A 57,282-nucleotide genomic window follows, 5' to 3' on the forward strand; every position below is an offset into this window, starting at 1 on the left:
CCGTCTCTCCGATGCGTCTCAACCGTCTTTCCGATCCGTCAGCACCGTCTCTCCGGTGCGCCACCAGCGCCTCAGCAGCGCCGGTGAAGGGGTATTTACGGATTGGGCCCGGGACCTGCAACCCCCATTTTGAAAAAACTTCACATTTCTCGGCAGAAACTTACCAATCTTAATGAAAACAATAGGTTAGATTTAAAAATCCCGCCAACAACGGTCTTCTCCATTCCTGGAAACACGACAAGGAATGGCCATTCAGCGGAATCGTACCCAATGCTTGGTATACGCCCGAGAGTCGGGCCCACAAAAACGCCGCCCGAGTCTCCTCGGGCGGCGCAATTCCTGCGATGGGCGCGGGATTACTTCAGATCGAAGCGGTCCGCATTCATCACCTTGTTCCAGGCCGAGACAAAGTCGCAGACGAATTTGCCCTCGGCACCGGCCTGACCATAGACCTCGGCCAGCGCCCGCAGTTGCGAGTTCGAACCGAAGACCAAATCGACGCGGGTGCCGGTCCACTTGACCTCACCGTTGGCACGGTCGCGGCCTTCATAGACGCCTTTGCCCGACGGCTTCCATTCCGTGCTCATATCCAGAATGTTGGTGAAGAAGTCATTGCTGAGCGTTCCCACGCGATCCGTGAACACACCATGCGTGCTGTCGCCGAAATTGGCGCCCAGCACACGCAGACCACCGACAAGCGCCGTCATCTCGGGCGCGGACAGGTTCAGCAATTGCGCGCGGTCGACCAGCAGTTCTTCGGGCGAGACGGTGTAGTCGGCCTTCTGGTAGTTGCGGAACCCGTCTGCGATGGGCTCCATCACTGAGAAGCTGTCCACATCCGTCTGTTCCTGCGTTGCGTCGGTGCGGCCCGGGGTGAACGGAACCTCAACATCTTGACCGCCAGCCTTGGCCGCCTGTTCGACACCAACAGCACCGGCCAGAACGATGATATCCGCCAGCGAGACCTTCTTGCCACCGGATTGCGCACCGTTGAACGCCGCCTGAACACCCTCCAGTGCATCCAGCGCCTTGGACAGTTTCATCGGCTCGTTGACGTCCCAGTCTTTTTGCGGCGCAAGGCGGATACGGGCCCCATTGGCACCGCCACGCTTGTCCGACCCACGGAAGGTCGAGGCCGAGGCCCATGCGGTCGAGACCAGTTCGGACACCGACAGGCCAGTTGCCGCGATCTTGGCTTTCAGGTCGGCCACATCCGCGTCGTCAATCAGGTCGTGATCCACAGCGGGAACGTTGTCCTGCCACAGCAGCTCTTCGGCCGGGGCTTCCGGGCCGATATAGGCAGACCGCGGACCCATGTCGCGGTGGGTCAGCTTGAACCACGCACGGGCGAAGGCATCGGCGAACTGGTCCGGGTTTTCATGGAAGCGTTTCGAGATCGGACCATAGATCGGGTCCATGCGCATCGCCATGTCAGCGGTGGTCATCATGGTTTTGACCTTCTTCGACGGATCATGCGCCGCCGGGGCCATGTCTTCCTCTTTCACGCCAACCGGTTCCCAGATCCACGCGCCCGAGGGGCTTTTGGTCAGGTTCCAGTCATATCCGAACAGCAGGTCGAAATAGCCATTGTCCCACTGGATCGGGTTCGCGGTCCATGCGCCTTCGATGCCCGACGTGGTCGTGTCGTCACCCTTGCCCGAACCGAACTTGTTGATCCAGCCAAAGCCCATCTCTTCGATCGGCGCGGCTTCGGGATCTGGGCCAACCAGATCGGGATCGCCTGCGCCATGCGCCTTGCCAAAGGTGTGACCACCCGCGACCAGAGCGACGGTTTCCTCGTCATTCATCGCCATCCGGCCAAAGGTGTCGCGGATATCGCGGCCCGAGGCCAGAATGTTCGGCTCGCCATCCGGGCCTTCGGGGTTCACATAGATCAGACCCATCTGCACTGCGGCCAGCGGGTTTTCCAGATCACGCTCGCCCGAATAACGGCTGTTGGGGTTGTCGGTCGGGGCGAGCCATTCGGTCTCGGCCCCCCAATAGATGTCTTCCTCGGGCGCCCAGATGTCTTCGCGGCCACCGGCGAAACCAAAAGTCTTGCCGCCCATCGACTCGATGGCGCAGTTGCCCGCCAGAATCATCAGGTCGGCCCAGGAGATCTGGTTGCCGTATTTCTGCTTGATCGGCCACAGCAGGCGGCGCGCCTTGTCCAGGTTGCCGTTATCCGGCCAGCTGTTGAGCGGCGCAAAACGCTGGTTGCCGGTCGAGGCCCCGCCACGGCCATCCGCCGTGCGGTACGTCCCGGCGCTGTGCCACGCCATACGGATGAACAGACCACCGTAATGGCCATAATCCGCAGGCCACCAATCCTGCGAATCTGTCATCAGCGCATAGAGGTCTTCCTTCAACGCCTTCATATCCAGCTTCTGGAACTCTTCGGCATAGTTGAAATCCGCACCCAGAGGATTCGACGCGGGCGCGTGCTGATGCAGGATCGACAGGTTCAACTGGTTTGGCCACCAGTCCCGGTTCGACCGGGTCCCCGCGCCATGCATCACAGGGCATCCACCTGTTTTGGGGTTATCACTTCCGTCCATATCGATCTCCAATCCTGGCTCAGGTCTTGCGGCTTAGCGCGGTCAAAATTTACGCGACAAGATCACAGTAAGATGTCGCCGATGTCGTTTTCAATTTCCTGTCTTGGAAAACAGAACCTTGCGACAGCGTGCACCTCAATCTCTGCCATCTCGCGTCGCGCTCGGTATAGCAAAACCGCGCCATGAGAATAAGTTTTGTTTTTGGATTGTTGTGATAGATTTTTCCTATGGTGAGCCGCAGCTCGCCAGGGTTCCAACTTGACCTGGTTGTGAGCCGGGCACAGTTACCTAGTGTCAACAGTTGAAATGCTGATTGAAATTTCCCGTAAGTCGGGCACAGTCGGACCCATTCCCTTGCGTCGTTTGCCCGGACCCTTTGGCCCAGTTGGCGCAATCAATTGATAAAGGCACATAAATGGAATTTGACTACGTCATTGTAGGCGGTGGATCCGCAGGCTCGGTCTTGGCCAATCGCCTCAGCGAGGATCCCGACATAACGGTCTGCCTGCTTGAGGCCGGGGGAAAAGGGGACCATATCGGCATCCGTATGCCCGCTGCAATTGTCGCGTCTTTGCCGGGGCGTCCGAAGATCAGCAACTGGGCGTTTGAAACAGTTCCGCAACCCGGTCTGAATGGCCGCAAAGGGTACCAGCCACGCGGCAAGGCCCTGGGTGGATCCAGCGCAATTAACGCGATGCTTTATATCCGGGGCCAAAAGCAGGATTATGACGGCTGGGCCGCGCAAGGCTGCACCGGCTGGGATTGGGACAGCGTCCTGCCCTATTTCAAACGGGCCGAGAACAACGAACAGGGCGCGGATGAGATGCACGGGGACAGCGGCCCGCTGCAGGTATCACATCAGAAAGAGCCGCGCCCGGTCACACATGCCTTTTTGGAAGCCGCCGAACAACTGCAACATCGACGCATTCAGGACTTCAACCGCGGCGACAATGAAGGCGTCGGACTGTATCAGGTGACGCAGTTTCACGACCCCGCCAGGAATGGCGAGAGGTGTTCCGCTGCAGCCGCCTATGTCCATCCTGTCATGGACCGCGCGAATCTGACCGTGATCACCCACGCTCATGCCAAAGAACTGACCTTAAAGGACAAACGCGCAACCGGAGTGATCTACAAGAAGAAAGCCAAGGGCGCTGACCACTCGGTCTCGGCCAAACGCGAGGTCATTCTGTGCGCCGGTGCACTGCAGTCGCCACAGCTGTTGCAACTGTCCGGCATCGGTGCGGCGGACGAGCTGCGCCAGCACGGGATACCTGTCCGGCACGACCTGCCAGGTGTCGGCAAGAACCTGCAGGACCATCTGGATTTCATCCTGACCTATCGCAGCAAGGACACCGACAATTTCGGCATCGGCCTGATCGGCGCCGCCCGCCTTCTGGGTCACATATGGCGCTGGCGCAAAACCGGAGTGTCCATGGCTGCCACCCCCTTTGCCGAAGGGGCGGGTTTCCTGAAAACCTCAGCCGATCTGGACCGCCCCGACATCCAGCTGCATTTTGCCATCGCCATGGTCGATGATCACGCCAGAAAGCTGCATTACGGCTATGGGTACAGTTGCCATGTCTGTAAACTCCGCCCCGAAAGCCGCGGCACCGTCGGTCTGCACAGCGCCGACCCCTTTGCCGCCCCCGCCATCGACCCGAACTTTCTGTCCGACGATCGCGATCTTGAGACGCTGATCAAGGGTGCTCGCATGATGCGTCAGATCATGGACGCCCCCGCACTGGCCAAATTCCGGCACTCCGAGATGTTCGGGACCGAAACAGCCAAAACGGATGCGGATTGGGAACGCCATATTCGCGACCGCGCCGATACGATCTACCACCCGGTGGGCACTTGCAAAATGGGCGTGGACGATATGGCCGTGGTCGACCCAGAATTGCGTGTGCGTGGGGTTCAAGGGCTGCGCGTTGTCGATGCTTCGATCATGCCGACGCTGGTATCCGGCAACACCAACGCGCCAACCATTATGATCGCCGAAAAAGCGGCCGACATGATCAAGGCCGCTCAGTAAGCGTTCATCAGCGCCTCTAGCCCGACCCGGTAATTGGGGTACAGCAACCGCACCCCAAGTTCATCCTTGATGCGGTTGTTTCGCACGCGCTTGTTCTCATTGTAGAAACTGCGCGCCATCGGGGTCAGGTCCGCCTCTTCGTACGAAACGGCAGGCGGCAGGGGCAGACCCTGAAGCTCGGCGGCATAGCCGATCACGTCCTGAGGGGGCACCGGCTCGTCATCGCAGACATTGTAGACCGCGCCGGGATTGGGCGCGGCGATCGACGCCGCCAGAACCTGCGCGATGTCATCCACATGGATCCGCGAAAACACCTGCCCAGGTTTGATGATCCGCCGCAATCCACCGCGTTTGAGCTTGGAAAACGGCCCCCGTCCGGGGCCGTAGATTCCGGCCAGGCGAAAGATGTGAACGGGCAGGCCGGGAATGGCCGACCACTGCTGCTCGGCCTGCAATCGCCAACGGCCCCGTTTTGCAGTTGGGGCAGGCGGCGTGGCTTCATCCACCCAATCGCCCTGATGATCCCCATAGATTGCGGTGGTCGACAGATAACCGACCCATTCGAACTGTCCGGCCCGCGCCGCGATCTCGTCGCCCAGCGCCTTCAGAACCGGATCGCCCTCCTCGCTTGGCGCGGTCGAGATCAACATATGCGTGACCCCATCCAGATCCGGCACCTCACCGGGCCAGACCAACGGTTCTGCTCCCGACGCCCGAATTGCATCGGCACCGGCCCCATCCCGTGTCGTGCCGATCACGCGCCACCCGTCCGCCGCCAGCCTGCGCGACAACGCCTGCGCCGAATACCCATGTCCAAAGGAAAAAAGCGTCTGTGTCATACCCCCTAGATGATCCGAGCCGGTTCGGGATGCAAGCGCCGCATAGACGCACTTGATTCGAATCCCCTCATGCGCCTTTCTTTTAGGTATGAGCCAGAAAACACCCGACCTGCACACCGCCTATGCGCTGACCTCGCCCGAGGACAACAAGCGCCTTTATGCCGAATGGGCGGGCGATTATGACGACAGCTTCGCCGCGCGCGAGGATTATCAACTGCACATCCACACCGCCCGCGCCTTTGTCAGTGCCTTCGGGCAAGGCCCGGTACTGGATGTGGGCGCAGGCACCGGCCTCTGCGGTGCGATTCTGGCCGGGTTGGGTGTCGGCCCCATCGATGCCACGGATATCAGCGCCGAAATGCTGGACCAGGCCATGCGTAAGGACATTTATCGCGACGCCATCGAAGCCGACCTGAACCACGGTATCCCGGTGCCGCGCCACAGCTATTCCGGCATCGTATCCTCAGGCACCTTTACCCATGGCCACCTTGGGCCCGAGGTACTGCCCGCCCTATTGCGCGTCGCCCGCCCGGGCGCCCAGTTTGCGCTCTCGATCAACGCCAGACATTTCGAAAAACTTGGGTTCGCCGACGCGCTGCACCAGCTCGCACACGACCGCATCCGCAACCTGTCCCTGCCCGAGGTGCGCATCTACGGCGACCTCGCCGCTGGCCCCAATAAAGACGACACCGCGTTCATCGCCCTGTTCGAGCGGAGCTGATCCGCCCTTCATCTGGCCAAAAATATCCCGGGGGAGGCGCGGCGTGCCGCGACCGGGGGCAGAGCCCCCTATCGCCCTTTCCAAACCGGATCGCGCTTTTCGGCAAAGGCGCGCGCGCCTTCCAGATTGTCCTCGGACCCATACAGCACATCCACGCTGGCCAATTGCCGCCTGGTGATCCGATTCATCACGTCCTGAAACTTGGCATCCTCGGCTTCGCGCACAATCTCCTTGATCGCCGCATAAACAAGGGGTGGGCCGCTGGCCAGCAACCGGGCAAGTTCCCACGCGCGGTCCATCAACTGATCTGCGGGCACGACCTCATTGACCAGCCCCCAACGATGGGCCTCTTCCGGGTCGAACCAACGCCCTGTCAGAAGCAGTTCCATCGCGATGTGATAGGGAATGCGTTTGGGCAGCTTGACACTGGCCGCATCAGCCACCGTACCCGAGCGGATCTCGGGCAGGGCAAAGCTGGCGTTTTCCGAGGCGATGATCATGTCGGCGCTCAGCGCCAGTTCCAGGCCGCCTCCGCAGGCAATGCCATTGACTGCCGCAATCACCGGCTTGTTCATATCGCGCAGTTCCTGCAACCCGCCGAAACCGCCAACGCCGTAATCGCCATCCACCGCATCGCCGTCGGCTGCGGCCTTCAGATCCCAGCCAGGGCAAAAGAACTTCTCGCCGCCCCCGGTCAGGATCGCAACGCGCAGTTCCGGATCGTCCCGAATGTCGCGAAACACCTCGCCCATGATGCGGCTGGTGGCCAGATCGATCGCGTTGGCCTTGGGCCGGTCCAGAATGACTTCGAGAATGGCACCGTCGCGACGGGTTTTGATCGGACTCATGAACTTGCCTTTCGGATCAGCGCATCGACTGCAACCGCGCCCTCGGCGGTGCAGATCAGCGGGTTAATCTCAACTTCTTCAACTGTCGCGGCATTGGCAATGACATAGTTCTGAACGGCCTCGACCGCGTTCAGAATTGCGTCCATATTGGCAGGCGGTTTGCCCCGGTACCCGGCCAGCAGCGGCGCGCAGGCCAGTTTGCCCAGCGCCTGCTCAACCGTCGCGCGCGAGGACGGGATCAAAACCGAAACCGTATCGCGCAGAATCTCGGTCAGCACCCCTCCGGCCCCCATGGTCAGCACATAGCCATGCGCCGGGTCTCGTGTGACCCCGATCAATAGCTCGGCCACCCCGCCTGTCGCCATTTCCTCGATCAACACCGTCTGGGTGCCAATTGATTTCGCGGTCTTGGCCAGATCGCAGGGCGAAACCCCAAGACGCACCGCGTCATGTTCCGACTTATGCGCCAGCCCGACGCCCTTCACTGCAAAGGGGCCAACCAGTTCACCGGCCACGCGCCCCGCGTCCTCAGCCGCAACCACCCGGTTGCGCGGGATGGGCAAGCCAAACGCGGCCAAAGCCGACTTAGCCTCAGCCTCAGTCAGCACTTGATCAGCGAGCGCGTCCGACGGCAACAGCACCGGCTCTGACAGTTCCGGCAACGGTCGCGCCGCCGCTTCGACAGAGGACAGCGCCTCATGCAGGCCCGAGAACGGAACAACCCCACCTTCCAACAGACATTGCGCAACATGTTCGGGCATCAACTCGGGCAGGGTCGCGGTCACTGCAAAGGGTCGCCCTGTCTGCGCCACACAGTTCAGCGCTGCCTGCGTTGCGCACTCCCAATCCGTCGGATCCGTATGCGGATAATCGACAATCGCCATGGTCAGCGCCTTGTCCGCCCCGGTCATCCCGGACCAAGCACGCGTCATCGCGTCCGTGTCCCGCCAGATATAAGTGTGGTAATCCAGCGGATTGGCCAGCGCCACCATCGGACCAAGTGCGGCGCGCAGATCCCTGCGCTGCTGGTCCGTCAACGGTGGGAAATGCAGGTCACGCCCTTCGGCCATATCTGCCGCCAAACTCGCCTCGCCGCCTGAACAACTGATCGAGGCCAGCCCGTTGCCGTCCAAACGCCCGGTGACATGCAGCAGTTTGAGGCATTCCAGAAAGCTCGGGATATCGTCCAGCCGCGCGATCCCCAGACGATCCAGGAAAGCCTGCGCCCCGGCATCCCCACCCGCCAGCGACGCCGTATGCGAAATCGTGGCCGCCTGCGCGTGGTCCGAGCGGCCCATTTTCAGCGCGACAACAGGAACACCCCGGTCGCGCGCTTTTCGCGCCAAGGCTTCCCATTTCCGCAAATCGCCGAAGCCCTCGATATGGACGCCAATCGCGGTGATCCGGTCATCGTCCAAAAGGGCCGAGGCCACATCCGCCTGATGCGTCTGCGCCTGATTCCCGCAGGTCAGCATGAACGCCAAAGGCAGGGCCCGGCGCTGCATCGTCATGTTGATCGAAATGTTCGAGCTTTGGGTCAGGATCGCCACCCCGCGATCCACGGGGCGCATTCCGTGCTGATCCGGCCAGACTGCCGCGCGCTCCAACCCGTTGACGAACCCATAGCAGTTGGGCCCGAGGATCGGCATATCCCCCGCTGCCGCAACCAGCTGCGCCTGCAAATCAGCGCCCTGATCATCCTCGGCCCGCGCCTCGGTAAAGCCGGACGCAAAGCACACAGCGCCACCTGCCCCCGCCGAGGACAAAGCCGCAACGGCCGAGATCGTCGCGTGCCGGTTAATACCGATAAAGGCCACATCCGGCGGGTTGGGCAGGTCTTCGATGGTGGCAAAGGCGGGCATACCCGCCACTTGCTGCGCCTTGGGGTGAACCGGCCAGATATCCCCGGAGAAACCGAACTTTCGGGCCTGTTTGATTACTTCCGCGCACCAGGCCCCGCCGCCGATCACGGCCATGGACGCAGGGTTTAAGACACGCCCGAGTGGCCTCATGCGCCCAGCGCCCTCAGCAGGTCCCGGCTGATGATATGGCGCTGGATCTCGCTGGTGCCGTCCCAGATGCGCTCGACCCGTGCATCGCGCCAGAACCGTTCCAGCGGATAGTCATCCATCAGGCCCATCCCACCATGAACCTGTATTGCGGCGTCCGTTACCCGCGCCAGCATCTCGGATGCGTAAAGCTTGGCTGACGCAATCTCGCGATTCGCGGGCAGCCCTTTGTCCAGCCGGTCCGCCGCCGCCAGCGTCAGCAGGTCCGCCGCATCGATTTCAGTGATCATGTCGGCGATCTGGAAGGACACGCCCTGAAACTTGCCGATCTTCTGGCCGAACTGTTCGCGCGTCGCCGCGTAATCCAGCGCGTAGTCAAAGGCCCGGCGGGCGCGTCCCACGGACATGGCCGCAACGGTAATGCGCGTGGCGTAGAGCCAGGTGTTCATCACCTCGAACCCACCATCGACCTCGCCCAGAACCTGCGCGTCGGGCAGGCGGCAATCGTCGAAATCCAGCACCATGTTCTTGTAGCCGCGATGGCTGACCGACTTGTACCCGTCGCGGATCGTGAACCCCGGCGTGCCGCGATCCACCAGAAACGCGGTGATCCGCTTTTTCGGCCCTTTGGGCGTCTGATCCTCACCCGTCGCGATGAAGACGATGATGAAATCGGCGTGTTCGGCCCCCGAGATGAAGTGTTTGGTACCGTTGACCACCCAGTCCCCGCCATCGCGCACGGCGGCGCATTTCATGCCCCGCACGTCCGAGCCTGCACCGGGTTCGGTCATCGCCAGCGCATCCATCCGCTCGCCACGAACGGCGGGCATCAGGTAACGCTCGACCTGCTCGCCTTCGCAGGCCATCAGGATGTTCTGCGGACGCCCGAAGAAATGGTTCAACGCCATTGAACCGCGCCCCAGTTCACGTTCAACAAGCGCAAATTCCAGATGGTTCAGACCGGCGCATCCGACGCTTTCGGGGAAGTTGCAGGCGTAAAAGCCCAACTCGATGGTCTTGCGCTTGATTTCTTCCGCAATCTCATGCGGGACTTCGCCGGTGCGTTCGACCAGCTCTTCATGCGGGTAAATCTCGTTCTCGACAAAGCTGCGCACGGTCGAGGCGATCATCTCCTGTTCGTCGGACAGGCCATATTGCATCTGAATTCTCCACATCTGGTCGTGCGCGTATCGTGACCGGGGTTGAGAAACACCTCGTGCGAGATTAGACGTTTATCATGCAGAAATGGACTAAATCCCCCTCTGCACCGCAGCAAATCGGTGTGCTTCTGTTCGAGGGATTCTCGAACCATTGTCTGGCCAACACGGTCGAGCCGTTGCGCGCCGCCAATACGCTGTCGGGGCGCAATCTGTATCAGTGGCGGTTTCTGTCGCTGACCTCGGGGCCAGTAACCTCATCCTCGGGCCTGCAGGTGGCACCTCATGGTCCGTTGCAAACCGCCAACGGCGACACCCTGATGGTGATGCCGTCTTATGGGTTTCGCACCCATGGCAACTGGCAGACGCAGGCTGGGCTGCGATCTGCGGCCGAACGCTATGGCACGCTGGCCGGGCTGGACACCGGAAGCTGGCTGTTGGCCTTGGCGGGCCTGCTGGACGGTCACCGCGCGACGATTCATTGGGAGGAGCTGACAGGCTTCACCGAACGGTTTCCCGACATCGACACCGTGCGCGAAAGATACGTGATCGACCGCAACCGCATCACCTGTTCCGGCGCGATGGCCGCCTTTGATCTGGTTCTGCACCTGATTGGCCGGGATCAGGGGCAGGCACTGGCGCTGGAAGTGGCGCAATTGTTCATGACCCGCGATTCCGCCCGGTCGCACGAAGGCGGCGCGGGTGCGACCAGCGGCTATGTCAACAAGGCTTTGGCGCTGATGCAGGAACACTTGGAACGCCCGCTGCCGATCTCCGAAATTGCCAGCCGGGTGGGTCGGTCGCAAAAGGCGCTTTCGGTGCGGATGCAGGCCGAGTTGGGCGCCGGTCCCGCGCAGGTCTATCGGCGTCTGCGGCTGAACCTTGCCCGCAAGCTGGTGGCTGAGACGGATTTGACCATAGGTGAGATCGCCCTGCGCGCCGGATATGACGACCCCAGCGCGCTGACACGGGCATTCAAGGCCGAGTTCACCATCACCCCCCGCGCGCTGCGTCTGTCGCAGACACGGGCGTGAGTTCGGTTATCCAAACATCCGCTTTTTCCGGGCCCGCGTGTCGGCGGTTGCTTCGGGGGATCCGTCATGGAACGTCCCGAACCAACGGTCCCACGGCATTTCCTGATTGCCATAGTTACATTCGTAGTAGCGGTGGTGCAGCTGGTGATAAAACGTGCCCAGCGCCAGACGTTTTTTGTCTTTGATCAGCAACTCTTCATAGCCCGTATGGCTCATCGCGGCTCCGGCGCCCTGAAACACAATGTGGAAATACAGATGAATGGGGTGCGAGGGCACGATCCAGTGGATGCAGAGCGTCGTCAGGTAAAAGAAATGCTCGACCGGGTGCATCGACAGGCCGGACCATGGGCCGATATTGACGTTCCGGTGGTGCAGGCTGTGGACCTTCTTATACAGAAACGGCTGATGCAGCAGCCGGTGCACCCAATAGAAATGAAAGGCCGACCACATGGGGATCAGGATCAGCCACAGCACAAACCAGACCGGGTTTTCGGCGAAGGTGATGACCGGCACATATCCGTTGGCCATCAGCCACATCGTCACCACCTGAAACCCGGTCAATTGCAATACGCCTGACCCCAGAGACCAGAACATGTTGTCCTTGACCTGATCGCTGAAGCTCCACAGCGCGTTGTTTCTGCCCTGCTCTCGACGTTCAAACTTCAGCTTCTTGCCTTGCGACTTGCGGATATAGAAATACCAGTGCAGCCCGCCAGCCACCGCGAAGATCATTGCGAAGTTCACCAGCCAGATCTGAAATATCCAACCAAAGGCAAATGTTTGCGCGGTCTCAAGCGACGGATAAAAGAACGCCCACAGCGCGACCGCGAGGGCCAGCATCAATACCCGCTCGCTGAGCGTCAGCCAGTTTCTGGCCACCCAGCCCAGCAGGAAGGCCGGGCGCGGCGGCCACTGGAAAATGGATGGGTTCCGAAGCGGCAAATCCGGGTGATAGTTCCACTCTTTGCTCATGTCCTGCATCGGTGCGTTGTCCGACATGTCAGCTTTCCTTTGTCGCGCTGGTTTTCACACCCGGTCCTGCCGCCAGCGGGGATCGGGTTGGGCGGGCTGACGCCTTGATCAGGTTGCGTAGTCCGAGCCTTCGGCGTCCAGAACCGCTTTGATCTCGCGCAGATGCGCCTCGGCCTGACCGGGATAGTCATCCAGTTCCTGCGCGGTCTTTTCGGCGATCTCATCGGACAGTACGCGCAGGGGCTGGCCGGTTTGCAGCGCGCGAATATAGGTTTCGGCAGCGCGTTCGAAATAAAACAGCCGGTTGAACGTGTCCGCAGGGTCGCTGCCGATGATCAGAACACCGTGGTTGCCCATGATCATGACCTTTTTCTTCGGGTCCGACAGCATCGAGGCGCAGCGTTCCCCTTCGCTGTCAAACGCCAGCCCGCCGAATTCCTCGTCAATGACATAGCGGTTGTAGAACGTGGCGGTGTTCTGATCGATCGGCGGAAGATTGCTGTCGGCCAGCGAGGCCAGAACCGTGGCGAAGATCGAATGCACATGCATCACGCAGCGGGCATGGGCGCAATGGCGGTGGATCGAGCCGTGCAGGCCCCAGGCGGTCGGGTCCGGCGCGCCGGGCAGGCTCATCACCTTGGGGTCATTGGCATCCAGCAACAACAGGTCCGAGGCGCGGATTCGGCTGAAATGCATCTGATTGGGGTTCATCAGGAACTGCGTGCCGTCGTCATTCACCGCCAGGCTGAAATGGTTGGCCACGGCCTCGTGCATGTTCAGACGCTCGGTCCAGCGGAAAGTTGCGGCCATATCGACACGCTCGGACCAGTGGTCGATATTGGGGCGGAGATTGGCGACACTCATGGAAACGCTCCTTTGGCGGCTGATCTTGGCAAAGCCTGCCTTGCGTCGGGGTGTTTGACCAACAAATAATTTTCCCCCGTTCCATTAGTAGAACTTATGCCAGAGTTATGTTGGTTCGATTCACCCCTATTGCGTTCAGGTTCGGTTCGCACATCTATGGACGTTTGCGCCAATTGAGGTCGGCGCAAGATCGGGGCGGGGGACCTCCCGCCCATCGTCGCGGCCCCTTGCGGGGCAGCTTCTCTGGTTGGGCCGGGCAGCGCTGGCGCGCTGCGGGCGAGCCATATGATGATTTCATGATACGGGATTACCGGGGTTGCACCTGACCGCGCATTCGGGAAAGTTGAGCCATGGAATACTCACCTTTCCCAAGCTGGCCCGATGTCGCCCCTCGTTTGATTGCCGTAGCAGCCGGTCGCGAGGCGGCAGATACGGTCATTCGCGGTGGCATCTGGGTGAATGTGCACAGCCGCGAGCTGTTGCCGGAACATTCCGTCGCCATTGCCGAGGGGCGGATTGCCTTTGTCGGACCTGACGCCGGGCCCTGCATTGGCCCTGACACCCAAATCATCGAGGCGCAGGGGCGCTATATCCTGCCCGGTCTGTGTGACGGTCATATGCATATCGAATCCGGCATGCTGACCCCGGCCGAATTTGCGCGGGCCGTGATCCCGCATGGCACCACCTCAATGTTCACTGACCCGCACGAGATTGCCAATGTGCTGGGTCTGGACGGTGTGCGCATGATGCATGACGAGGCGCTGCTGCAGCCGGTGAATATCTTCACCCAGATGCCCTCTTGCGCGCCCTCGGCCCCCGGATTGGAAACGACCGGCTATGAGATCACGCCCGAGGATGTGTCGGAAGCAATGAACTGGCCGGGGATCATCGGGCTGGGTGAGATGATGAATTTCCCCGGTGTCATCCATGGTGATCCAAAGATGCTGGCCGAAATAGCAGCCACCCAGCGCGCCGGGAAAACGGTGGGCGGGCATTATGCATCGCCTGATTTAGGGCCTGATTTTGCAGCTTACGTCGCGGGTGGGCCTGCGGACGACCACGAAGGCACCTGCGAGGCTGACGCGATTGCGCGCGTGCGACAGGGGATGCGGTCGATGATGCGGCTGGGCTCGGCCTGGTATGACGTGGAAAGCCAGATCACTGCCATCACTGAAAAGGGGCTGGACCCGCGCAATTTCATTCTGTGCACGGATGACTGCCACTCGGGCACATTGGTCAATGAAGGCCACATGAACCGGGTTGTGCGCCACGCGATTGCCTGCGGCTGCGATCCTCTGGTCGCGTTGCAAATGGCAACGATCAACACCGCCAGCCATTTTGGGCTGGAGCGTGAGATCGGCTCGGCCACGCCCGGGCGGCGGGCCGACATTATCCTCAGTTCCGACCTTAGCACGCTGCCGATTGAGACGGTGATCGCCCGGGGGAACGTTGTGGCCGAGAACGGCGTCATTACCGTGGACTGCCCACATCTGAACTGGCCCGACAAGGCGCGCAACACGGTGCATCTGGGGCACAACCTGACCTCAGGCGATTTCGAAATCAAACCGCCTGCGGGCGCGAACAGGGTTCAGGCCAACGTCATCGGTGTTGTCGAGAATCAGGCCCCGACCAAAGCGCTGAAGGCAGAGCTGCCGATCATCGGCGGACTGGTCGAGGGTGAAGGCGATGTCTGCCAGATCGCATTGGTGGAACGTCACCGCGCCACGGGCGGCGTGACAAACGCCTTTGTCTCTGGCTTCGGGTACCAGGGCAAAATGGCCATGGCCTCGACCGTGGCGCATGACAGCCACCATATGATCGTCGTGGGCACCGACCGCGCTCAGATGGCCCTTGCCGCCAACCGTCTGGCCGAAGTTGGCGGCGGGATCGCCCTGTTCCGCGACGGGCAAGAGATTGCGCTGGTCGAACTGCCCATTGCCGGTTTGATGTCCGACAGCCCCGCCACGCAGGTCGCGGCGAAGGCAGAAAAGATGGTCGAGGCGATGAAAGCCTGCGGATGCCAACTGAACAACGCGTACATGCAGCACTCGCTTCTGGCGCTGGTCGTGATCCCGGAACTCAGGATATCCGACCTGGGGCTGGTGGATGCGCGGACATTTGAAAAGATAGACCTTCTGGAACCACTGGCATGACAACAATAAAAACACCTGACGCACCAAAACCGGAACAATTCACCGACCCGGACGCCGCCGTCGCGCGGCTGGAGCTGCTGTATAAGCAAGCCACCGAGTTTCTGTGCGACAGCTTTGCCTCGGCCCTGCAAAGCGGCGCGCCGTCTGAACGATTCAGAGCATATTACCCGGAAATTCGTATCAAGACGTCCTCTTACGCACAGGTCGACAGCCGGCTGAGCTTTGGTCACGTGTCCGAGCCCGGCATCCACGCAACAACCGTGACGCGGCCTGATCTGTTCCGGTCCTACCTGACGCAACAGATCGCTTTGCTGATCAAGAACCACGACCAGCCGGTGACCATCGGCGCATCGGACACCCCGATCCCGGTGCATTTCGCAGTGGCCAACAACCCCGATCTGGTGGTTCCGCATCAGGGCGCGGCCGGGTTTACCTTGCGCGACGTGTTCGACGTACCGGATTTGACCACCACCAATGACGACATCGTCAACGGCGTGCATGACCATGATGAGGTCGGCCCGCTGGCTCTGTTCACTGCCCAGCGCGTGGATTATTCGCTGGCGCGCCTGTCACATTACACGGCCACCGACCCCAGCCATTTCCAGAACCACGTTCTGTTCACCAACTACCAGTTCTACGTTTCGGAGTTCGAGAATTACGCGCGCGAACAACTGGCTGATCCGAACAGCGGCTATACCAGTTTTGTCTCGACCGGGAATGTCGAGATCACGACCGCGAACGCGACGCTGGAACAGCCGCTGAAATTGCCGCAGATGCCGACCTATCACCTGAAACGGCCTGATGGCTCGGGGATCACGCTGGTCAACATTGGGGTTGGCCCGTCGAATGCCAAAACCGCGACCGATCATATCGCTGTTCTGCGCCCCCATGCCTGGCTGATGGTCGGGCACTGCGCCGGTCTGCGCAACACGCAGGCGCTGGGGGATTTTGTTCTGGCCCATGCCTATCTGCGCGAAGACAAGGTGCTGGACGATGACCTGCCCGTCTGGGTTCCGATCCCGCCATTGGCCGAGATTCAGGTGGCGTTGGAACATGGCGTGGCCGAGGTTACCAAGCTTGAAGGGTATGAGCTGAAGCGGATCATGCGTACCGGCACCGTTGCCTCGGTCGACAACCGCAATTGGGAGTTGCGCGATCAATCCGGCCCGGTGCAACGCCTAAGCCAATCGCGCGCAATTGCGTTGGATATGGAAAGCGCGACAATCGCCGCAAACGGCTATCGCTTCCGGGTGCCCTACGGCACTTTGCTATGCGTATCGGACAAGCCGCTGCATGGGGAATTGAAGCTTCCCGGCATGGCCTCGTCCTTCTATACAACGCAGGTCAGCCGCCATCTGGCGATCGGAATACGGGCGATGGAACACCTGCGCGGTATGCCGCTAGAGCGTTTGCACAGCCGGAAATTGCGGTCTTTCGACGAAACAGCCTTCCTGTGACGCAAAAAAGCAACGAAATCCCCATATTTTTAGGGGTTTCAGCGCTACTATTCGTTGTGTTCGCCCACAATATCCCGTTACAGTTACGCGGTGAGGCCCTATTTATCGGGCACGTTAAGGAGACCAAGAAATGGCAAAGCCTATGACAAAGACTCAGCTGGTTGCTGCTCTCGCTGAGGAAATGGGAACCGACAAGAAATCCGCAAACTCCGCGCTGGAGGCCATCACCGGCCTGATCACCCGCGAAGTTTCGGCTGGCGGTGCCGTCACCCTGCCCGGCGTTGGCAAAATCTACTGCCGCGAACGCCCCGAGCGCATGGTGCGCAACCCGGCCACCGGCGAGCAGTTCAAGAAAGAAGCCGACAAGGTGGTCAAAATGACCATCGCGAAGGCACTGAAAGACAGCGTGAACGGCTGATTTCAGTCTTTACGGACAATGACGAAGGGCCACCGGTTGGGGGCCCTTTTTCAATGGAGGCTTAGCAAAACCTCCAGGTCGCGACGGCTGAGACGTTCCATCAGGGCACGCTCTTCTGCTGTTAGGCGTGCGTTTTTACGGATGTATTTCTCCAGATAGGCCGCAATGTCACTGGTGGGTCGGTAGTAGAGATCGGGATCAGATGCGCTGAGCACCTCAATCAGACGCAACAGAGTTTTCTTCTGCTTCTCTGCATCCAGATCTTTTCTGTTTTCTTCCAACATTACAAAGCTTTCCCGATTTCCCGGAGAGAAGGATAGCGCGCAGCCGCGGGCTTCCAAGCCCGGGGAAAGAAAACGGGCGCCCATCGAGGCGCCCGCTATTGGCTTCGTGTGGTTTGGATCAGTGAACCGTCTCAACCTTGTGGAAGTCCAGATCTCGGCCGTCGGGCATTGAATCGATGCTCAGCACCTCTTTGCGCTTGGTGATCAGGATATAGACCACGCAGGCCAGATAGAGGCCGACCACAACCGCGCCGATCCACTGGATCTGCAGCCACTGGCTTTGGAACAGCAGGGTCAGGATGAACAGCAAGGCGACGTTGCCCGCCACGTATGGCAGTTTTCCGAACCGTTCGACCGTCATGTTCAGGTTGTCCGTGTACAGGCGGATCAGCGAGTCCAGCGAGTTGATCACGAAGGTCACGCCCACGATCACCATGGCGATATTGGTGATGCCCGCCGTGTCGATGCCGTTCAGGTGGTAGTAGTAGAGAACGGTGAACCAGATCCCCAGCGGGATCGACGGGAAGATCAGCAGCGCCGCCAGCAATTGCCATGTGGTCAGACCACCGACAAAGCGCGAGGTGAACTGGCCGATCATGATCGACCATGCAAACCACCAGAACAGGTAGAAGGCGTGATAATCGGTCAACGGCAGGACGAACTTGTGGATATTGGCAAAATACGCGCCGATATTGCTGCCGGCTTCAAAGAACCCGGTCAGGCCCATGCCGCCTGCAATCCACATGCCGATGATCAGCGACAGGAACAGGAAGGTCGAGCCCACCGACAGGATCCGCACATATTTCAGGTCGGTCGACGAATAGGCCGCCGCTAGAATCACTACGAATACAATGACATAGAAGGTTGTCACCACGGACTGGCCATCGCCGATTTCGGGAATGTAGCCGGGCAGATAGATCAGGAACAGGCTGGCAGTGAAGGCACAGGTGCCGATGATCACCACGTTGTTGATCAGTTTGACCAGCGGGATCTCAAAGAACTTCACACGTGGTTCGATCACGCAGAAATAGAAGGCCGTCAGGAAGTAGAACGCCCAGATCAGGAAGCCCCAGAACCCGAACTCGATCGCCAGCGGGTTGGCGAAGGCGTAGGCCGGCTCTTCAGCATAGCCGCCGAACTCGGTCAGGGGGAACATGATCAGGCCAACGTCCAGCCCGGACGTGAACAGGATCGCGATAAAGGTGAACAGGTGGACGGGGGTGACGCCGACACAGCGCAGGTTCCACCATTTCACCACGAAGAAAGCGACCAGGCCCAGGGCCAGCAGGACGCCGAAAGATAGAATGTACTCCAGTAGCACTGACACACCTCCCTTATTTGGTCAGATCGCACCCTTGTATGTTTAATTGGCTGGTCAATCAACAAAAATGGACGAAATGATCGTTTCGGCCAAGTATTAGCCGATCTGATCCCGCTTTGGGATCAGAAAACGCAGTATCAGTCTGGAAGGTTCAGGGCTGAGAGGTTCAGCGCAACATGCCTTCGACCCTGGTTAGTAATTTGCGCGAATCCGGCCGGACATTCGACCCGTAGGTGGCGGCAACTTCGCCCTCAGGATCGATCAGGATCTTGTTGAAATTCCAATTGGGCACAAAGCCCGTCTGCTGGGCCACAGCCTTGTAAAACGGATGCGCATCCCCACCGGTGACCGGTGTGATATCGGTCATTGGCAGGGTCAGACCATAGTTCATCTCGCAGAACTGTTTGACATCATCTGCGGAACCCAGCTCCTGATTGAAGGAATCGGACGGAACGGCCAGCACCACCAGACCGCGCGGCGAATACGCCTCGTGCACGTCCTGCAAGGCGGCATATTGGCCGGTGAATCCGCATTGCGAGGCGGTGTTGACCACCAACACGGGCTGCCCGCGCCAATCCTCGATGGACAAAGTACCCCCATCAATCGACGCAAACTCGCCGGTTAGCGGGGCCGCCTGAACGGACCGCCCCACCAGAATCAATGCGGTCAAAAGCAGTAATCTGAGCATGGGCTGTCCTCCTTTTGTTAATAATACGCCTGAAACCGACCGGCAGATCACTTGCACGAAGCCGAGAGGCAGTTGAAATATGCCTTTGCATTTGCGGCCCCGCACCCCAAATATTGGCTCAAAGAAACAAGACCCGGAGACGCCATGACCCGTTATACCAAAGACCCCGAGGCCATTGCTGCTCTTTCCCCCGAAGAATTCCATGTAACCCAGCGCAACGGCACCGAGCGCCCGGGAACCGGCAAGTATCTGGGAAACAAAGAACCCGGCATCTATGTGGACATCGTATCGGGCGAGCCACTGTTCGCCTCGACCCATAAATACGAATCCGGTTGTGGCTGGCCCAGCTTCACCAAGCCGATCATCCACGAGCATGTGGAAGAGTTTCGCGACACCACCCACGGCATGATCCGGACCGAGGTCCGCTCGAAACATGGCGACAGCCATTTGGGGCATGTGTTCCCCGATGGCCCTCGTGAACGTGGTGGGCTACGATACTGCATCAATTCCGCCTCGCTGCGGTTCGTCCATCGCGATGAGATGGAAGACGAAGGCTATGGCGAATACCTGATTCATGTGGAGGATATCTGATGACCGAACAACGCGCCGTTCTGGCCGGAGGTTGCTTTTGGGGCATGCAGGACCTGATCCGCAAACTGCCCGGCGTGTCCCGCACCCGCGTCGGTTATACCGGCGGCGATGTGCCCAACGCCACCTATCGCAACCACGGCACCCATGCCGAAGGGATCGAGATCTGGTTCGACCCGACGCAAATCACCTATCGTGAGCTTCTGGAGTTTTTCTTTCAGATCCACGACCCGACCACACCAAACCGGCAGGGCAATGACCGCGGGATGAGCTATCGCTCGGCCATTTATTACCTGGATGATGCCCAGAAACAGGTGGCTCTGGATACGATTGCCGATGTGGACGCCAGCGGCCTGTGGCCCGGCAAGGTCGTGACCGAGGTCGAACCTGTCGGCGAGTTCTGGGAAGCCGAGCCGGAACATCAGGACTATCTGGTCCGCATTCCGCATGGCTACACATGCCATTTCCCGCGCAAGGACTGGGTCCTGCCCAAGCGCGACGCGGCTGAATAACGATCCCCCCTCAGAATTCTGAGGGGGTCTATCCCGTCGCCACCCGAGGGCGACCGCTGGCTTCAACGGTCAGCATCGCCTCGACAAACACATCTCGTTCTTCCACCCGCGCAGTCCGGATATCGCGGTCGACGACGACCCGGATGTCCTCGGCCCCGGCATCGCGCACGGCACCTTCAGCCTCGGCGCGCAGGACCCGTTCCAACAGGGCCAGCGCTTCATCCGAGGCCCCGAAATCCTGCGGGCCGTCCTCAAGATGAACGCGGTACCGGCCTTCGGTCGGAGAGGTCACTGTTCCCGATCGCCGCAAGGTCAGCCGTCCGACAACCGCACCGATGGCGTTGGCGACGCCCGCATGGTCCGGCAGCACCATCTGGCAACGCAGCCGATCCCCCACGGCAGGGTAGTAGCTGGGGGCCGAGGCGCCCAGCCCCACCACATCCACGTTCAGCGCCGCATCCAGCGCCAGCAAACCCCGGTGCTGCGCCAGCCCGCGTTGGGTCAGAACATGCCGGGCCAGGTCCTTGGGCGCGAGGCCGAAATCATCGGCCTCTTCGGCAAAAGCAGCCTCTAACAAGGTCAAACTGGTCTGTTCGGTCAGTTGGTCGATGATCATTTGCGCCAGCTGCTCGGGCGATGTGGCCAGCATGTCGCCCGACCCGACCCGCTTGCGCGCCACCAGTTCCAGCGCCTTGCGCGCAGCACTTGCATCCCACGCATCGACCCGTCCCAGCACATGGCTGGCATCGGATGGTGTTACCCCTGAAACCTGAACAATTCCGCGATCCACCAACCGGGTCAGCGCACCATTTTCCATCCGCGTCCGCAACAAGCCACCAAGCGGCAGAACCTGATCGCCCAACCTGTCCAGCAGCGCCTCTTCCCGCGCGCCAACCCCATCGGCATGGACACCCGGCACACGGCGGGCGAACCGCGTGTCATGCTCACCGACCGTTGTTGCGCGCAGTTGTTCGTCCAGAACGGCGTGGATCACCTCGGGCGCTTCCGATGCGATCAGTGACACAGGCAGAACCCGCCGCGGCCCCAGAAAGACGCCGCCGCCCAGACCTTCGGTCACCACATGCACCTGACTGTCGCCGCCCAGCCCATGGGTCCGCATGGCGACCGCCTCGACCATGGTGCGAAACCCGCCAACCTGTGCGCCCGCCGGATCAATCGCGGGTTTGCCGTCCCGGATCAGCGCCACGTCAGTGGTCGTCCCGCCAATGTCCGAGACCAAGGCGTTCTCGGCCCCCGTCAGCCATTTCGCCCCTACAATCGACGCGGCGGGGCCGCTGAGGATGGTTTCGATGGGTCGTTCGCGGGCCTGTTCGGCGCTCATCAACGCGCCATCGCCGCGCACCACCATCATCGGCGCGGTAATGCCCAAGGCCAGCAACTGATCCTGCGCGCGCCCGATCAGACGGTCGATCATCCCGATCAGCCGGGCATTCAGCACGGCCGTCACAGCGCGTTTAGGCCCGTTCAGCTTGGCCGACAGGTGATGAGAGCACGTGACAGGCGCACCGGTCTTTTCCGCGATGATCCGCGCCGCCTCCAACTCATGCGCCGGGTTGCGGGTCGCGAATTGGGCGGCAACGGCAAAACCGGAAATCCCTTTGTGAGAGTCTAAGAACGCCTCCAGCGTCTCTGTATCCAACGATCTCACTTCACCGCCCGCATGGCTGTGCCCACCGGTAACGACCAGCGCCGGATCGCCCTTCAGCGCATCCTTCAGCCCGTGCTTTTCAAGATCACTCTCTTTGAATCCGATATAGATCAGCGCCACGCGGCCGCCCTGCCCCTCGACCAGAGCGTTTGTTGCCAATGTGGTCGACAACGACGCCATCGAGATCTGATCGGGCGTGACCTGCGCCTCGTCCAACACGGCCGAAATTGCTTTGCCCACTCCGATCGCCAGATCGGTTCGCGTTGTCAGGGATTTGGCAGAGGCGATCACCTCACGCTCATCCCGGATCAACACCGCATCGGTATAGGTTCCGCCCGTATCCACCCCCAAAGCCAACGCCATCGGGTCCTCCATCTGTTCGCTTCGCATGGGTTTAGAGGTTTGGACCGCGACGTCCAGCCTGTTTGCGGCATTCAGGGCAGTCGATTCACCGCCCAGCGCGCCGCATCTGCCACCGCTGCATCAGGATCGTTGGTCAAACCCTGCGCCACGGCGCGCAACGCCGCCTGCCCGGAATTGCCAATCGCATAAAGCACATTGCGCACAAACTGATCCCGCCCGATCCGCTTGATCGGCGAGCCCGAAAACTTCGCCCGGAAGGCGGCATCGTCCAAAACCGCCAGTTCCGCCAGCGCGGGGGCCTTCAGATCATCGCGAGCCGCATACCGGAGGTCACTGGCAGCAACTGCAAACTTGTTCCAGGGACAGGCCGCCAGACAATCATCGCAGCCATAAATCCGGTTTCCCAGCTTGCCCCGCAATTCTTCGTCCACCGGGCCCTTATGCTCGATGGTCAGGTAGGAAATACATCGCCGTGCATCCAACTGATACGGGGCCGGAAATGCATCGGTCGGACAACTGTCCAGACAGGCACGACACGATCCGCAATGATCCGTCTCGGCCATGTCCGATGCAATGTCCAAAGTCGTGAAAACAGACCCTATGAAGGCCCAATTGCCCCAATCCCGGCTGACCAGATTGGTGTGCTTGCCCTGCCATCCCAACCCTGCCGCATGCCCCAAGGCCTTTTCGGGCACCGGAGCAGTATCGACAAACACCTTCACCTCACCCCCCGCTTCAGCAATCAGCCACCGCGCCAACCGCTTCAGGCGCTTCTTGACAAGATCGTGGTAATCCTTGTTCTGCGCATAAACCGAAATCGCCCCGCGCTCGGAATGTGCCAACACCTCAGTCGGATCATGCTCGGGTGTATAGCTCTCGGCCAACATGATCACCGAACGCGCCTCGGGCCACAGCGCCGCCGGATCGCCACGCCAATGGGTCCGCTCGGCCATCCAACCCATCTGCCCGTGATAACCGGCGTCCAGAAACGCCGCCAATCGGTCCGGCACTTGCGGTACATCCCAAGGCCGACAGACCCGACAGGACACAAACCCCTCGGCCAAAGCCTGCTCTACCAACTTGTCTTTTAAACCCGATCCGCTCTTCATCTGGCCAAAAATATCCTCGGGGGTGAATTGGCCTTCAAGGCCAAAAGGGGGCAGACAGCCCCCTCACCACCCTATCAGAAATCCAGATCGGCGTAATGGGGCGGGGGCCGGAATCCCGGCACCTGATCCGCCAGGATCGAGCGAAACGCCGGGCGCGACTTGATCTTGGCGTACCAGTCCTTCACCGCCGCGCTGCGATTCCAATCCACATCCGAGATATAATCCAGCGCCGACAGATGTGCCGCCGCCGCGAAATCGGCCAGGGTCATCTGATCCCCGGCCAGCCAGCGCCGATGATCCAGCAGCCACGCCATGTAATCCAGATGATACTTGATCGCCCGCGCACCTTCCTTGACGTTCTTGCTGTCGGGATAGCCCTGCCCGGTCATCTTCTTGTTGACCCGCTCATACAGAAGCTTCGAGGTCACCTCGTGATGAAACTTGTCATCGAACCAGCCGACCAGACGGCGCACCTCGAACCGGGCTTCGGGCGTTTTCGGCATCAGCGGCGGTTCGGGCCGGGTTTCTTCGATATATTCACAGATCGCAGCGCTTTCGGACATGATCTGCCCATCCAGCCGCAACACAGGCACTTTGCCTGCCGGGTTGCGACGCAGGAAATCCGGGTCTTGCTCCCAGTATCTTTCTTCAACCAGTTCGACCTCGATCTTCTTTTCTGCCAAGGAAAGCCGAACCTTGCGGCAGGAGGGGGACAGGGGAACGTGAAACAGACGCGCCATGGACTTCCAATCGAACCAGTGAATACTCTTCTGCTTTAGCCCCGAGAGGCGATAGGTTTCAATCCTCGAAACAATCCGCGCGACCATCTGCGCGGATGGTGGCCGCCCCCTCAAGAATCGCCGCGGCCCGTCTGCGGGTGAAAACCGACGGGTCCGTGACCGAGCGATTGCGCGGCGAGGGCAGGATGGCTGCAATCCGCCCCGCCTGCGTCGGGGTCATATTCGCCGCGCTGACACCGAAATTGCGCTGCGCCGCAGCCTCGACCCCGAAGATACCGGTCCCGGTCTCGGCGACGTTCAGATAGACCTCAAGTATACGCTGCTTGCTCCAGAATATTTCGACCACCGGCGTGATCGAGGTTTCCATCGCCTTGCGCACCCAACTGCGGCCCTGCCACAGGAACACATTCTTCACCACCTGCTGCGTGATGGTCGAGGCCCCTCGACTGCCGCCATCCTCCAACGCATCCCGGATCGCTTCGACGTCAAACCCCCAATGCAGGCAGAAATTCGCGTCCTCGGCCGCGACAACCGACCGGGCCATGATCGGATTGATCTCTTCGATCGGGACCCAGTCGCGCTCGACCTTGCCCAACCGCCGCCATTCTGACCAGATCGTGTGGGTGATCGGCGGGTTCACGACCGAATAGAGCAAAATCAGCCCTAGCACAAAACACACAACGCCCAACGCCGCGCGCGTTACCCAACGGCGCAGTTTCTGACCCAATGGCGTTGTCTTTTTGCGTGCCTTGCTTTTCTTACCGCTCGATTTGCGGGCTGCTTTCTTTGCCATATCTCAGCTATACGACGCGCGAGGCCGCTTTGAAACGGCCTAAATCGCGATTGCCCGTGCTTCGCGCGCAGGCACGACCGGGCGGGCGGTGTCGGGCATCCTGGCCCCACGCGCCTTCAATTCCGGAAACAGATGCAGGATTTCGGCCTGTGTTTCCCGTTCAGGCGCCGTCAAGGCGTGACCGGGGTAATAGCTTTCGCTTTTTGCGCCATTGGCAAAGATGATCTCGTGCCGTTCGAACAACAGGTGGATATAGTCGACCTGTCCGCCTTCGACCCGCCTCACCGTGTCCCCGTTCACCAGACAATGGGCGGCAATCAACGCCTCGGGGTGGCCAAACAACAGCATCGCGCGCCAGTCTTCGATCAGCATGCGGTGTTGTGGTGAGACCAGCAGCGGTTGGTCCAGCCCCAGCACACCCGCCTGGAACTGAACGGGTGCAAGTTTGCCCTCGGCCTCAACAGTGGTGCGCCCAACCCAGATCAGCGGTTGCGGGCCGTGATCCACGGTGGTGACAAGGTCGCCTGCCATCAGCGTTTCCACTGCCCGCGGGCCTTGCGGCGTGGCGATCATGGTGCCCGGCGTAAAGCATGGCGGGCCCAGATCGGTGGTCACGTCCAGCGGGCCTTGCGTGGTCACAAACGTTGTGGACGCCAGCGTGCCGGGCTGCAGGACGGACCCGTCCGTGGGTGTGAACACACGTGTGCCATCCGCCAGATAAAAGGTCGTTCCTGTGTAGGTCGCGGTGCCACCGCCTGTCAGGTTGATGGTCACCGTGTCCCCCGGCCAGGACGAGGTCACCAACTGACCGTTCACGGTGTCGCCAGTGCCCGCTTCGATGTCGAAATCGTCATCATCATCGACCAGATTGTACTTTTCGACCGATATGGCCGTCCCGGCCGGAGGCGGGTTGGCCGGATCGAACGCATAGAACTGGTCAAGGTAAGTGGTCGGCATTCGGCACCTCCTGTTCGACACCGCAGCGCGGCCACAGCATGATGGCAATTCATCACTAAAGCGTGAACAAAAGGCTAGGCGGGATGGTTGCGATCCAGCAAGACGCGCAGACGATCCACGCCAATAAGAAAGGCACCGCGTGATTCAAAAGTCACGCGGGGCCCTGTTTTTGGCTGTATTGGCGGCTATTCCGCCGGAACAGCGGCAACTTCGCTTGTCAGCGGATGGCTGAGCTTGTTCAGCATCTCTTTCGGGCAGACCTGCAGGAAGTTGGCCTTTTCGACATCCCAGTGTTGCAGAATGTCGGCGGCCTTGCGGCTGTAGGTCTCGGCCGCGTGACGCTCGATCAGCGATTTCAGCTGATCCACCCAATGATCCACGGTCACCGGACAGGTCACCAATGTCTCTTTGTTCATCAGCAATTCGGCCTTGCCTTCGGGATCGTACAGATAAGCCATGCCGCCGGTCATGCCGGCCCCGAAATTGGCCCCGATATCGCCAAGGATAACGGCCACGCCGCCGGTCATGTATTCACACCCGTTCGAACCACAGCCCTCGATCACCACCTGGGCGCCCGAGTTGCGAACGGCAAACCGCTCACCCGCGCGGCCAGCCGCGAACAGATGGCCATCGGTGGCCCCATACAGAACGGTGTTGCCGATGATGGTGTTGTCATCTGCCTTCAACGGGCTGACCTGCGGCGGACGCACGACAATGGTACCGCCCGACAAGCCCTTGCCGACATAGTCATTGGCGTCACCCGACACTTCCAGCTTCAGACCCGGGGCAGCAAAGGCCCCCAGCGACTGCCCCGCCGAGCCCTGCAGTTTCACATGCAGATGGTCGTCCTGGAACGTGTTCCGCATGCCGAAATTTTGCACAATATGGCTGGAGACACGGGTGCCAACCGTCCGGTGCGTATTCTGGATCGCGTAGGACAGTTGCATCTTTTCACCGTCTTTCAGGAACCGCGCCGCATCGCGGACGATTTCAGCGTCCAAAGTATCCGGCACCGCATTCCGATCCTTGTCGCGGTTATAGACGATGTCATGTGCGCCATCGACGGTGATCAGCAGCGGGTTCAGGTCCAGATCGTCCAGATGGGCCGAGCCCCGGCTGACCTGAGCCAGCAGATCGGCACGCCCGATGATCTCATCCACGGACCGGGCACCAAGGCTGGCCAGCACCTCGCGCACTTCTTGCGCGTAGAAGGTGATCAGGTTCACCACCTTGTCCGCATTGCCGGTGAACTTGGCGCGCAGGGATTCGTCCTGCGTACAGACGCCAACGGGGCAGGTGTTCGACTGGCACTGACGCACCATGATACAGCCCATCGCGATCAGGGCGGCGGTGCCGATGCCGTATTCCTCGGCCCCCATCATCGCGGCCATGACGATGTCGCGACCTGTGCGCAACCCGCCATCGGTGCGCAGAGTCACCCGATCCCGCAGGTTGTTCATCGCCAGAACCTGATGCGCCTCGGTCAGGCCCATCTCCCACGGCAGACCGGCATATTTGATGCTGGTCGCGGGGGACGCCCCGGTGCCGCCATTATGGCCCGAAATCAGGATGACGTCTGCCTTGGCCTTGGCCACACCGGCAGCAATCGTGCCAACGCCCGAAGACGCCACCAGTTTCACCGTCACCTTGCAGCGCGGGTTGATCTGTTTCAGGTCATAGATCAGCTGCGCCAGATCCTCGATCGAGTAGATGTCGTGGTGCGGCGGCGGTGAGATCAGCGTCACGCCTTTGGTCGAATGGCGCAGACGCGCGATCAGGTCGGTGACCTTCATGCCGGGCAATTGCCCACCCTCACCGGGTTTCGCACCCTGGGCGACCTTGATCTCAAGCTCTTCGCACTGGTTCAGGTATTCGGCAGTCACACCGAAGCGACCAGAAGCCACCTGTTTGATCTTGGCGGACGGGTTGTCGCCATTGGGTTCCGGCACGAAATGCGCCGGGTCTTCGCCACCCTCGCCCGAGTCCGACTTGGCTCCGATCCGGTTCATCGCCACGTTCAGCGTCTTGTGCGCCTCGGGCGACAGCGCGCCCAGAGACATGCCCGGCGTGACAAAACGTTTGCGGATCGAGGTGATCGATTCCACCTCTTCAATCGGCACCGGCTTGCCCAGCGGCTTGAAATCCATCAGGTCGCGCAGGTGGATCGGCGGGTTTGACTGCATCTTGGCCGAATACTGTTTCCACAGCTCATATGAGGCGCGGTTACAGGCCATTTGCATCATATGCATCGAGGTCGCTTCCCACGCGTGGGTCTCACCCGATTTGCGCGCTTTGTAGAAGCCACCGATGGGCAGTACGTCCAGACCGCTGTCCCAGCCCTTGGCGTGGATTTCCTCAACCTTGGCCTGAATACCGGTGACGCCGATACCCGAGATCCGGCTGGTCATGCCCGGGAAATACTCGGCCACCATGGCGCGGCTGAGGCCCACGGCCTCGAAATTCAGACCGCCACGATAGGACGAGATCACCGAAATCCCCATCTTGGCCATGATCTTCAACAGGCCCTGATCGATGGCTTCGCGATACCGCGCCACGTTTTCGGTCAGCGTCCCGTCCAGCAACCCGCGATCAATGCGGTCGGCCAGCGAATCCTCGGCCAGATACGCGTTCACCACGGTCGCGCCGCAGCCGATCAGAACCGCAAAGTAATGCGGATCGACACATTCGGCGGACCGCACGTTCAGCGAACAGAACGTCCGCAGCCCCTGCCGCGTCAGATGCGAATGCACCGCGCTGGTCGCCAGGATCATCGGCATCGCCACACGACCCTGACCCGAGTTCAGATCGGACAGAACCAGATGACCCGCGCCCGAGCGCACGGCCTCTTCCGCTTCGGCTCTGATACGGGCCAAAGCGACGCTCAGCGCGCCCCGGCCGGGTTCAAAGCTACAGTCGATCTCGGCCAGCGGAGAGTTGAAGTTTTCAACCAGCTTGTCCCACTGCGCGTTGCCGACAAAGGGGCTTTCCAGCACGATGATCTCGGTCTGGCTGCTGTCTTCATCCAGCACGTTCTTGAGGTTCCCGAACCGCGTTTTCAGCGACATCACCCGGTATTCGCGCAAGCTGTCGATGGGCGGGTTGGTCACCTGGCTGAAATTCTGGCGGAAGAAATGGCTGAGCGGGCGATATTTCTTGGATAGAACTGCCGAGGGCGTGTCGTCACCCATCGACGCCAGCGCCTCTTTGCCGTCTTCGGCCATGGGCGCAAGGATCTGCTCCAGCTCCTCGACCGAGTATCCGGCTGCGATCTGACGTTTGCGCAGTTCATCGCCCGAGAAGATCGGAGCCTCGGACACACCTGCCAGCGTATCGTCCACATCATTGATCTTGCTCACCCAGTCGCCAAACGGCAGCGCGCGGGACAGTTTGTCCTTGATCTGCTTGTCGCGGAACAGCTTGCCCTTCTTCATATCCACGGCCAGCATCTGACCCGGACCCAGCGCGCCTTTTTCGGTCACGGTGGCCTCATCGATAGGCACCATACCGGTTTCAGACCCCGCGATGACCAGCCCGTCGCCCGTCACAACGTAACGCATCGGGCGCAGGCCGTTGCGGTCCAGACCCGCGCAGACCCAGCGGCCATCGGTCATCGCCAAAGCGGCGGGGCCGTCCCACGGCTCCATCACCGAGTTGCAGTAGGAATACATATCGCGCCACGCCTGCGGCAGTTCCACCGCCTGCTTGGACCAGCTTTCCGGCACCAGCATGGTTTTCGCCATCGGGGCCGAGCGGCCCGCGCGCACCAGAACTTCGAAAACCGAGTCTAATGCAGCCGAATCCGACGATCCGCCTGCGATGATCGGCTTGATGTCTTCGGCATAGTCGCCAAAGCTGTCCGAGGTCATCCGGATTTCATGGCTTTTCATCCAGTTGACGTTGCCCTTCAGCGTGTTGATCTCGCCGTTATGGGCCAGCATGCGGAAAGGTTGCGCCAGCCACCATTGCGGGAAGGTGTTGGTCGAATAGCGTTGGTGATAAATCGCGAATGCGGATTCAAAGCGCTCATCCATCAGGTCCGGGTAGAACACGGCCACCTGCTCGGCCAGCATCATGCCTTTGTAGATGATCGAGCGGCAGGACAGCGACGCCAGATACAGCCCGGAAATCCCCGCGGCCAGGGCAGCCTTTTCGATCCGGCGACGGATCACGTACAGCTCGCGCTCGAACGTCTCTTCGTCTACGCCTTTGGAATTCGAGATCAGGATCTGCTCGATCTCGGGCCGGGTGGCGTTGGCCTTTTCGCCCAGACAGGTCACGTCGACCGGCACGTGTCGCCAGCCATAGATGTAATAGCCCATGCGCAGAACTTCGGTTTCCACGATGGTCCGGCAGCTTTCCTGCGCCCCGAAATCGGTACGCGGCAAGAACACCTGACCGACAGCGATCAACTCATCCAGATTGGGCTCGTGCCCGGTGCGGCGAATTTGGTCATAGAAGAACGGAACCGGGATTTGCACGTGGATCCCCGCGCCATCGCCGGTCTTACCATCGGCATCCACCGCGCCCCGGTGCCAGATCGCCTTGAGCGCATCGATCCCCGCATCCACAACCTTGCGGCTTTTCTTGCCATCGACCGAGACAACAAGACCCACACCGCAGGACGAATGCTCCTCATCCTCGGAATAAAGACCGTTTTCCGCCATCCACTGGCGTTTGGCTTCTTCGGCCCGCACCCAATCGGCATCATATTTGGTCATTGGCTGTCTCCTTCTTCCGAGGGGGCTTAATTCGCTTTGGTATCTGGCTTATTCGGCTGCGACAGCAGCTTTGGCGTTGAACCGGTCGATGATCGCATCGGCGCAGTCGCGCCCGTCGCGGATCGCCCACACGACCAGAGAGGCCCCGCGCACGATGTCACCGATGGCATAAACGCCGTCCATCTCGGTCTCACCGGTCTGGAAGGCGGCCTTGACGGTGCCCCAGCGGGTCACGGGCAGATCGGGCTGGCCGAACAGGGTGGGCAGGTCTTCGGGCTCGAAGCCCAGCGCCTTGATGACCAGATCGGCCTCTTCCACATAATCCGCGCCTTCGATCACCTCGGGGGCCTGACGGCCCGTGGCGTCGGGCTGACCCAAACGCATCTTCTGCACCATCACGCCCGAGACGGTATCGTCGCCGGTAAAGCCCTTGGGCGCGCTGAGCCATTCGAAGATTACGCCTTCTTCCTCGGCATTCTGGGTTTCACGCTGCGAGCCGGGCATGTTCGCGCGGTCGCGGCGGTATAGGCATTTGACCGATGTAGCGCCTTGCCGGATCGAGGTGCGCACACAGTCCATCGCGGTATCGCCGCCACCGATCACGACGACCTTTTTGCCATCGGCGTTCAGGCGGCCATTGTCGAAATCTTCGACCGCGTCACCAAAGCTTTTGCGGTTCGAGGCGGTCAGGAAGTCGATAGCCTTTTCGATGCCGTTCAGCCCGCTGCCGGGCATCGAAAGGTCGCGCGATTTGTAAACACCGGTTGCAATGATCACGGCGTCATGCTTGGCGCGAATCTCGTCGAATTTGGCAGCGTCCACGTCGCAGTTCAGCACGAACTCAACCCCGCCATCGGCCAGCAGATCATTGCGGCGCTGCACGATGTCCTTTTCCAGTTTGAAGCCCGGAATGCCGTACATCAGCAACCCACCGGCGCGGTCATAGCGGTCATAAACCGTCACCTGAACACCGGCGCGACGCAGCATATCCGCCGCCGCCAGCCCGCCGGGGCCACCACCGATGATGCCAACGCTTTCGCTGCGCTCGGCCCCCGGAACCACGGGCTTGACCCAGCCTTTGTCCCATGCCGTGTCGGTGATGTATTTTTCGATCGTCCCGATGGTGACGGTGCCGTGGCCGGACTGTTCGATCACGCAATTGCCTTCGCACAGGCGATCCTGCGGGCAAATGCGGCCACAAATCTCGGGGAAGGTGTTGGTGGCCTGACTGGTCTGATACGCCTCTTCCAGACGACCCGTCGCGGTCAGGTTCAGCCAATCGGGGATATTGTTGTGCAGCGGGCAGTGCGACTGGCAATAGGGCACACCACACTGGCTGCACCGGCTGGCCTGCTCTGCCGCCTTGTCCGCCGCGAACTCGGCATAGATTTCGTCAAAGTCTTCCTTGCGGTCATCAGCGGCACGCTTTTCCGGCATGACGCGGTCGATCTGCACAAATTTCAGCATCGGTTGCTTGGCCACGGGTCAGACTCCATGAATTGGCTTGGTCGGGCCTGTTTAAGAGATGCAGTTTGGGATGAAAAGTAAAAAGTACTGACCTAAATTGGAAAAGTTTGCGGTATCTTGCTAATCTCGGGAAATTACTGCGTGATTTTAGTTCCGATTCGGGCCTATCAACGCACTTTCCTTTTGAGAGCCACCGGAATACCCATAAAAAGTAAAACGATTTGGTAGCAGTGCAGCAGGTTAAATGAGTCTTTTTCACTTGATTCTCGTAGCGATAATTCAGGGGATAACTGAATTCCTGCCGGTGTCTTCATCGGGCCATCTGATCCTGCTGCCCAGCCTGACAGGGATGGAGGATCAGGGCCAAACCATAGACGTCGCGGTTCATGTGGGCACGCTGGGCGCGGTTGTGCTGTATTTTTGGACGGACGTGAAATCTGCCCTCTCCGGCGTGCCCCGCGCCCTAAGAGGCCAAACCGATACCCCGCAGGCCAGGCTGGCCCTGGGGCTGATCATCGCGACGATCCCAACCGTTCTTGCCGGGCTTGTCCTGTTTCTGACCGGGCTGAGCGATGCGATGCGTTCGATCGCTGTGATCGGCTGGACAATGCTGCTGTTTGGCGTGTTGCTGTATTGGATGGATCAAAAGGGCCCGCAAACCAAGGTGGCAAAGGATTGGGGCCTGCGGGACGCGGCGATCATGGGCCTGTGGCAGGCCATCGCCCTGATCCCCGGTACATCGCGGTCCGGCATTACCATCACCGGTGCCCGGCATCTGGGATACACGCGCGAGGACGGGGCCCGCATTGCCATGCTGATGTCGATCCCGACGATCATCGCCTCGGGCGTCTTGTTGTCAGCGGATGTGATCCATCAGGCCGATACCAATCTGGCCAAAGACGGGGCGATTGCCGCTGCCTTCGCCTTTGTCTCGGCACTTTTGGCGCTCAGCCTGATGATGCGCCTGCTGCGCAGCGTCAGCTTCACCCCATACGTGATTTACCGCGTGTTTCTGGGCATCACCCTGCTGGTGATTGCCTACAGCTGATCAGGTCCGCAGGTTATCGGCGGAATTCTGGATGTCGTCATACTGGCCCGAGGGGCGGAATTTCCACAGGTACTCGGGCAGAACCGACGCAAGCGTCGTGGCTTCGATCCCAAGATCTTCCAGCGTTTTTGCACCCTCTGACACAACATTGTCCCGGCGCAGGTTTTTCAGCTGATCGCGGGTCAGGATGTTGTTGGGGAACAGCTGGAAGCTGACGAATTTCGCAATGTCCAGAACCCCGGCCATGATCTTGGCCACAAAGAACGGTACACCCAGAATGATCCGGCGGCGGTGAATGACCTCCAGCATCTGCTGCATCAGGGCGCGGAAGGTTTTGACCTCGGGCCCGCCCAATTCGTAAACCCCGGCCTGCGCCTGACCCAGAACCCCTTTGACCGCCGCCTGCGCGACATCGTCCACATAGACCGGCTGGAATTTCGTATCGGCACCGACCAGAGGTAAAAACGGACCCAGACGCGCCATACCCGCAAAGCGGTTGAAGAACTGATCTTCCGTGCCAAAGACAAGCGACGGGCGCAGGATCACGGCGTCGGGCATATGCTGCAACACGCCCGCCTCTCCCCGCGCCTTGGTCTGCGAGTATGTGCTGGCCGCATCTGCATCCGCACCAATGGCCGAAATATGAACCATACGCGCGATACCCTGCTGCGCCGCCAAACGCGCGATCCGCTCGGCCCCTTCGGCCTGCACGGCGGCAAAATCATTGTTGCCAAGCTCGTTCAGGACGCCCACGCAGTTCACGACCGCATCCGCACCCTGCATAGCCTGCGCAACCGACGCATCATCGCGGATATTGCACAAGACCGGTTCGACCTGACCAACCACGCCGTAGGGTTTGACAAACATGGCTTCGTTCGGCCGGCGCACCGCCACGCGCACGCGCCACCCTTCACCCGCCATCCGTCGCGCGATGTAGCGCCCGACAAAACCCGATCCGCCGTAAATCGTGACCAGTTTGGACATGGGTGACCTCCTGCTGACTTTATGGGGAAAAGACGTAGCGCCCAGATCGCTTCGAAACAAGGCGCTAATTCGCCACGCGGCAACATCGGCACAATGCCTGATTGGGGGCGTAATCGGCCTTGTTCAAAAAACTTTCAAAAATCTCCCCGAATCCGGTTGACGCCCCCCGCCACTGGGCTTAAACGCCCCCTCACGACACCTGCCCAGGTGGCGGAATTGGTAGACGCGCTAGCTTCAGGTGCTAGTGTCCGTATGGACGTGGAGGTTCGAGTCCTCTCCTGGGCACCAAATCCCCCAAAGATGCTATTCCAAAACCACCCGTGCGCGGGCGATGTTTGCTGTCATTTACAATCTCACGACACCGATTGCTCGGACACGATTTCACCGAAGCGGGTGAAGAACTTGCCAGACAGTTTCTTGGCCGTTCCCGCGATCAAACGGCTGCCCAATTGTGCGATCTTGCCGCCGATATCGACCTTGGCGGTGTAGGCCAGAACCGTCTCATCGCCATCTTCGGTCAGTGTCACCTCGGCCCCGCCCTTGGCGAACCCGGCGGCCCCGCCCTTGCCTTCGCCATTCAAGGAAAAGCCATCCGGTGCGTTAGAGGTGTCCAGCGTCACCTGACCGGCGAACTTGGCCTTGACCGGGCCGATTTTCAGCACAACCTTGGCTTCCAGATCCTCGGGCGAGTTCTGAACCAGTTCCTCGCAGCCCGGAATACATTCTTTCAGAATCTCTGCATCATTCAGGGCGCGGTACACCACGTCACGGGGGGCGGTGATACGGATTTCGTCGCTCAGTTCCATTCAGGCATTTCCTTTGTTCAACAACATCTTGGGAAGACGATCAGCGCCATTTCGGCCGCGTCTTCCGGGTTGGGATCGGGGCGGGCGGGCCAGAGTGCGGCGCACCATCTACGCAAGCTTTTCGTCATGAGAGACCTCCTTAGTCGTATCACTGTTCCGCCAAAGCACAATCTCGGCCAAGATCGACAAGGCGATTTCGTGCGGATCGATGGCGTGAATATCCAACCCGGCAGGCGATTTCAGCCGCGCAACGCACAACGGGTCCATGCCCTGCGCGATCAGTTTCGCCACCAGCGTATCGGCCTTGCGACGGCTGGCCACCATCGAGACTCGCGCGGCCGGTGTCTCCAACGCCGCCTTTAGCGCCGCGCCATCGTTTTGGCCCTGGGACGCGACCACCACGAAATCCCGAGCCTCGACCCCAAGTTCGGACACCTGATCCAACGAGAACCGGGTGCACTCAGCCGATGCCTCTGCGCCGTCGTCAAGACAGACGCGCAGCCCGGCCAAGTTGCCGTGTTCGGCCAATGCCGAAGCGATGGGCGAGGCACCAAAGATCACCAGCCGGGGCGCCTGTTGATACGGCTCGACCAGCAGATCAACCGTGCCGCCCGACGGGCATCCGCTTTTGAAGGTTTGCACGCCATCCGGGTCCGTCATCGTCACCACCTTTTCCGAAGGTTTCACGCGGATCATCTGCGGCGTCCCGCTGGACAACGCCTGCTGTGCCGAGGTTCGAACCGCACGCTGTACGCACGCTCCACCCAGATGGCCCAGAATCTCTCCACCCCGCGTCACAGCCGCCTTTCCACCCGCCTTGGCCGAGGTCGCATCTGCCGTCCGCAGAACAGTCGCGACACAGAATGGTTGACCGGATTGCCGAAGCTGCTCAATGGTGTCGAAAATGTCAAAATTTCCCATGTTAGACCCTTTTCAGAACTTGCGGAATTCAGGTTCAAGGGCCGCGAGCGCGTCCAGCGTGTTGGCGGGCAAATGGGCGTCCAGATAAGGTTCCGCAGCTTGCATGGCCGCCGCGATAGGCTGGTAGCCCTTCCACCCTTTCAGCGGATTGAGCCAGACAATCCGCCGCGCTTTGCGCCGCATCCGTGCCAAAGCGTCTGCCAACCGATCCGGGGTCTGAGTGCAGTACCCGTCCGACAGGATCAGAACGACCGTCCGGCCATTCAGCGCGCGCGCGCCGTAGCCATCCAGAAACCGCTCCAGACTGCCCGAAATATCCGTACCGCCACCGAACCCCTCGGCCATCAGCGACAACCGACCAGCCGCGCGCAGCGTATCATGGTCCTGCAAAGCGTCGGTGACCCGCAGCAGGCGGGTGTGAAACAGATAGGCATCCGCATCAGTGCCGCTGCCGATCAGACCTTTGAGGAAGGCCAGAAAGACCCGCGAATACACGGTCATCGATCCGCTGACATCGCACAAGGCAACGATCCGCATCGGACGAGGGGGCCGCGCGCGGCGAAACAGATCGATGGGCTCACCACCCCGAGCCAGACTGGCCCGTTGAATGCGCCGCATATCCAGCGTTGGTCCCCGCAAAGCCCGTTTGCGCCTGCGCGAACGCCGGTCGCGTATGGCGCGCGCCAATTTCAACGCCGCCTCTTCCGCTTGTTTCAACGAGTGTTCATCCATCAACTCACGCAAATCCCGGCGCGACAGGTTGGCCGTGCGGGTTGCAATCAGCTTCCCGTCCTTCCCCTCGGCCTCCCTGTCGCTCGGGTCCGGAGTGGTGTCCCCTGAACTGGCCTCAGCACTGTCCGCACCCGGTTCATGGCTTTGCCAGATCATCGGCTTTGCCGACTGAACCCGAACATGCGTGTTCTGCGCGACGCCGGACCGTTGCTTGCCCGCATTGAACCAATAGGCGTCAAACAGGCCGTCGAACCGCCGCCAATCTTCGGCATCCCCAGCCAAAACCGCGCATAATGCCTGACGGGCCTGATCGGTGTCCGTAGCCTCGACCTTGGATAAAGCCACCAACGCGTCGCAAGTCTCTTTCGGGCCAACCCGCAAGCCATTCAGGCGCAGATGGGCAATGAACCCCGACATGCGATCCGCCAACCCATCAGCCCGAGAGGGAAAGCGCGTCACCTGCATCACGCCACCTTCCCGATCAGCCGATCCATCAATTCCGCAGGGGCCGCATCGTAATCCGCAGCGGTTTTCAACAGACACACCAAAGTCGCCTGCACCTCGTCCCGCGACTTGGCCAGATCGTTGACCCCCAGGCCCGACAGGGCGGCGGCCCAATCCAACATCTCTGCCACACCCGGCTTCTTTTCCAGATCTTCCTGCCGCAGCGCCTGCACGACCCCGATGATCTGCCGCGCCAGCGCCCCTTCAACCTCGGGCATCCGCGCCTGCAGGATCGCCAGTTCCGTTTCTTTCGTTGGATAGTCCAGGAAACTGTAAAGACACCGCCGCCGCAAAGCATCCGACAGATCCCGCGTCCCGTTTGCGGTCAGGATAAAAATGGGCCGAACCCGCGCCTTGATCGTCCCAAGCTCGGGGATCGTGATCTGATAGTCCGACAGGATTTCCAACAGATAGGCTTCGAATTCTTCATCCGCCCGATCAATCTCATCGATCAACAAAACCGAAGGTTCTTCTTCCGAAATAGCCTCTAACAAAGGTCTTTTCAGCAAATACGCATCGGAAAACAGTTGCGCCTCGCTGGTGCCACCCTGCGCTTCGCTCGCTCGGATCGCCAACAATTGACGCTGATAATTCCACTCATAGATCGCGTGGTTTGCATCCAGCCCCTCATAACACTGCAACCGGATCAACCGCGTATCCCGCCAAGCCGCCACCGCCTTGGCGACCTCGGTCTTGCCAACCCCGGCCGGACCTTCCAGCAACAAGGGCCGCCCCAACGCCTGCGCCAGATGCAATGCCATCGCCAACCGATCATCGGCAACATAGCCCTGCGCGGCCAATCCGTTCTGCACGTCACTCAAAGTCAAAACCAGGATCCAATCTTCATCTGGCCAAAAATATCTCGGGGGTCCAAGGGGGCAGAGCCCCCTTGCCTGATCGGACCGGCCACAGCCGGTCCGAACCCAATTACCCGTGCATCCCCAGCCCATTGGCAATCTTCCAGATCCGCCAATGGTCATGCGGCATATGGCTCTGCACCAAACCAAAGGGCCGGAACGCATCATGCACCGCGTTCGAAAACGCAGGCACGCCACCCACATTCGGGCTTTCCCCGACGCCTTTCGCCCCAATCGGATGATGCGGAGACGGCGTTACCGTATAATCGGTAATATAATTCGGCGTCTCCCACGCGGTCGGCAGGAAGAAATCCATCAGTGTGCCGGTCTTCACGTTGCCCATCTCATCATAAGCAATTTCCTGACCCATCGCGATGGCCAACGCTTCGGTCACACCGCCATGAACCTGCCCGTCGATAATCATCGGGTTGATCCGCGTACCGCAATCATCCAGAGCGTAGAACTGCCGGACCTCCCACTCGCCTGTATCCACGTCGATTTCCATGACGCAGATATAGGCGCCGAACGGGTAGGTCATGTTTGGCGGGTCATAGTAGCTGACGGCTTCCAAACCCGGCTCCAGCCCCGGAATGGCCTGATTATAGGCGGCGAAGGCGATGTCCTTCATGGTCTTGAACCGCTCGGGTGCGCCTTTGACCGAGAACCGATCCACATCCCATTCGACATCGTTGTCATGGACCTCCAGCAGGTAAGCCGCGATCATCTGCGCCTTGGCGCGGATTTTGCGCGCAGCCATGGCCGTTGCCGCACCCGCCACGGGCGTTGACCGAGAGCCATAGGTCCCCAGACCATAGGGCGCGGTGTCGGTATCGCCCTCCTCCAGCGTGATATCATCAGCGGGCAAGCCGATCTCACTGGCTATGATCTGGGCAAAGGTCGTGGCATGGCCCTGACCCTGAGAGATCGTTCCCAGCCGCGCGATGGCCGAGCCCGTCGGGTGGATCCGTATCTCGCAGCTGTCGAACATGCCAAGCCCAAGGATATCGCAGTTCTTCACCGGCCCCGCACCCACGATTTCGGTGAAATGCGTCAGACCAATGCCCAGCAGTTTGCGGGTCTTGCCAGCCTTGAAGTCCTCAACCCGCTGCGCCTGTTCAGCCCGCAGACCTTCGTAATCAACGGCCTTCAGCGCCTTGTCCCAAGCAGTATGATAATCGCCCGAGTCATACTCCCAGCCCAGTGCCGACTGATAGGGGAACTGATCGGCCTTGATGAAGTTGATCCGGCGCAGCTCGGCTGCATCCATGTTCAGCTTGATGGCCAGAACCTCGATCATGCGTTCGATGAAATAGGCGGCCTCGGTCACGCGGAAGGAACAGCGATAGGCCACCCCGCCCGGAGCCTTGTTGGTATAGACACCATCAACGGCCAGATAGGCGGTTGGAATGTCATAAGACCCGGTGCAGATGTTCATAAACCCGGCAGGGAACTTGGTCGGGTCCGCACAGGCATCAAACCCACCATGATCCGCCGTGGTATGACACCAGAGCCCGGTGATCTTGCCATCCTTGGTCGCAGCGATCTTGCCCTGCATCCAATAATCGCGGGCAAAGGCGGTGGACATCAGGTTCTCCATCCGGTCCTCGACCCATTTCACCGGTTTGCCGGTCACAATCGAGGCGACAACCGAGCAGACATACCCCGCATAGGCCCCAACTTTGTTGCCAAACCCGCCGCCAATATCGGGGCTGATCACCCGGATGTTGTGCTCGGCCAGACCCGAGATCAGCGACACAACCGTCCGGATCGCATGCGGGGCCTGAAACGTCCCATAAAGCGTCAGCTTACCGGTCACCTTGTCCATTGAGGCCACACAGCCGCAGGTTTCCAGCGGGCAGGGATGGGTGCGGTGATAATAGATCATCTCTTCGGCAACTACATCGGCCTCAGCCAGAACGGCCTCGGTCGCGTCCTTGTCACCCTGTTCCCAGGTGAAGATATGGTTGTGATGCTTGCGTGGGCCATGCGCGCCCTCGGTCTGACCTTCAAGGTCTTCGCGCAGGACAACATCGGATTTCAGCGCCTCGAACGGGTCGGTCAGAACCGGCAGTTCTTCGTATTCGACCTCAACCAGTTCCACAGCATCCGCCGCGATGTAGCGGTCTTCGGCCACGACATAGGCAACCTCCTGGCCTTGAAACAGGACTTTACCGTCGGCCAGAACCATCTGCTTGTCGCCTGCCAACGTCGGCATCCAGTGCAGACCCAGCGGAGACAGATCCTCAGCGGTCAGAACGGCAATTACACCGGGCACGGCCAGCGCCGCCTCTTTGTTCACACTGACAACACGGGCATGGGCGTAGGGCGAGCGCACAAAGTCGCCAAACAGCATGCCGTCCAGCTTGATGTCATCGACATAATTGCCCTTGCCTTGCGTGAACCGCACATCCTCGACGCGCTTGCGGGCGCAGCCCATGCCTTTTAGGTTGGCGGCGCGTTCTTCGGGGGTCAGGGTCTGGTCGTTCATTCCGCAGCCTCCTTCTGAGCGTTCAGCATGTCAGCCGAGGCCGAGATCGCCTTGACGATGTTCTGATATCCGGTGCAGCGGCACAGGTTCCCAGCCATACCAAAACGAATTTCTTCCTCGGTCGGGTTCGGGTTTTCCTGCAGCAAGCGGTGCGCGCGGGTAATCATGCCTGGCGTGCAGAAACCGCATTGCAGCCCGTGATGTTCGCGGAACATCTCTTGCAGAACGCCAAGGCTGCCATCGTCATTGGTCAGCCCTTCGACGGTGGTAATATCGGCCCCGTTCACCTGTGCCACAAAGGCGGTGCAGGATTTGACGGATTTCCCATCGATATCAACTGTGCAGGCCCCGCAATGGCTGGTTTCGCAGCCGATATGAGGGCCGGTGATTTTCAGATCTTCCCGCAGGAAGTGAATGAGCAACGTGCGCGGCTCGGCCAGACCTTCGACCTCGCGTCCGTTCACAGTGAGTTTGACGTGCATTTTCGACATGTGTTCCCCTCCTCACCCCGCGCGGCTTTGCGCACGGTCGATGGCGCGGCGCAGCATCACGGCGGCCACGTGTTTCTTGAATTCGACAGGGCCGCGGTTGTCGGCCACCGGGTCAATCGCGTCGAGCATCGCCGCCACGCAGCCCTCAACGTCGCCGCCTGCCAGAGCGGCGCTCGCGGCCTCGGACCAGACCGGCGTGTCAGCCAGATTGGTCATCGCAACCGAAGCCGTTCCGTTGCCCACCATCACCGCAGCAGCAGCCGTCGCGTAATCGCCGATCTTGCGCTTTTGCTTTTCATAAGCCTGACCAACGCCTGCACCCGGCACCGGGATCGAGATGCGGGTCAGGATTTCTTCGTCTTCACGCGCGGTGAAATACGCGGCCTCGTAGAACTCCCGCGCGGCGACGCTGCGGGCACCATCGGGGCCGGACAGATCGAATGTCGCGTTCAAACACTGCATCAGCCCCGGCATGTCATTGCCCGGATCGCCATTGGCCACGTTGCCGCCAACAGTCCCCATGTAACGCACCTGAGGGTCAGCGATCTGCAGCGCCGCTTCGCGGATCAGCGGAATGGCTGCGGCCAGCCCGTCATGGGTGATCAACTCATGCTGCGTGACCATCGCGCCAAGGGTCACGGTCTCGGCGCCGACCTCAATACCCTTGAGCTCGTCAATGGCCTGAAGGTCGACCAGATGACCCATTTCGGCCATGCGCAGTTTCATCATCGGGATCAGGCTGTGCCCGCCCGCGATCACACGCGCCTCATCTCCGTGTTCCTGCAATATGCCGATGGCCGAGGCGATGTCGCCTGGCCGGTGATACTCAAAACCGGCTGGTATCATGTTTTTCCTCCCTGGGTCCGAGCGGTATGCCTTGGGGGACCTGAGGAAAGAAAAGAGGAGAGGGCGCTAGTGCCGCCAGTCACGTGAAACGGGGCGCGCGGCTTGTTTCACGAGTTGCGAATAGGCTGCACGAGTTGCGATCAAAGGCCCAGCGCCTCGCGGATCGCCGTCAGGCGGGATCGGCTGACCGGCACCTTGCTCAGCGCATCGACCCCGTCGAAGTAGCAGGTGCCATTGTCTTTGTGCCGCTCAAAGCTTGAGACATGTTTGGGGTTCACCAGATAGCTGCGATGCGCGCGCAAAAAGCCATAGGATTTCAGACGCGATTCAGCCTCGGTGATCGACCAGGGGCAAAACAGTTTCTCGGCCCCCATGTAGAGCACGGTGTAATGCCCCTCGGCCCGGATCGCGGCCACGCTGGCGGGTTCGGTAAAGAAGGTCTGCCCTTCACGCTCGAACGGAACACCGGCGCGCAGCGCGGTAGGCTGGGGGTCTTGCGTGGGCTCGGGCACTGACGGTGCGACTTCGGGCTGAGGCCCGATAAAAGTGATCCCGGTCAGAAGAAACGCCCCGCAAATCAGAAACACCGAAACCGTGACCCCCATCGCCAGCACCTGATTGTTCAGTGCAGGCCCGGCCCCGCCTGCATTGTCACTGGCGATGAAATCGGTCAGCCCCGCCGCCACGAAATGCATCGTGAAGACGGCCAGACCGAAGCACACGGTGCCCAGCAGGATGTTGCGCTGGGTCCGGTTGTCATAGGCCACCCAGATCGCCAGCACCGACAAAACCACCGAGGCCACGGTGGAAATCGCCACGTCCCAGACCGTGTAGACCGGGCGGCACAGCTCCATCCCTGCCATGCCGACATAATGCATCACCACGATGCCAAGGCCGACAATGACCCCTGCAGAAACCATGGTCTGCATCGTTCGAGGCCGGAAATGCAGCAACAGCAACGCCAGTCCCACCATCAGGATCGCCACAAGGGCCGAAATCAGCGTAATGAGCGCGTCATAGTAAAAGAGGATCGGCAGTTGCAGGCCCAACATGGCGACAAAATGCATAGACCAGATGCCGCCGCCCAAAATGACCGCCGCCAGCGCCACCACGAATTTGCGCCTTTGGTCATCCAGCTTTGAGGCCCCGTGCGTCAGGTAAAGCCCGGTGAACCCGGCCATCAGCGCCACGGCCAGTGACGCCGCCACAAGCCACGGGTTATGCGAGTAGTCCAGCATTTCGGTCAGTACGCCCTCCCCGACGTAAGGGCGACGTTAGCAAACCGAACTGTCCGGGACAATTGCCCAGCAATCGCGGGGTTCAGGCCTGTTTTTCGACCTTCTCCTCAACCGGCTCGGCGTCCAGTTCGATGACGTCTGCACCCTCGGGCTCGGTCGCTTCCATCTCATCTGGCTCGTCAGTTTTGTCTTCCAACGCGCCGACGATCAGTGGCAGCATGTGAACGCCTGTGGCGCTGGCGATCTCGGGCGTTTGCGGGGTCTGCCAGCTGAGCGTGTCGAAGCTGCCGCAATTCTGGCAGACCGGCGCCCACTCCGGCTGAATGTCATGGCAGTTGGTGCAGACCCATTGCGGCCCGCGCGGCGCGTTCAGCGCCTTGGCCAGCCAGCCCTGCACCACCGCATCCGTTGCACCCTCGCCCCGCTCAATCGCGGCCATCAGGGTGTACCCACGCGCATCCGCCTGCTTTTCGACCACATCGCCCAGCGCGCGACGCGCTTCGGGGAAGTCTTCGGCCACGATATTCAGTTCGGCCAGGATCAGGCGGGTCTCCATGTTTTCGGGATGAATCCGTGTCAGGGCGGTAAAGCGTTTGATCCGCTGGTCTGGTGTTTCATCCGGCGCAATCTCGGCGAAGGCATGGGCCAGATCGGGGTGCGGCTGCACCTCCCACGCTTTTTTCAGGATCTTGGTCGCGGCTTTGGGTTTGCCCTTTTCGATATAGGCGCGTGCGGCCATTGCCGCCGCGGGGACCAGATCAGGCGACAGGCGGTTGGCCTCAATCGCGCGCTCTTGCTGATCAACTGTCGCGTCCTCGTCCAGAATATCCTTGGCCTCGGACAGGGCCAGAACCGCATCGCGCCGTTTGAACACATCGCGCGGCAGATACCCGGCCTTCAGCTTCGAGGTCAACGTCGACCGTGCGCCGGCCCAATCCTGCGCCTTGGTCTGAAGGCCCAGCAGAACGTCCTGTGTTTCCTCGTGACGCGGTTTGATCGCCAGCGCCTTTTCCGCGAGCTTGCGCGCGGTTTCGTCGTCGCCCTCGGCCAGTTTCTGCTTCATGATCCCGCGCACACCGACAAAACGCGTGGCGTTGTTGGTCACCAGCTTCTTGTAGGTCTCGGATGCCTTCTTGGTGTCGCCGGTCATCTCGGCTGCCTGCGCCACCAGAAGGTTGGTCAGCTCGGGCTTGTTCAGCAGTTTCTCGGCCTTGTTTGCCTTGGTCATCGCCGTGCGCCCTTCGCCCGAGGCCAGCGCCATCAGACCATCCGCCAAAGCCTCATAACCACGCTTTTCCCGGCTGCGGTCGAAATAACGCGACAGGGCGGTTTCGTCGCCATTGAGGAATTTCAGCGTCGCGATCAACAGGCTGAGCAGTTTGAAGAACAGCCAAACCGCAAAGACCAGCACGCCCAGCGCGATCACCGATTGCAGCGGCCCCAAAGTGTATTCCGTACCCGCAACGGTGATCTGCACCCCGCCGCTGGTCTGCATCAAAGCCTGCGCCCCCAAGGCCAGCAGGCCAATAATCGCAACGAAAACAAGGATTTTAAACAATGACCACAGCATGGCAGGTCCCTCAGTTCGAGTTCAGGCTGGACGCGAGCGTATTCGCGGCATCTACGGCAGAGACACGGGTCTGAGCCGCCTGCTCCCACTCGGCCATCGCGGTCTGCGCCGTTTCGGGCAAAGATTTCAGTTCCGACAATGCGCCGCTCAGATCGCCAGAGGCCAGAGCGGCCTGCGCACGCGACAGAACGGCATCGGGGTCATCCCCGTCCTGAGGGGTCACCGACCGCGCCCCTGTCTGACGCTGCAAAAAGGCGACAAGGCCAGTGCCTTTGTCCGCATCCCGCGCATCGGCCAGTGCCGTGCGCGCCGCGGGCGCGAATGAGGCGCGGAGCGCTGGCAGCGTCTCGACCCCCTTGTCGGCGGGGCCGGACAAAGCATCCGGCACGGTCACACCGCCTGCTTGCAGTTCGGTCACCAGATCAGAATATGGCGCACCCGTATCCAACTGGCCATGCAGGCGCGACAGGATCGCGGCATTGGTCGCCGCAAGAGCTTCGGCCGAGGCTTTAGCCTCAAGCGCCTGGGCATCGGCCACCATCTTCTCAACCTCGGCCCGCTGTGCGGCCAGCGAGTCCTGTAGCTTCTTCAACTCAGCCTCAAAAGCGGCATTCGCCTCGGGCGAGGTGTTTTCGGCAATCGGGTTCTTCTCAAGCTCGGTCAATCGATCGGCCAAAGGCGAGATCTGACCGCTCAGCGCCTCGACACTGGACTTCATCGCGGTCAGGTCGGCATCAACCGGGTCCAGCTTTTGCGACAGGGCCTGCACCTGATCTGACAGGCCCGAGACATCCGGCGCATCCGACAGCGATTTTGTCAGGGCTGCAATCTGATCCGATTGATCAGCCAGTTTCGATTCCAGCGCGGCAATTGATTGCGCAGTGTCCGACCCGCCCGACGAGAACAGCCCGCCCTGCCCGGCCACAAAACCAAGTCCGGCAGCAATCACGCCGCCCAGCAGGGCCGGAACAAAGCCGCCGCGTTTTTCGGGGGCCGGTTCGGCAGGCTTTTCTTGTGCCTGCGCCGGTTCAGCCGTATCCGCCGAAATCTCGGCTTCGGCTTCGGCTTCGGCTTCGGCTTCGGCTTCGGCTTCGGCTTCGGCTTCGGCTTCGGCTTCGGCTTCGGCTTCGGCTTCGGCTTCGGAAGTCAGGTCTTCGCTGGCGTCGTTCTGGTCAACAGCCGCGTCATCAGATTCGACAGTTGGATCGACAGTTGCGCCTTCGGCTACGTCGTCCGATTTCGGGGTTTCCACCGGTTCCTGATCGGATTTCTTTTTGCCCGCCACCGTCACATTCCCCTTATCGATTCTAAAATCACCAGAACTACAGACTGGTCCAAGTTAATCTGCACCCGGCTCGCCCTCAACCCGCATCGCATGTTTCACAAGCTTTTTAACGGCTTTGCGCATTTTTACGGGCGTCGGCTCTTTGGCGATCTTCAGACGCGTGTAGCCCAAGGATTTAAGGGGTTCCGCCGTTGCCTGGCTGATCGCGGCCAGCCAAAGGGGCGCGGTTCCGGCCCAGATGTCGGCAAATTGTCGCGCGGTCCGGGGTGAGAATATCGGCGCGATGATCGGTTGATCTGCGTTGCAAACCGCCAAAGCCTCGGCGCTCAGCGGTCGCAGATGTTGCTGGTAAACCGCCTGTTCCCGCGTTGTTACACCCAGTTCTGTCAAACGCTCGGCCACGTTTCCACGGCTGTGTTCGCCGCGCAAATGCAACAGCGGGCTGTGCGGCCGGATCTGTAGCAGGGCCGCCACCAGTTCCTCGGCCGTGCCGCCAACCATCTGCGCCGCCCAGCCTGCGCCTTTGGCGGTGCCGGTCGTGGTCGGACCCACACAATAGGCGGGCAAATCGCGGCTTACCCCCATTGATGCCGCTGCGTTCACTGCATTGGCTGACGAGAAGATAAGCCCCTGCACGTCGGATGTTGAAACCTGCACCGGCAGCGGTTTGATTTCCAGAATGGGGGAATGGATGACGGTCACCCGTGATCTGGTGCGGGTCGGCAGCTGCGCCACAAACCTCTCCGAGGCAGCGCGCGGGCGTGTCATCAACAAATACAACGATCGGCGCCTTTGGCCTTGGGATTGTTTGCATCCGCGCAGGGTGATACCCCGCTTGCCAATCATGATGCAACGGATCGTGCCAATGGTGCAAACACTTACCGTCCTTGGGTTGGAAAGCAGCTGCGATGACACAGCCGCCGCCGTGGTGCGCCAGACAGTGGGCACGCAGGCCGAGATTCTGTCCTCGGTCGTGCATGGCCAGACCGAGCTGCACAGCGCCTATGGCGGCGTCGTGCCCGAGATCGCGGCGCGGGCCCATGCCGAGAAGCTGGACACCTGTGTGGTGCAGGCGCTTACGGCTGCGGGATTGGGTCTGGGCGACATGGACGCCATTGCCGTAACCGCCGGGCCGGGCCTGATTGGCGGTGTCCTGTCTGGCGTGATGTGCGCAAAGGGGATCAGCGCCGCGACCGGACTGCCGCTGATCGGCGTCAACCACCTGGCCGGGCATGCGCTGACACCGCGCCTGACTGATGGCGTATCATTCCCCTATCTGATGCTGTTGGTCTCGGGCGGTCACTGCCAATACCTGATTGCCCATGGCCCTGAGGCTTTCACCCGCCTTGGCGGCACCATCGACGATGCTCCGGGTGAGGCATTCGATAAGACGGCCCGTTTGCTGGGCCTGCCGCAGCCCGGTGGCCCTTCGGTCGAGGCCGAGGCGCGCTCGGGCGATCCCAAGCGGTTCCGGTTTCCGCGCCCCTTGTTGGATCGGCCCGGATGTGACCTGTCTTTCTCGGGGTTGAAAACAGCCCTGATGCGGATGCGCGATCAGATCGTGGCGGAAAAAGGCGGGCTGACCCGACAGGACCGCGCTGATCTGTGCGCCGGGTTCCAACAGGCGGTTGTGGATACGCTGGCCGAGAAAACCCGTCGCGCGATCGGTCTGTATTTGGAACAAACCCCTGCCGATCCTGTGATCGCAGTGGCCGGGGGCGTGGCCGCAAATTCCGCCATTCGGGCCGCGTTAGAGACTGTTTCTGCCGAACAAGGCGTTTCGTTCACCGCCCCACCGCTGGCCTTGTGTACCGACAACGCGGCGATGATCGCCTATGCCGGGCTTGAACGCTTTCGCACCGGCGCGCGGGATGGTCTGGACCTGACCGCACGTCCACGCTGGCCATTGGATCAAACCAGCCCGGCGATGCTGGGCAGCGGCAAGAAAGGGGCCAAGGCATGAGCGTTTCGGTACTGGGCTCTGGCGCATTCGGAACCGCCCTTGCGATTTCTCTGGCAGGCAACGGGCCTGTCACCTTGTGGTCGCGCGACGCAGTGCAAGCCCGCGCCATGCAGGACACGTCCGAGAACGCACAACGCCTGCCCGGTGTGCCTTTGCCGCCCCAGATCACGGTGACGGCGCAGATCGATCAGGCCTGCCAATCGGATTTGCTGTTGGTCTCGGTGCCTATGCAGCAGTTGCGTGCGGCCTTGAACCAGCACCGAACGGCATTGGCGGGCAAAACCCTGGTCGCCTGCTGCAAAGGGATTGAACTGTCCACTGGGCTTGGCCCGGTGGTGGTGATCCGCGAAACCGTCCCGGATGCCCAACCAGCTCTGCTGACCGGGCCCAGCTTTGCCGATGACATCGCGCGCGGCCTGCCCACCGCGCTGACATTGGCCTGTGCCGACGCCGCTGCGGGCGAAGACCTGCAGGCCCGGCTGACCACTGCGAATCTGCGCCTTTACCGCACCACTGACACCACCGGGGCCGAGTTGGGCGGCGCGTTGAAAAACGTCATGGCCATCGGCTGCGGGGCTGCCATCGGGGCAGGGCTGGGCGACAGCGCACGGGCTGCCCTGATCACCCGCGGCTTTGCCGAGATGCAACGCTTTGCCGCCCAGCGCGGGGCGCAACCGGATACGTTGATGGGGCTGTCCGGGTTGGGCGATCTGGTGCTGACCTGTTCATCCGAACTGTCGCGAAACTACCGTTTTGGCCTGTGTTTGGGTCTGAATCAGCCGTTCGACAAGACCACAACCGTCGAAGGTGTCGCCACGGCCAATGCCATGGCCAAGATCGCAAGGGCCGAGGGGCTGGACATGCCAATCAGCACAACGGTGGCGGAACTCAGCGACGGTGCCTACAGTGTGGCACAGGCGATTCAGTCCCTGCTGGGTCGGCCGCTTAAGGAGGAATAGAATGCTCATCGCCCTGATCGCCAAAGACAAAGCTGGCGCGCTGCAAACCCGTCTGGACAACCGCGCGGCCCACCTGGCCTATATCGAGGAAACCGGCGTCGTCTCGCAAGCCGGGCCACTGTTGGAGCAAGAGGACATGATCGGATCTCTGGTCATTCTGGATGTCGAGGACATGGCCGAGGCCAAAACCTGGGCTGAAAACGATCCCTATGCTTTGGCGGGGCTGTTCGAGTCGGTCGAGTTGATCCCCTGGAAAAGGGTGATCGGCTGATGGCGTATTGGCTGTTCAAATCCGAACCCTCGACCTGGAGCTGGGATCAGCAGGTCGCCAAGGGCAATGTGGGCGAAGAATGGGATGGCGTACGCAACTATCAGGCACGCAATTTCATGCGGCAGATGGCCGTGGGGGATCGCGGCTTTTTCTATCATTCGCAAAAGGACAAGGCGATTGTCGGTATCGTCGAGGTCTGCGCCGCAGCCCATCCCGACAGCACCACCGATGACGAACGCTGGGAATGTGTGGACATCAAGGCGGTGCGCCCGTTCGCCAAGCCCGTGACGCTGGATCAGATCAAAGCGGATGAGCGGTTGGCCGAGATGGTGCTGGTCAAAAACTCACGCCTGTCCGTGCAGCCTGTCAGCGATGCGGAATGGGTTACAATCTGTGCTCTGGGCGAAACCCAAGCGGATTGAACGTAAAAAAGGGAAGGCCCTGCACGGCGCAGAACCTTCCCTACCCCACGTGCTCCCTACTCACCACACGTGTATCGAAAATCCGGTTCTGACCGTCCTGGTCACTGGATTGACCATAGCCCGATCCGCGACCGCGTTTCAAACGGCAAGTCCTTAGAATCCAATTCAAATGCAAAACGCCCGCCTTGGGGACAGGCGGGCGTTTGTAATCGTATTGCGTGGGGATCAACCGTAAACGGATTCTTTCCCGAAATGCTTGGTCAGCATGTAATAGACGACCGCGCGGTATTTGTTGCGCTCGGACATGCCATAGGTCTCCATGGCCTTGTTGATCGCTTCCATCAGCTCGGGACCGTCGGACAGGCCCAGTTTCTTGATCAGGAAGTTGTTCTTGACGGTCTCAAGTTCACCTTCCTGGCTGGCCGCCACTGTCGACGCATCCGCGTCATAGATCGCCGGACCGCAACCGATGGTGACCTTTGTCAGCAGGTCCATATCGGGGTCCATCCCACATTTGCCTTTCAGATCTTCAGCGTATTTGGCGATCAAATCGTCGCGTTTGCCCATGTCCCATTCTCCTTAATCCGTTGTCACGGCACTTTTCACCGATGCCCGAGAGACTAGCCTTGCAATGGGATTTCCCAAAAGGGAAAAATCACAAGGTTTCCCCCTAGGCCGAACTTTGCGGAACCTCGCAAATTGATTTTCGTGGATTTTTTATTTAACCTTTTTGTTAATTACGAATCCCGGAGGTCCTGATGCCCGTTTCCCTACCCAATGAAACCACCGCATATCGATCCGCTCGTAACGCGCTTCTTTCCGCCGAGCGGGACCTGAGAGCAAAGGTTGAAAAGGTCGCAGCCTTGCGCCGTGCTCTGCCTGTCGGGGGCGAGATCCCAAACGATTATGCGTTCCGAAATCTTGCCGGTGAGGCCGCACCGATGTCGTCGCTGTTTGGCGACAAGGATACGCTGATCATCTATTCGCTGATGTACGGACCGGATGCGGAACGCCCCTGCCCGATGTGCTCGGCCTTTCTGGATGGGCTGAACTCTCAGATCCATCATCTGGCGCAAAAGGCATCGGTTGCAGTGGTGGCGCAGAACACGCCCGAAAAACTGTTGTCCCTCAAAGACAAGATGGGTTGGAATGCACTCCCGCTATTTTCCGCGCTGGGGACGCGGTACCAGAGCGACTATCTGGCCGAGACCGAAGGGGGTGACCAGCTTCCCATCCTGAATGTCTTTCAGCGCCTTTCGGAAGGAATTCACCATTTCTGGAGTTCCGAGCTGTTCTTTGAACCCAGCGACTGGCACCCCCGGCATGTGGATGCGGCGTGGCCATTGTGGAACGTTCTGGATTTCACACCGCAGGGCCGCGGAGATTTCATTCCGCCCCTACGCTGAGACGGCGGGACGGTTAGCGGCAGTAGCCCCAGCCGGGCCCCTGAAGGTGAAAATGATCGGCATGCAAGCGGTTGAAATCAGGGCCCAGCACCACGCGAAACCAATCACATGCGCCGCCCCAGATCTGACGCAGAAAATCGGCCTCGGGGCCGGGTTCGGTCCAGTCGTCCAACAGGTTCAGCGCCCGTCCGTCGGCCAGGGTAACGCCTATGATGTCGATCGAATCCGCCGTGGCATGGCTGCTCCACCCGCTGTTTTCACCTTGGGCGGTGCGCATGCGGCGGCAGTTATAGCTGCCCAGATGGCGCAGGGATCGGACCGTGGTGCCCAGAATCTCCTGCGCGGCTGGCTGGACCACGTGGTGTTCCCACATCGCCAGACGCAGCGCGGTGGTGCAGCGTGTCTCAACAGCCGCGACCTTGGCTGAGGTCAGTTGCGACAGCGCGCCCCGACCGGCAATGCCGCAGTTCTGATCAACGACCAGATCCTCCATCGGTTCAAACGCCGCGCCCGCGTTGGACAGGGCCGCCCGGCACTGCGCCTCATCCGCCAGCGCCCGGCTCAATTGGTATCTGGTAACTGGTGTGACCCGGGCTTTCACGGTCAGATCCCGCATCGGATTCCAATGCGATGGAACAGGCGATTGCGGATGGGACAGCAACAGATACCCGCCCGAACCAACAAGAAATAGAAATACGATGATCGAAAAGAAAGACGCCGCCAGATACGAAATCCGGCGGCGTCCTTTGCGTTTGCTCATACCCGATCCGCGATCAGTAGCGGTAATGCTCGGGCTTATAGGGGCCTTCCGGCGCAACACCGATATAGGCCGCCTGTTCATTGTCCATCTTGGTCAGTTTCACACCGATGCGGTCCAGATGCAGGCGCGCGACTTTCTCATCCAGATGCTTGGGCAGGATGTAGACCTTGTTTTCGTACTGGTCGCCTTTGGTGAACAGCTCGATCTGCGCCAGCACCTGGTTGGTGAACGAGGCTGACATCACGAAAGACGGGTGACCGGTGGCGTTGCCGAGGTTCAGCAGACGGCCTTCGGACAGCAGGATGATGCGATTGCCCGAGGGCATCTCGATCATGTCCACCTGTTCCTTGATGTTGGTCCATTTGTGGTTCTTCAGGCTGGCCACCTGGATTTCGTTGTCGAAGTGGCCGATATTGCCGACGATGGCCATGTCCTTCATCGCGCGCATATGCTCGATGCGGATCACGTCCTTGTTGCCGGTGGTGGTGATGAAGATATCCGCGCTTTCGACTTCGTCTTCCAGCAGAGTGACCTCGAACCCGTCCATCGCGGCTTGCAGCGCGCAGATCGGGTCGACTTCAGTCACTTTCACACGGGCACCTGCACCGCGCAGCGAGGCAGCCGAACCTTTGCCCACATCGCCATAGCCGCACACAACAGCGACCTTACCAGCCATCATGGTGTCGGTGGCGCGGCGGATCCCGTCGACCAGCGATTCCTTGCAGCCATATTTGTTGTCAAACTTCGACTTGGTGACGCTGTCATTCACGTTGATCGCCGGGAACGGCAGGTGGCCGTCTTTCACCAGCTGATACAGACGGTTCACACCGGTGGTGGTTTCCTCGGACACGCCCTGAATCTGATCACGCATCTTGGTGAACCAGCCCGGGCTAGCCGCCATGCGCTTGGCGATCTGCTTTTTGATCACCTCTTCCTCTTCCGAACCGGGAACGGGGATGATGTCCTCACCCGCTTCGGCACGGGCGCCCAGCAGAATGTACAGCGTCGCGTCGCCGCCATCGTCAAGGATCATGTTGGGGCCGTCTTCGAACAGGAAGGATTTGTCCAGATAATCCCAATGCTCTTCCAGCGTCTGGCCTTTGATGGCAAAGACCGGAATGCCCGCCTCGGCAATCGCTGCCGCCGCGTGATCCTGGGTCGAGAAGATGTTGCACGAGGCCCAGCGCACATCCGCGCCAAGTGCTGTCAGCGTTTCGATCAGAACAGCGGTCTGGATGGTCATGTGCAGCGAACCGACGATGCGCGCGCCCGACAAAGGCTTGCTGTCGCCATATTCCGCACGCAAGGACATCAGCCCCGGCATTTCGGTTTCGGCGATATCCAGTTCCTTGCGGCCAAACCCGGCCAGCGAAATGTCTTTAACGATATAGTCCCCGGCCATCTGGCGCTCCATTTTTCCGGTCAATCACACTTGGCTGCCCCTAACATCCCTTGGGGCAGGTGGCAATGTGGATGTCCGAAAACGGAGTGTTACGCCACTTTAATCAGCTTGGCGTGCCGTCAACTTTGACTTTCGGGATCGCTTCGAAAAAATCGGTGCCAACGGCGACAATACAGGAAATGCCGTTCGCCTGGGTCACCAAAACGGTATAACTGCCCGTTTCTTTTGAGGTCCAAACCTCCATGACCGACTGCGCGCCGCGTGTTTTCTGCAAACCGCCAAAAGCCAGCTCTTCCGAGTAACTGTCCTTCAGCTTGGCAATCACATGCTCGCGCTCTGCACAGGTGCGGGCAAAGGCGGGCGGGGCCGTGGCGGCCATGCCAAAAGTCAGGGCAATTGCAAATAAACGCTTGAACATAACTTGCTCCTTTCACTTCGCGTTGCATTTGTGAGAGGTGCACACCGGGAGAAGCGTGTGCCCCCCTCGGTTTTTATGTCGGGATCGAGTGGCGATGTTTCAAAGCACGAACGCTCAAGAAAACGTTGGCAGCAAGTGATCCTGACAGGTACATCATAGCAGAAAAATACGATTTTAATGTGTCCCACTTCACAAGGCATGGCAGAATGGCAACACAACCCCGAGCATGGCAGAGGATGCTGTCAGGCCGCAGGCTGGACCTGCTGGACCCGACCCCGGTGGATATCGAGATCGAAGATATCGCGCATGGTCTGGCCTTTGTGGCGCGTTGGAACGGCCAGACAAACGGAGATTTCGCCTATTCCGTGGCCGAACATTCCTTGCTGGTCGAAGAGATTTTTGGCCGTATCGCCCCCAAAGCGCCCGCGAAATGGCGACTTGCAGCCCTGTTACACGACGCGCCGGAATATGTGATCGGCGACATGATCTCACCCGTCAAATCCGCCGTCGGCCCGGACTATGGCGCGCTGGATGACCGTCTGGCAGCAGCCATCCACATCCGGTTCGGCCTGCCTGCCGAGGTGCCGAAGACGGTGAAACGGCAGATCAAGAAAGCCGACAAGATCAGCGCCTGGATGGAGGCGACGCAGATTGCTGGCTTTTCCGAGGCTGAGGCGACGAAGTTCTTCGGTCGTCCGGATCGGGCGGTGATGGAGGGTTTGAAAATCACCTTGCGCCCGTCGGTTGAGGTAAGGCAAGCTTATATGATTAGGCACCAACAACTTTTGAATGAACAATAAATACGGAAATGAAAATACCAACGTCGATAATAAAGGTGATGCTGGCCTGCTGCTGTACGACTTCTATGGCACTTGCATCGCCCAAAGAAGATGCGCTTTATATTGTATCCCTTTACGCTGATGATGCGATCTACCAGAGAGTTAGCGAACATGCAGCTAAGCTCTACGTGCAGGCTCTTGCCAGAGAGTTGAGCGCGCACAATGTGAAGGTCGTCGATTTTGACCGCTTCGAGGCGCTTATCCCGGATTCGATCTCGGAAATCGGTATCCATGGTTTTCACACAAGAAGCACTCGCGCGATTATGGAGACTTTCACCGCCGCGCAGCTCTCTGAAATAGTAGATTTTGAAAAGTCGGATACTGCCAAAGCACTGACCCGGTTCTCACGCAAACAAATCGAAGAGAATATTCCGCCGAGCGAGAGGATTGTTTTTGTTCCTACGGAACCGGGATACGATGAAAGTAAGGTGAAGGACATTCTTTCAGAGAAACAATTCCAGCAATTCGAAGAATATTACAGCAGTGATTCTTCGAAGCTGTATGAGGAAAAAAGACCAACCCTAGCTCTGTTTGTGGGGATGTCTGTCATTACTGCACACTTAAGTTATCCGAACATCGAACCAACTATCTACGCGCCCTTCATGTTAGAGGTTTTGAAAGCTCGCGGGATTGTTTCCTTCTCAAACCCAATCGAAAAGCGAAAAATGATCGAGAAAGTAGAGCAAGCGCTAAACTAGTATACAAAAGCAGAGCACTATCTGCGGAACCAACCAACTTCCTATGGTAACGTCTCACCAAAATCCGCTGTAACGTTCCAACGGTGCGTGTTCAGACGCCGCGCCGTCTTGGACAAACTGCCCAATCCCAGTAGTCAACACTTACGGTTTTTGGCCCCCTTTCAGCTCACCAATCGTCTCAATGATGTAACAGAGAACCAGCGAAATATTGCCACGCGCTGACAGACCTCTTTTCACAACCCATCGGATCCCCCTAAAACTCACGTGTCTTCGAATGGACAGTGAAGATTCTTGAGCACCGGCACACGCAAAACAGACACGACTTGGCCGCGCTTGTCCGGCACAATCCGTACCGCAATTGCGGTGGGGCTTTTGAGTCTGGTCTCTGCCTGCGCCCACGGCCCAACCGATTTGAAACTTGATCCGGAACGTCAGTCAATGGCGCTGCGCGAGGTCTCGCAAAAGCAGTCTCGGGGGCAGAGGGTGTGGTGCGTGCCCTATGCGCGCGACCTCAGCGGTATCGAAATTCGCGGCAACGCCAAGGATTGGTGGGGCAAGGCGCGCAGTGGTTTTGCGCGGGGTAATGAACCGGTCGTCGGTTCGGTCATGTCGTTTCGGGCAACCCGCGGGATGCCGCTGGGCCATGTGGCAGTTGTGTCCGATGTTGTGACCGAGCGGGAAGTCATCGTGAACCACGCCAACTGGCACCGCAACAAGGTGTCGTTGAAGATGGGCGTGAAGGATGTGTCCAAAAACAACGACTGGACGCTGGTTCGGGTCGAAAGCCTTCCGGGTCAGTATGGCAGTCTGTACCCGGTGAACGGGTTCATCTATCCGAAGTCTGGCGAGTAGTCTAAAAGACTACGCTTTGAACAGACCAGTCGAAGCTCTGCTTTTTACCGCGGGCTACGCTTCGCCAAAATCCGCTGCAACGTCCGGCGGTGCATGTTCAGCCGACGCGCCGTCTCGGAAACATTCCGGTCGCACAGCTCATAGACCCGCTGGATATGCTCCCACCGCACGCGGTCGGCGCTCATGGGGTTTTCCGGCGGCGGGGGCAGTTCGTCGCCCTTGGCCAGCAGCGCGTTGGTGATGTCGGTGGCGTCGGCGGGCTTTGACAGGTAATCCGTCGCGCCGATCTTCACAGCCGCCACGGCGGTTGCAATCGCGCCGTAGCCGGTCAGTACAACAACCCGGCTGTCGGGGCGTTTTTCACGCAGAACCTCGACCACATCCAGACCATTGCCATCCTCGAGCCGCAGATCGACAACTGCATAGGCGGGCGGCCGGGCGGTAGAGATCGCGCGACCTGCGGCGACGGAACCGGCGGTTTCAACCTCGAACCCACGCTTTTCCATGGCCTTGGCCAGACGTCTCAGAAACGGCTCGTCGTCATCCACCAGAAGCAGGGATTTGTCAGGGCCGATATCAAGCTGAGAACTGTCTGCCATTCTTGGGTCTTTCCGCTATGTCATGCCGTTGGCTTGAACAAGAGTAATAGCAGCGCGGGAACAAAGGTCAAACAACCTTGTCAGGACGCGCCTTGATCGAGGAAACAGCCAACCTTGTCGGCCATCTGCTGAGCGGTGTCGTCGCGCTTGAAGAACTCCAGAAACCCATCCTCGGGCGTCACCAGATAGGTGAATGTCGAATGATCGACCAGATAGTATTCATCGCTTTTGTCATGGGCCTTGTAATAGGTCTTGTAGGCCTGACTGGCGGCCTTGACCTGTTCGGGCGATCCCGTCAGCGCGATGGTTTTGCCACCCAGGTTGAAGGCATAGTCGCCGACCACTTCGGGCGTGTCCCGATCCGGATCGATCGAGATGAACAGAGGCGTCGTGGAATACCCGCGCCCGGCCAGAATATCGACCGCCTCGGCGTTGCGGGACATATCGAACGGGCAGACATCGGGGCAGAAGGTATAACCGAAGTAAACCAGCGTCGGTTCGGTGATCACATCTGCGTCAGTCACCGTCTCGCCCTTGCCGTTGATCAGCTCGAACGGCCCGCCAATGGCCGCTGTACCCCCGGCGATCTGACTCGACCGGCATTGCGCGAACTTGTCGTCCGAGCCCGACCCTTGCGTCAAAAGCCACATGG

At 60.1% G+C, this 57,282-nt stretch carries 52 protein-coding genes and 1 tRNA gene (1 of these 53 only partly in view); 18 read left to right on the forward strand and 35 right to left on the reverse strand.

Annotated features, from left to right (window positions below; translation table 11 throughout):
- Nucleotides 1-356: 356 nt before the first annotated feature.
- Nucleotides 357-2,558 carry a catalase/peroxidase HPI gene (gene katG, locus ACR0LW_RS18150; protein ID WP_480883756.1) on the reverse strand — a complete coding sequence of 734 codons (2,202 nt, stop codon included), beginning with the start codon at nt 2,556-2,558 and terminating at the stop codon, nt 357-359.
- 415 nt (nt 2,559-2,973) lie between these two features.
- On the opposite strand from katG, the gene ACR0LW_RS18155 reads away from it, so the two are divergent.
- On the forward strand, nt 2,974-4,590 hold the full coding sequence (locus ACR0LW_RS18155; RefSeq protein WP_480883758.1) for a GMC family oxidoreductase: 1,617 nt from the start codon (nt 2,974-2,976) through the stop codon (nt 4,588-4,590).
- Here the strand turns inward: ACR0LW_RS18155 and ACR0LW_RS18160 are convergent.
- Complete coding sequence (locus ACR0LW_RS18160; protein WP_480586641.1) at nt 4,584-5,429, reverse strand: SDR family oxidoreductase; 846 nt, start codon at nt 5,427-5,429, stop codon at nt 4,584-4,586. The genes ACR0LW_RS18155 and ACR0LW_RS18160 overlap by 7 nt on opposite strands.
- Before the next feature lie 88 nt (nt 5,430-5,517).
- On the opposite strand from ACR0LW_RS18160, the gene ACR0LW_RS18165 reads away from it, so the two are divergent.
- The gene (locus ACR0LW_RS18165; RefSeq protein ID WP_480586643.1) at nt 5,518-6,150 is read left to right on the forward strand and encodes a class I SAM-dependent DNA methyltransferase; all 633 of its coding nucleotides are present in this window, start codon (nt 5,518-5,520) and stop codon (nt 6,148-6,150) included.
- Between the two features lie 68 nt (nt 6,151-6,218).
- Here ACR0LW_RS18165 and ACR0LW_RS18170 read toward each other — a convergent pair whose 3' ends face one another.
- Genes ACR0LW_RS18170 through ACR0LW_RS18180 form a run of 3 tightly spaced genes read right to left on the reverse strand, consistent with a single transcriptional unit; the run spans nt 6,219 to nt 10,167 of the window.
- The gene (locus ACR0LW_RS18170) at nt 6,219-6,998 is read right to left on the reverse strand and encodes a carnitinyl-CoA dehydratase (RefSeq protein WP_480883761.1); all 780 of its coding nucleotides are present in this window, start codon (nt 6,996-6,998) and stop codon (nt 6,219-6,221) included.
- On the reverse strand, nt 6,995-9,010 hold the full coding sequence (locus ACR0LW_RS18175; RefSeq protein WP_480883763.1) for an acetate--CoA ligase family protein: 2,016 nt from the start codon (nt 9,008-9,010) through the stop codon (nt 6,995-6,997). Before ACR0LW_RS18175 ends, ACR0LW_RS18170 begins: the two co-directional genes overlap by 4 nt.
- Entirely contained in the window at nt 9,007-10,167 is a 1,161-nt protein-coding gene (locus ACR0LW_RS18180; RefSeq protein ID WP_170521368.1) for an acyl-CoA dehydrogenase family protein, read from the reverse strand. The genes ACR0LW_RS18175 and ACR0LW_RS18180 overlap by 4 nt, the downstream gene beginning before the upstream one ends.
- Nucleotides 10,168-10,244: 77 nt before the next feature.
- Between ACR0LW_RS18180 and ACR0LW_RS18185 the strand changes: the two genes are divergently transcribed.
- Nucleotides 10,245-11,198 (forward strand): GlxA family transcriptional regulator, encoded by a 954-nt coding sequence (locus ACR0LW_RS18185; RefSeq protein WP_480883765.1) that lies wholly within the window; start codon nt 10,245-10,247, stop codon nt 11,196-11,198.
- Nucleotides 11,199-11,204: 6 nt separating this feature from the next.
- Here ACR0LW_RS18185 and ACR0LW_RS18190 read toward each other — a convergent pair whose 3' ends face one another.
- A complete protein-coding gene (locus ACR0LW_RS18190) occupies nt 11,205-12,197 on the reverse strand; it encodes a sterol desaturase family protein (RefSeq protein ID WP_170453274.1) in 993 nt (330 codons plus the stop codon).
- An 81-nt stretch (nt 12,198-12,278) separates the two neighbouring features.
- A complete protein-coding gene (locus ACR0LW_RS18195; protein ID WP_170453275.1) occupies nt 12,279-13,034 on the reverse strand; it encodes a class II aldolase and adducin N-terminal domain-containing protein in 756 nt (251 codons plus the stop codon).
- Between the two features lie 350 nt (nt 13,035-13,384).
- On the opposite strand from ACR0LW_RS18195, the gene ade reads away from it, so the two are divergent.
- The 3 genes from ade (at nt 13,385) to ACR0LW_RS18210 (ending at nt 17,062) form a co-directional block, all read left to right on the forward strand.
- The gene (gene ade, locus ACR0LW_RS18200) at nt 13,385-15,187 is read left to right on the forward strand and encodes an adenine deaminase (protein ID WP_480883767.1); all 1,803 of its coding nucleotides are present in this window, start codon (nt 13,385-13,387) and stop codon (nt 15,185-15,187) included.
- Entirely contained in the window at nt 15,184-16,644 is a 1,461-nt protein-coding gene (locus tag ACR0LW_RS18205) for an AMP nucleosidase (RefSeq protein ID WP_480883769.1), read from the forward strand. Before ade ends, ACR0LW_RS18205 begins: the two co-directional genes overlap by 4 nt.
- A gap of 130 nt (nt 16,645-16,774) precedes the next feature.
- Nucleotides 16,775-17,062, forward strand: a complete 288-nt coding sequence (locus tag ACR0LW_RS18210) for an HU family DNA-binding protein (RefSeq protein WP_170453278.1) — start codon at nt 16,775-16,777, stop codon at nt 17,060-17,062.
- 50 nt (nt 17,063-17,112) lie between these two features.
- On the opposite strand, the gene ACR0LW_RS18215 is transcribed toward ACR0LW_RS18210, so the two are convergent.
- The 3 genes from ACR0LW_RS18215 to ACR0LW_RS18225 form a co-directional block, all read right to left on the reverse strand.
- On the reverse strand, nt 17,113-17,430 hold the full coding sequence (locus ACR0LW_RS18215) for a hypothetical protein (protein WP_480586661.1): 318 nt from the start codon (nt 17,428-17,430) through the stop codon (nt 17,113-17,115).
- 34 nt (nt 17,431-17,464) lie between these two features.
- Nucleotides 17,465-18,661: a BCCT family transporter gene (locus ACR0LW_RS18220; RefSeq protein WP_480883926.1), complete on the reverse strand. Its 1,197-nt coding sequence runs from the start codon at nt 18,659-18,661 to the stop codon at nt 17,465-17,467.
- A gap of 172 nt (nt 18,662-18,833) precedes the next feature.
- Nucleotides 18,834-19,355: a glutathione peroxidase gene (locus ACR0LW_RS18225; protein WP_480883772.1), complete on the reverse strand. Its 522-nt coding sequence runs from the start codon at nt 19,353-19,355 to the stop codon at nt 18,834-18,836.
- Between the two features lie 144 nt (nt 19,356-19,499).
- Here ACR0LW_RS18225 and msrB point away from each other — a divergent pair, with 144 nt between their 5' ends.
- Together msrB and msrA are read left to right on the forward strand one after the other, a co-directional pair.
- On the forward strand, nt 19,500-19,946 hold the full coding sequence (msrB, locus tag ACR0LW_RS18230) for a peptide-methionine (R)-S-oxide reductase MsrB (RefSeq protein WP_480586665.1): 447 nt from the start codon (nt 19,500-19,502) through the stop codon (nt 19,944-19,946).
- Nucleotides 19,946-20,455, forward strand: a complete 510-nt coding sequence (gene msrA, locus ACR0LW_RS18235; protein ID WP_480586669.1) for a peptide-methionine (S)-S-oxide reductase MsrA — start codon at nt 19,946-19,948, stop codon at nt 20,453-20,455. Before msrB ends, msrA begins: the two co-directional genes overlap by 1 nt.
- Nucleotides 20,456-20,483: 28 nt before the next feature.
- On the opposite strand, the gene ACR0LW_RS18240 is transcribed toward msrA, so the two are convergent.
- The 7 genes from ACR0LW_RS18240 to ACR0LW_RS18270 form a co-directional block, all read right to left on the reverse strand.
- Nucleotides 20,484-22,487 carry a hydantoinase/oxoprolinase family protein gene (locus ACR0LW_RS18240; protein ID WP_480586719.1) on the reverse strand — a complete coding sequence of 668 codons (2,004 nt, stop codon included), beginning with the start codon at nt 22,485-22,487 and terminating at the stop codon, nt 20,484-20,486.
- A 71-nt stretch (nt 22,488-22,558) separates the two neighbouring features.
- Nucleotides 22,559-23,596, reverse strand: a complete 1,038-nt coding sequence (queG, locus tag ACR0LW_RS18245) for a tRNA epoxyqueuosine(34) reductase QueG (protein WP_480883775.1) — start codon at nt 23,594-23,596, stop codon at nt 22,559-22,561.
- Between the two features lie 74 nt (nt 23,597-23,670).
- A complete protein-coding gene (gene fzlA, locus ACR0LW_RS18250) occupies nt 23,671-24,336 on the reverse strand; it encodes an FtsZ-binding protein FzlA (RefSeq protein ID WP_480883777.1) in 666 nt (221 codons plus the stop codon).
- A 58-nt stretch (nt 24,337-24,394) separates the two neighbouring features.
- On the reverse strand, nt 24,395-25,129 hold the full coding sequence (mtgA, locus tag ACR0LW_RS18255) for a monofunctional biosynthetic peptidoglycan transglycosylase (RefSeq protein ID WP_480586675.1): 735 nt from the start codon (nt 25,127-25,129) through the stop codon (nt 24,395-24,397).
- Between the two features lie 39 nt (nt 25,130-25,168).
- On the reverse strand, nt 25,169-26,086 hold the full coding sequence (locus ACR0LW_RS18260) for a Hint domain-containing protein (protein WP_480883779.1): 918 nt from the start codon (nt 26,084-26,086) through the stop codon (nt 25,169-25,171).
- Between the two features lie 185 nt (nt 26,087-26,271).
- On the reverse strand, nt 26,272-30,804 hold the full coding sequence (gene gltB / locus ACR0LW_RS18265; protein ID WP_480883781.1) for a glutamate synthase large subunit: 4,533 nt from the start codon (nt 30,802-30,804) through the stop codon (nt 26,272-26,274).
- Nucleotides 30,805-30,852: 48 nt separating this feature from the next.
- A complete protein-coding gene (locus ACR0LW_RS18270) occupies nt 30,853-32,286 on the reverse strand; it encodes an NAD(P)-dependent oxidoreductase (RefSeq protein WP_170623577.1) in 1,434 nt (477 codons plus the stop codon).
- Nucleotides 32,287-32,515: 229 nt separating this feature from the next.
- Here ACR0LW_RS18270 and ACR0LW_RS18275 point away from each other — a divergent pair, with 229 nt between their 5' ends.
- Nucleotides 32,516-33,319 (forward strand): undecaprenyl-diphosphate phosphatase, encoded by an 804-nt coding sequence (locus ACR0LW_RS18275; protein WP_480627334.1) that lies wholly within the window; start codon nt 32,516-32,518, stop codon nt 33,317-33,319.
- Here the strand turns inward: ACR0LW_RS18275 and ACR0LW_RS18280 are convergent, their stop codons facing one another.
- Nucleotides 33,320-34,303, reverse strand: a complete 984-nt coding sequence (locus tag ACR0LW_RS18280; RefSeq protein WP_170520803.1) for a complex I NDUFA9 subunit family protein — start codon at nt 34,301-34,303, stop codon at nt 33,320-33,322. It lies immediately after the preceding gene.
- Between the two features lie 201 nt (nt 34,304-34,504).
- On the opposite strand from ACR0LW_RS18280, the gene ACR0LW_RS18285 reads away from it, so the two are divergent.
- Nucleotides 34,505-34,591: transfer RNA gene (locus tag ACR0LW_RS18285), tRNA-Leu, on the forward strand.
- A gap of 65 nt (nt 34,592-34,656) precedes the next feature.
- Here the strand turns inward: ACR0LW_RS18285 and ACR0LW_RS18290 are convergent.
- The 11 genes from ACR0LW_RS18290 to ACR0LW_RS18340 form a co-directional block, all read right to left on the reverse strand.
- Nucleotides 34,657-35,109: an SRPBCC family protein gene (locus tag ACR0LW_RS18290; protein ID WP_170453301.1), complete on the reverse strand. Its 453-nt coding sequence runs from the start codon at nt 35,107-35,109 to the stop codon at nt 34,657-34,659.
- Nucleotides 35,110-35,217: 108 nt separating this feature from the next.
- Nucleotides 35,218-36,030 carry an XdhC family protein gene (locus ACR0LW_RS18295; protein WP_480883784.1) on the reverse strand — a complete coding sequence of 271 codons (813 nt, stop codon included), beginning with the start codon at nt 36,028-36,030 and terminating at the stop codon, nt 35,218-35,220.
- A 12-nt stretch (nt 36,031-36,042) separates the two neighbouring features.
- Nucleotides 36,043-37,227: a VWA domain-containing protein gene (locus tag ACR0LW_RS18300; protein ID WP_170735477.1), complete on the reverse strand. Its 1,185-nt coding sequence runs from the start codon at nt 37,225-37,227 to the stop codon at nt 36,043-36,045.
- On the reverse strand, nt 37,227-38,093 hold the full coding sequence (locus ACR0LW_RS18305) for an AAA family ATPase (protein ID WP_480883787.1): 867 nt from the start codon (nt 38,091-38,093) through the stop codon (nt 37,227-37,229). Before ACR0LW_RS18305 ends, ACR0LW_RS18300 begins: the two co-directional genes overlap by 1 nt.
- A gap of 100 nt (nt 38,094-38,193) precedes the next feature.
- Nucleotides 38,194-40,611 carry an aerobic carbon-monoxide dehydrogenase large subunit gene (locus ACR0LW_RS18310; protein ID WP_480883789.1) on the reverse strand — a complete coding sequence of 806 codons (2,418 nt, stop codon included), beginning with the start codon at nt 40,609-40,611 and terminating at the stop codon, nt 38,194-38,196.
- Nucleotides 40,608-41,102 carry a (2Fe-2S)-binding protein gene (locus ACR0LW_RS18315; protein WP_480883791.1) on the reverse strand — a complete coding sequence of 165 codons (495 nt, stop codon included), beginning with the start codon at nt 41,100-41,102 and terminating at the stop codon, nt 40,608-40,610. The genes ACR0LW_RS18310 and ACR0LW_RS18315 overlap by 4 nt, the downstream gene beginning before the upstream one ends.
- Nucleotides 41,103-41,114: 12 nt before the next feature.
- A complete protein-coding gene (locus ACR0LW_RS18320) occupies nt 41,115-41,948 on the reverse strand; it encodes an FAD binding domain-containing protein (protein WP_480883793.1) in 834 nt (277 codons plus the stop codon).
- Nucleotides 41,949-42,088: 140 nt separating this feature from the next.
- Nucleotides 42,089-43,186 (reverse strand): MHYT domain-containing protein, encoded by a 1,098-nt coding sequence (locus ACR0LW_RS18325; protein WP_480883795.1) that lies wholly within the window; start codon nt 43,184-43,186, stop codon nt 42,089-42,091.
- 82 nt (nt 43,187-43,268) lie between these two features.
- Nucleotides 43,269-44,756 (reverse strand): heme biosynthesis HemY N-terminal domain-containing protein, encoded by a 1,488-nt coding sequence (locus tag ACR0LW_RS18330; RefSeq protein WP_170631648.1) that lies wholly within the window; start codon nt 44,754-44,756, stop codon nt 43,269-43,271.
- 10 nt (nt 44,757-44,766) lie between these two features.
- A complete protein-coding gene (locus tag ACR0LW_RS18335) occupies nt 44,767-46,041 on the reverse strand; it encodes a COG4223 family protein (protein WP_480883797.1) in 1,275 nt (424 codons plus the stop codon).
- A gap of 54 nt (nt 46,042-46,095) precedes the next feature.
- Entirely contained in the window at nt 46,096-46,776 is a 681-nt protein-coding gene (locus tag ACR0LW_RS18340) for a uroporphyrinogen-III synthase (protein WP_480883799.1), read from the reverse strand.
- Between the two features lie 130 nt (nt 46,777-46,906).
- On the opposite strand from ACR0LW_RS18340, the gene tsaD reads away from it, so the two are divergent.
- From tsaD to ACR0LW_RS18360, 4 genes are read left to right on the forward strand one after another with little or no spacing between them, the layout of a single operon-like run.
- The gene (gene tsaD, locus ACR0LW_RS18345; RefSeq protein ID WP_480883801.1) at nt 46,907-48,004 is read left to right on the forward strand and encodes a tRNA (adenosine(37)-N6)-threonylcarbamoyltransferase complex transferase subunit TsaD; all 1,098 of its coding nucleotides are present in this window, start codon (nt 46,907-46,909) and stop codon (nt 48,002-48,004) included.
- Nucleotides 48,001-48,963 (forward strand): NAD(P)H-dependent glycerol-3-phosphate dehydrogenase, encoded by a 963-nt coding sequence (locus tag ACR0LW_RS18350; protein ID WP_480883803.1) that lies wholly within the window; start codon nt 48,001-48,003, stop codon nt 48,961-48,963. The genes tsaD and ACR0LW_RS18350 overlap by 4 nt, the downstream gene beginning before the upstream one ends.
- A 1-nt stretch (nt 48,964) precedes the next feature.
- Nucleotides 48,965-49,234 carry a YciI family protein gene (locus tag ACR0LW_RS18355; RefSeq protein ID WP_170453314.1) on the forward strand — a complete coding sequence of 90 codons (270 nt, stop codon included), beginning with the start codon at nt 48,965-48,967 and terminating at the stop codon, nt 49,232-49,234.
- On the forward strand, nt 49,234-49,656 hold the full coding sequence (locus ACR0LW_RS18360) for an EVE domain-containing protein (RefSeq protein WP_480883805.1): 423 nt from the start codon (nt 49,234-49,236) through the stop codon (nt 49,654-49,656). The genes ACR0LW_RS18355 and ACR0LW_RS18360 overlap by 1 nt, the downstream gene beginning before the upstream one ends.
- 225 nt (nt 49,657-49,881) lie before the next feature.
- Here the strand turns inward: ACR0LW_RS18360 and ACR0LW_RS18365 are convergent, their stop codons facing one another.
- Nucleotides 49,882-50,223 carry a DUF2853 family protein gene (locus ACR0LW_RS18365; RefSeq protein WP_170453316.1) on the reverse strand — a complete coding sequence of 114 codons (342 nt, stop codon included), beginning with the start codon at nt 50,221-50,223 and terminating at the stop codon, nt 49,882-49,884.
- Between the two features lie 191 nt (nt 50,224-50,414).
- Between ACR0LW_RS18365 and ACR0LW_RS18370 the strand changes: the two genes are divergently transcribed.
- On the forward strand, nt 50,415-51,062 hold the full coding sequence (locus ACR0LW_RS18370; RefSeq protein ID WP_480883807.1) for a DUF899 family protein: 648 nt from the start codon (nt 50,415-50,417) through the stop codon (nt 51,060-51,062).
- Nucleotides 51,063-51,075: 13 nt separating this feature from the next.
- Here ACR0LW_RS18370 and ACR0LW_RS18375 read toward each other — a convergent pair whose 3' ends face one another.
- From ACR0LW_RS18375 to ACR0LW_RS18385, 3 genes are all read right to left on the reverse strand, one after another.
- Complete coding sequence (locus ACR0LW_RS18375) at nt 51,076-51,822, reverse strand: extensin-like domain-containing protein (protein ID WP_480883809.1); 747 nt, start codon at nt 51,820-51,822, stop codon at nt 51,076-51,078.
- A gap of 13 nt (nt 51,823-51,835) precedes the next feature.
- Nucleotides 51,836-53,224 (reverse strand): adenosylhomocysteinase, encoded by a 1,389-nt coding sequence (gene ahcY, locus ACR0LW_RS18380; RefSeq protein ID WP_480583191.1) that lies wholly within the window; start codon nt 53,222-53,224, stop codon nt 51,836-51,838.
- 103 nt (nt 53,225-53,327) lie between these two features.
- The gene (locus ACR0LW_RS18385; RefSeq protein WP_480883811.1) at nt 53,328-53,642 is read right to left on the reverse strand and encodes a hypothetical protein; all 315 of its coding nucleotides are present in this window, start codon (nt 53,640-53,642) and stop codon (nt 53,328-53,330) included.
- Nucleotides 53,643-53,848: 206 nt separating this feature from the next.
- Between ACR0LW_RS18385 and ACR0LW_RS18390 the strand changes: the two genes are divergently transcribed.
- The 3 genes from ACR0LW_RS18390 to ACR0LW_RS18400 all read left to right on the forward strand — a co-directional run bounded on the left by ACR0LW_RS18390 (nt 53,849) and on the right by ACR0LW_RS18400 (nt 56,031).
- Entirely contained in the window at nt 53,849-54,442 is a 594-nt protein-coding gene (locus ACR0LW_RS18390) for an HD domain-containing protein (protein WP_480883813.1), read from the forward strand.
- A gap of 8 nt (nt 54,443-54,450) precedes the next feature.
- Nucleotides 54,451-55,179 carry a hypothetical protein gene (locus tag ACR0LW_RS18395; RefSeq protein WP_480883815.1) on the forward strand — a complete coding sequence of 243 codons (729 nt, stop codon included), beginning with the start codon at nt 54,451-54,453 and terminating at the stop codon, nt 55,177-55,179.
- Between the two features lie 333 nt (nt 55,180-55,512).
- Nucleotides 55,513-56,031, forward strand: a complete 519-nt coding sequence (locus ACR0LW_RS18400; protein WP_480883817.1) for a CHAP domain-containing protein — start codon at nt 55,513-55,515, stop codon at nt 56,029-56,031.
- Between the two features lie 44 nt (nt 56,032-56,075).
- Here ACR0LW_RS18400 and ACR0LW_RS18405 read toward each other — a convergent pair whose 3' ends face one another.
- Nucleotides 56,076-56,630 (reverse strand): ActR/PrrA/RegA family redox response regulator transcription factor, encoded by a 555-nt coding sequence (locus ACR0LW_RS18405; RefSeq protein ID WP_050604676.1) that lies wholly within the window; start codon nt 56,628-56,630, stop codon nt 56,076-56,078.
- An 80-nt stretch (nt 56,631-56,710) separates the two neighbouring features.
- Nucleotides 56,711-57,282, reverse strand: the 3' portion of a protein-coding gene (locus ACR0LW_RS18410; RefSeq protein ID WP_170453322.1) for an SCO family protein. Its footprint extends 55 nt past the window's final position; 572 of the gene's 627 nt are visible here — the last part of the coding sequence; its start codon lies off the right edge, out of view — the gene reads right to left on this strand; the stop codon is at nt 56,711-56,713.

This window comes from Ruegeria sp. N4 (assembly GCF_056531425.1).

Bases quoted from the DNA above. Each gene is read 5' to 3' on its own strand.
- katG (WP_480883756.1), bottom strand. From the start codon at position 2,558: ATGGACGGAAGTGATAACCCCAAAACAGGTGGATGCCCTGTGATGCAT.
- ACR0LW_RS18155 (WP_480883758.1), top strand. From the start codon at position 2,974: ATGGAATTTGACTACGTCATTGTAGGCGGTGGATCCGCAGGCTCGGTC.
- ACR0LW_RS18160 (WP_480586641.1), bottom strand. From the start codon at position 5,429: ATGACACAGACGCTTTTTTCCTTTGGACATGGGTATTCGGCGCAGGCG.
- ACR0LW_RS18165 (WP_480586643.1), top strand. From the start codon at position 5,518: ATGAGCCAGAAAACACCCGACCTGCACACCGCCTATGCGCTGACCTCG.
- ACR0LW_RS18170 (WP_480883761.1), bottom strand. From the start codon at position 6,998: ATGAGTCCGATCAAAACCCGTCGCGACGGTGCCATTCTCGAAGTCATT.
- ACR0LW_RS18175 (WP_480883763.1), bottom strand. From the start codon at position 9,010: ATGAGGCCACTCGGGCGTGTCTTAAACCCTGCGTCCATGGCCGTGATC.
- ACR0LW_RS18180 (WP_170521368.1), bottom strand. From the start codon at position 10,167: ATGCAATATGGCCTGTCCGACGAACAGGAGATGATCGCCTCGACCGTG.
- ACR0LW_RS18185 (WP_480883765.1), top strand. From the start codon at position 10,245: ATGCAGAAATGGACTAAATCCCCCTCTGCACCGCAGCAAATCGGTGTG.
- ACR0LW_RS18190 (WP_170453274.1), bottom strand. From the start codon at position 12,197: ATGTCGGACAACGCACCGATGCAGGACATGAGCAAAGAGTGGAACTAT.
- ACR0LW_RS18195 (WP_170453275.1), bottom strand. From the start codon at position 13,034: ATGAGTGTCGCCAATCTCCGCCCCAATATCGACCACTGGTCCGAGCGT.
- ade (WP_480883767.1), top strand. From the start codon at position 13,385: ATGGAATACTCACCTTTCCCAAGCTGGCCCGATGTCGCCCCTCGTTTG.
- ACR0LW_RS18205 (WP_480883769.1), top strand. From the start codon at position 15,184: ATGACAACAATAAAAACACCTGACGCACCAAAACCGGAACAATTCACC.
- ACR0LW_RS18210 (WP_170453278.1), top strand. From the start codon at position 16,775: ATGGCAAAGCCTATGACAAAGACTCAGCTGGTTGCTGCTCTCGCTGAG.
- ACR0LW_RS18215 (WP_480586661.1), bottom strand. From the start codon at position 17,430: ATGGGCGCCCGTTTTCTTTCCCCGGGCTTGGAAGCCCGCGGCTGCGCG.
- ACR0LW_RS18225 (WP_480883772.1), bottom strand. From the start codon at position 19,355: ATGCTCAGATTACTGCTTTTGACCGCATTGATTCTGGTGGGGCGGTCC.
- msrB (WP_480586665.1), top strand. From the start codon at position 19,500: ATGACCCGTTATACCAAAGACCCCGAGGCCATTGCTGCTCTTTCCCCC.
- msrA (WP_480586669.1), top strand. From the start codon at position 19,946: ATGACCGAACAACGCGCCGTTCTGGCCGGAGGTTGCTTTTGGGGCATG.
- ACR0LW_RS18240 (WP_480586719.1), bottom strand. From the start codon at position 22,487: ATGGCGTTGGCTTTGGGGGTGGATACGGGCGGAACCTATACCGATGCG.
- queG (WP_480883775.1), bottom strand. From the start codon at position 23,596: ATGAAGAGCGGATCGGGTTTAAAAGACAAGTTGGTAGAGCAGGCTTTG.
- fzlA (WP_480883777.1), bottom strand. From the start codon at position 24,336: ATGGCGCGTCTGTTTCACGTTCCCCTGTCCCCCTCCTGCCGCAAGGTT.
- mtgA (WP_480586675.1), bottom strand. From the start codon at position 25,129: ATGGCAAAGAAAGCAGCCCGCAAATCGAGCGGTAAGAAAAGCAAGGCA.
- ACR0LW_RS18260 (WP_480883779.1), bottom strand. From the start codon at position 26,086: ATGCCGACCACTTACCTTGACCAGTTCTATGCGTTCGATCCGGCCAAC.
- gltB (WP_480883781.1), bottom strand. From the start codon at position 30,804: ATGACCAAATATGATGCCGATTGGGTGCGGGCCGAAGAAGCCAAACGC.
- ACR0LW_RS18275 (WP_480627334.1), top strand. From the start codon at position 32,516: ATGAGTCTTTTTCACTTGATTCTCGTAGCGATAATTCAGGGGATAACT.
- ACR0LW_RS18280 (WP_170520803.1), bottom strand. From the start codon at position 34,303: ATGTCCAAACTGGTCACGATTTACGGCGGATCGGGTTTTGTCGGGCGC.
- ACR0LW_RS18290 (WP_170453301.1), bottom strand. From the start codon at position 35,109: ATGGAACTGAGCGACGAAATCCGTATCACCGCCCCCCGTGACGTGGTG.
- ACR0LW_RS18295 (WP_480883784.1), bottom strand. From the start codon at position 36,030: ATGGGAAATTTTGACATTTTCGACACCATTGAGCAGCTTCGGCAATCC.
- ACR0LW_RS18300 (WP_170735477.1), bottom strand. From the start codon at position 37,227: ATGCAGGTGACGCGCTTTCCCTCTCGGGCTGATGGGTTGGCGGATCGC.
- ACR0LW_RS18310 (WP_480883789.1), bottom strand. From the start codon at position 40,611: ATGAACGACCAGACCCTGACCCCCGAAGAACGCGCCGCCAACCTAAAA.
- ACR0LW_RS18315 (WP_480883791.1), bottom strand. From the start codon at position 41,102: ATGTCGAAAATGCACGTCAAACTCACTGTGAACGGACGCGAGGTCGAA.
- ACR0LW_RS18320 (WP_480883793.1), bottom strand. From the start codon at position 41,948: ATGATACCAGCCGGTTTTGAGTATCACCGGCCAGGCGACATCGCCTCG.
- ACR0LW_RS18325 (WP_480883795.1), bottom strand. From the start codon at position 43,186: ATGCTGGACTACTCGCATAACCCGTGGCTTGTGGCGGCGTCACTGGCC.
- ACR0LW_RS18330 (WP_170631648.1), bottom strand. From the start codon at position 44,756: ATGCTGTGGTCATTGTTTAAAATCCTTGTTTTCGTTGCGATTATTGGC.
- tsaD (WP_480883801.1), top strand. From the start codon at position 46,907: ATGGTGCAAACACTTACCGTCCTTGGGTTGGAAAGCAGCTGCGATGAC.
- ACR0LW_RS18350 (WP_480883803.1), top strand. From the start codon at position 48,001: ATGAGCGTTTCGGTACTGGGCTCTGGCGCATTCGGAACCGCCCTTGCG.
- ACR0LW_RS18355 (WP_170453314.1), top strand. From the start codon at position 48,965: ATGCTCATCGCCCTGATCGCCAAAGACAAAGCTGGCGCGCTGCAAACC.
- ACR0LW_RS18360 (WP_480883805.1), top strand. From the start codon at position 49,234: ATGGCGTATTGGCTGTTCAAATCCGAACCCTCGACCTGGAGCTGGGAT.
- ACR0LW_RS18365 (WP_170453316.1), bottom strand. From the start codon at position 50,223: ATGGGCAAACGCGACGATTTGATCGCCAAATACGCTGAAGATCTGAAA.
- ACR0LW_RS18370 (WP_480883807.1), top strand. From the start codon at position 50,415: ATGCCCGTTTCCCTACCCAATGAAACCACCGCATATCGATCCGCTCGT.
- ACR0LW_RS18375 (WP_480883809.1), bottom strand. From the start codon at position 51,822: ATGAGCAAACGCAAAGGACGCCGCCGGATTTCGTATCTGGCGGCGTCT.
- ahcY (WP_480583191.1), bottom strand. From the start codon at position 53,224: ATGGCCGGGGACTATATCGTTAAAGACATTTCGCTGGCCGGGTTTGGC.
- ACR0LW_RS18385 (WP_480883811.1), bottom strand. From the start codon at position 53,642: ATGTTCAAGCGTTTATTTGCAATTGCCCTGACTTTTGGCATGGCCGCC.
- ACR0LW_RS18390 (WP_480883813.1), top strand. From the start codon at position 53,849: ATGGCAACACAACCCCGAGCATGGCAGAGGATGCTGTCAGGCCGCAGG.
- ACR0LW_RS18395 (WP_480883815.1), top strand. From the start codon at position 54,451: ATGAAAATACCAACGTCGATAATAAAGGTGATGCTGGCCTGCTGCTGT.
- ACR0LW_RS18405 (WP_050604676.1), bottom strand. From the start codon at position 56,630: ATGGCAGACAGTTCTCAGCTTGATATCGGCCCTGACAAATCCCTGCTT.